Source organism: Marinilabilia rubra, assembly GCF_003121985.1.
GTDB classification, from domain to species: Bacteria; Bacteroidota; Bacteroidia; order Bacteroidales; family Marinilabiliaceae; genus Marinilabilia; species Marinilabilia rubra.
In genome coordinates, this window is record NZ_QEWP01000015.1 from 57,672 (window position 1) to 101,843 (window position 44,172).

Genomic DNA, 44,172 nt, shown 5'->3' on the forward strand with positions numbered 1-44,172 from the left:
ATCCTCTCACTCGGTAGTGACGAAACAGCCACCCGCCGGCTCAACCTCGCCCAGGCGTTTAATCCAATGGGATCGTTACTGGGAATGTTTGTAGCGTCTCAGGTGATTCTAAAATCCTTACAATCGGACATTCGAAACGAAGCAGGGGCATTGGTCTTTCCCACGCTCGACGAAGCCGGTAAAGCAGCCATCCGCACACAGGATCTGGCAGTAATCCGTGATCCTTATCTTATACTTGGCCTGGTTGTTCTGTGTATGCTTGTGCTCATTGCCTTTACCAAAATGCCTAAAACCGGACATGCAAACCACATTCACCCCATGCAATCGTTCCGGAATCTGATAAAAAACAGGCGTTACAGGGAAGGCGTTTTGGCTCAGGTTTTCTATGTGGCTGCACAAATTATGTGCTGGACCTTCATCATTCAGTATGCCGAAAATCTGGGCATCGACAAATCCACCGCACAGCTTTACAACATCGTGGCAATGGGCATATTTCTCACCAGCCGTTTCATAAGTACCTTCCTGATGAAATATGTAAATGCCCGAAAGCTGCTAATGATATTTGCCCTGGGAGGGATGGGCACCATAACAGGTACCATTTTGATTGAAGGTATGGCCGGACTGTATTTTCTGATAGCCACTTCAGCTTTTATGTCATTGATGTTCCCGACCATTTACGGCATTGCGCTGGAAGGAATCGGAAAAGATGCCACATTGGGATCCGCCGGTTTGGTAATGGCCATTGTTGGCGGAGCGCTTATGCCTCCTTTACAGGGGGCCATTATTGACATGGGAACGGTAGGGCCATTACCGGCAGTGAATGCTTCCTTTATACTTCCATTTATCAGTTTTGTGATGATTTCTATTTATGGATACCGGAGTTACAGATTAATGAAATGATAAGATCCTGAAGATTGTATTGTAATTGAAAAAGGCTGCTCTTTCACGAGGCAGCCTTTTTACTGTTTTCTTCGATATTTTTATCTACTGACCAGCTTCATCTAAAATCAGCAGATCTAATAAGTCAACCATTTTTTCAAATTCCTCTTTAGAAAACCCTTGCGAGGCATACACAATTTCGCCATCGGCATCGATAATATAATTGCGAGGAATATACCTCGTAGCAAATTTGGTATAAACAGACTTGTCTTTATCTCCATACATGGGAATCTGAAAACCCTGTTCTTTCTTAAAAGTGTCAACTTCTTCCTGATCATGCCCCCGTCCAATGGCCATCAGTTTAAAATTATCCTTCGTCTTATATTTATCCCAAACATCCTTTTGCAGAAATGGCAACTCTTTTCGGCATGGGCCACACCAGGTTGCGAAGAAATTAATAAACACCACACTTCCTTCATAATCGGAAATATTCAGAGTTTTCCCATCCTCTATCTCAATCGCGAATTCCGGAACCTTATCTCCCTTCTCTACTACGTCAAAACCCTGGCCAACTAATGATAATGAAAAGACAGAGAAAAGAAAAAGAATTGCCAGGCGATGAAAAAAAATTTTCATTGTTATCGTTTTAAATTTTAGGACCATTTTTATTTGAAGTTTTCAGGTTTATAATTTGTTATTGAAAGTATCCCTGACAACTTCACTGCAAAAATAAGACAAATAGCATTAACCTCGTTGGAAAGTCGGTCTTATTTAGTGTTTGTCTAGAAAGTCCAACTTCTGCGTTGTTGCTCAAAATCTAAATCCTCAAATACAATAGTATTCTGCGGTTTAGATTTTTCACACGCCTTGAATTTGAACTTTCTAGTTCAAACACGTGAAAAACGCTTAGTTTATGGACAGAGACTATTTAGTCTTTGCAAGAAACCTCCGATAACTGCGTTGCGCTCATCTTATTTGCCAGTCATTCACAGAAGTAAACTCATGACATTCAAGACTCGCGAGCCTTATTCCCGAAGTTTTCTTATTAAAGCCGTCGAAAAAAAGAGGGTTTTCTTGCAGGCATTCTTTAGATGTTCCTCTTTATCACTTCCCAAACACTTCAAAAAATGCCTCCACATCTTTAATATCCTGTAAGCCCAGTATCCAGCAAGCTTCAGAAAGGTCGGAGAAGTCTACCCCTCCGGCAGCGATGGCTTCATTGTTGTAGCGTCCCTCTTTTCCATTGTATTGATGGCTCAAATCCACTGCCAGCTGCCATATTTCGAGCAACTTGGGATTTTTAATTTGTTTTTTAAGCTGAATATTTTCAGGAGTGCGGAACCCAGGAGTTCCGTTTCCCTCGGCATTTCCATCGGGAATTTTGTGATAATCTGCGTTTGTTTTTACAAACCGGAGGCATTCAGGAGTGGTTACCTCCTCGTTCCAATCACTATGCTGGACAACATGGAAGCGCTGCTTAGTATCAATCTCAGGCAAATCTTTTTGAATGGCCTTTATCAACGCTGCAGAAAAATCGGACTGACCGGCTTCGGCAATCCACACATCTCCCTTATTGGCAAGAATAGGTTTTACTATGGTTTTGACCTTCTCCACAGCCTTTTCAAAGTTTGCATGGGCATCGGTCCAGTTATCGCCAAAGGCCTCCAGGAACAATGGGTTGGGCGGGACATACAACCCCTCCTGCATGCCATAAGCTCCGGCTACTGCATGATAATTAATTCCGGCAAAGGCAGAATCCGACAGGAGTGTGGCCAAAGCGGCGACGGTATGAAGGTCATCGACATCCGTTTTGCAATCAAATTGGGCCAATAAAAGGTCTTTTTCCTTGTTGAAGCTTCCGGCTTTTGCTGTCCCATTGGCTGCGGCGACACCATTGAAGCACATTGAAAGCATTACCGACACAGAAAACAGTATTGTTTTAAATTTCATTTTATGTAGATTTTTGATTTGTAGATTTGACCATGTATTGATGGGTTTATCTCAAAAATTGATCCCTGCGTATCTTTCGCTCCGCAAACATTTACACAAAAATCCTGTTATGAGCTGGTTTTTACCGGGAATGCAAACGAGCCATTGCCGAAATGGGTAAGATCATGTGCCTTATCATCAGTAACACCAAAGCCCCACCAAAACCCCATTATTGGAAGTAAAAGACATGGTTTCTTCCCCCTCATAAGCTTCGGTGGTGGTAGCCGTCAGCGTATTCTCCCAAATATAAATATACCTGCCCACATCATCAATCAGCAAATTCTCTGAAACGTTAGAATTTTCAGTGTAGACTCCGTAATAATTAGAAAGATCAACTCCTGCAGTAGAATTCAGACCAAAGCCATATCAAGTGCCTGAATGTGGGGCATAAAAAGCCATCACTTCAGAACCATCGCAAGAGGGCGTTCTTCAAGAGGGACAAGGGTATTCTCCCACATTTGAAGGGAATTACTCATCTCATCCAGCACAAAATTTTCAGTAATAGCAGGATTTTCGCTAAAAACCCCGTATTAACCAGCAACCGGAGAAGCCGGAGGCGTCACCATCCTTCTATTTCCGATGTATCCTTTTTGTTAATGAATAACCTTTCCCATTACAATGAGTTATAAAATTGCCACCTTGTATTATTCCAGAATCATTTTTCTGTTGAACGACCTCTCTTTCAGCTATTTTTTCATTATTTAGACCAAAAACTTGACTTGAAGCTTTAATTCGGCAAATAAAACTTAATAAAAAACAAACTATCAACAAAAAGGCAACAACCTTAAGAGATACAATCAATTTTTTTACAGGATTTTTCATGATTCAGGTTTATACCGTCCGACAATTGAAAACCGCAAAAAATGAAGCCCACAAAAATCTGTGGACTTCATGAAAGGATTCGGCAGGTAATATTAATTAGTGAACGATTACTTTGGTTGCATTAACAAACCCTTTATCTGCATCAAAGATTCGAACGATAAAAATACCGTTGGCTTTAAGATTGATACTTTCCCGATTCTCTGAAATATTTTCAACACATACCTTCTTACCGGAAATGTCGTAGACCTCAATCAAGCCTCCTACGTAATCTGCAACATTAGCTATCAAAAGATTTCGTTTGCTGACATAGATATTCACATCTCCAGATTCCACTGAAACAGTTGCTGTCGGAACCGACATCATAACATCGTCCCAGTAAAAAATCTCATCACTAGCGGGGGTTGTTCCAAAATCGAAAAAGATGGAAGCTTTATCATAGTTGGTATTGATATCGAAAGCCATAGTGCCATTAACAACATTGCTCAAATCAAACACCAGTTTTTCCCACTGGTTAGCAACTGTTGTGGTTACTTCGGTTTCAGCGGTAAGTGTATTATCATTTGAATCTTCAACTTTAAAACGAACCGGAATACCCGCCGATGGCGAATAAACCATTACGGTCATCATGGTATTGTCGGCAGTAAAAGGAATTGGAGAGGCAAAGCCATAAGGCGTACTAATGGTTGTTCCGGCCCAGGTTTGAGCTCCGGCAGTTTTTGTGGATACCGCAACGGTATTATTAGCATTTTCAGGGTCAACTCCAAGCTCTGTTGAATTACCGCCAAAGTCGGTTAATGTGTAATCGGTAGCAGAACTTTCAAAATCAACGGGGAGATCAATCTGGTCAAGACCAGTGGGTTCATTTACCAGCCGAACATCATCAAACAAATAAGTAAAATCCGCAGAGCCATCCCCCATAGTGCCCAAATCGAAAATAAACACCACTTTTTGATAGGAATTACCGGTATTAATAAGACTAAAATCAAAAGTCAATTCCTCCCACTCATTGGCTTTGGTTGTGGCGACTTCTTTTTCGAAATTAACTCCTGAGTCATTTAGATTCTCTACTTTCAACAGCAATTTAGCACCTGCTTTAGGAGAGAATACTTTCACTTTAAATGTTTTGTTGGTTGAAAAATCAATAGGGTTGTCCAGCGTTATTAAACTTCCCCCCCAGGTTTGTCCGGCATTTTTAATCATCTGAGCCACCTGGCTGCTGGTATTTATTCCTGAAGACTGAGGATTACTTATAACAGTGGTTTCACCTCCGTCAAAATCATTAAAAGCATAATCTCCGGGAGCAGATTCAAAGTCAAGGGGTAGATCAACAGCTCGAAGCATTCCGGTGGTTGCAATAAACATTGCCAAAATGGTAAAGATTTTCTTCATAACTATTCGTTTTAAATATTTAAATAAATGATTTAGGTAGTTGACTTCAAAGCTACACCCAGAACATTTATTAGCAATATTTAACAGTTATACACAAACCTTACATTGCCCCCTACAACACCTATACAACAACACGCAAACCACTCATTGGTACGCTCTTAAATTGCCTTCAAAATACATCAGATTGTAAGATTCATAGATTTAATTATCGACAGGCAGAAATTTTACAGGCAAAAGGCAGAAGAAAAGTAATTAACTGAATAGCGACGTAAAAAGTCAAAACCGCACAAGAAAGTCATTGAGAGTAACCGAGGAGCTAATTTCTATTTTCTTTCGGATACGGTAGCGGCTCATCTCAACACTTTGAGTAGAGATGCCCAATTGGTCGGCAATTTCTTTATTACTTTTTCCCATCCGGATATAAGAGCATATCATCAGGTCTTTTTGGGTGAGCCTGGAAAAGGCCGTCGCTAATCGATCAACATAGCCATCCTGAATGGTGTTAAGATTATCCAAATATTCATTGGGAGAAGCTTCAGCCTTTACCTCCTGCTCTATCTTTCCTAAAAAGCCGGATATTTTTTTACTGACTTCAGGTTTCGCATTTTGCAAAACTTCTGCAATATGATTCCGCAAAGCAATCAGTCTTTCTTCTTTTTCCCGGATGAATACTTTTATGGCCGCATACTCTTTTTCTTTTTCCTTAAGTTCCTTTTGCAGATGGTCGTGTTTTTCTTTAATATTTCTCTTTTCTTCTGCCAGCGAATCATAATTAATAAGAATATTTTTCCTTTTCAGATCCGACTTTATTTTGTTCTCCTTAATCCTGAAAAACAAGTATAGCAACGACAATAAGCAAGCAATCATCAATCCCTGGAAAAAGGGTCGTTTATAGAAAGGGGCCTGCAATGTCAATAAAATACGTTTCTCCTTCCCGGTCCAAAGCCCGTCACTATTGGAAGCTTTCACCCGAAAAACATACGCTCCCCCCTCCATATTTGTATAAGAAGCCCTTCGGCTACCAGCATGGACCACAGTCCAATCGGCATCAAAGCCATCCAGTTTGTAACGGTATTCAATTTTATCTGACATACGATAATCCAGCGCGGCAAAATCAACGGAGAAGGTGTTCTCATTTGCTTTCAACTGTACAGTCCATTCACATTCTCCGGAGTGGTCAGGCTTTAATTTCACACGTCCTCCCTTGTTGTTGACACTGAAATCAGTTATTACAACATTGGGCTCAAAAGGGCTGTCGACCAATTCACGAGGATGAAACAAATAAAACCCATTATTACCGGCGACTAAAATGCGGTTACCGGACAGCAACCAGGAGTGGTTAAGCAATTCATTTTCCTGCATTCCCATTTCAACATTTAAGTGGCGAAATTGCATACTCCGGGAATCGTAGCGCGAAAGGCCATTGCTGGTACAAATCCACAAATTCCGGTCTTCATCGGGATGGATGCTCAGTACCTCATTCTTTAAAAGCCCACCGGTTTCATCCAAAAATGAAACTCCTCCATTCACAAAATCCAAACTTGCCACCCCCCGGCCCTGGGTTCCCATTAACAAACGGTTGTTAATTTTATCTTCATAAAAACAACTGATGGAAACATAATCGGACATGGAAGGGAAAGGTTGCCTGACAAATTTGTCAGCTTCCCGCAAATAGCGGTACAAACCATTTCCGGCTCCAACCCATAAGTTATCTTTATTGTCCTCGGTAAAAGCCCAAACAGTATTTCCCACAAAGCCTGCCTCCGGATAATCTCTGAAAACCATTTCATCCGGTTGTTTTTTTAACGATTCCAGATAATCCAGTTTTCTTAAACCGGTTCCCCATTCTCCAAACCACAAATCGTCCCGGTTGTCCTGAAAGATGGAATAAACACTCTTATCGCCTATCCCATTATATGCAGGATCGAAAGGGATAAAAGTCTTTTTCTTTAAATCTTTATTAAACCGGAATATTCCAACATCTGTGGAAACCCAAATCCTGTTATCTCTGTCTTCAATAATGCAACGAATCGTTTTTGCCAGCGAAGATTCACCTTCTAGAAGATAAGTAAAGGTTTCCCTTTTGGGGTCAAAAACATTAATACCACCTCCCAAAGTTCCAATTAACAATCTCTGATCAGAAAGCTCGCAAAATGCACTGATAGAACTATTGTTTAAATTGCCTGAACTACCGGGAATGGCCCGGTAAGACTCAAAAACGCCCGAGCCGGGATAAAAAAGATTTACACCACCTCCGTAAGTTCCCAACCAGATTACACCCGATCTATCCTGAAAAACCTCCCAAACAATATCATTATTTAACCCATGAATATTTGTTGAGGATTGATTGATATTCAACAACTCTCCTGTAGTAATGTCGTACTTAAAAACCCCGTTACCCATTGTCCCTATCCATCCCATGCCATCTTTGATATGTATGGAAGTAACTGGTCCTCCGGGAAAACCTGTATTATTGGATGCTTTAAAATCCTGAAAGATACCGCTTTCAGGATTGAAAATCTTTATTCCTTCATTCCAGGTTCCAATCCACAGTTGACCGGAATTGTCTCTTCGTATTTCAGTTATGATAGCCCCTAAACCATCTCTCTTTGAAGTTTGGATATGATGGACGACCTTTTCCCCTGTATCCGGATTATACTCTATTAATCCCATATTCTCAGTTCCTATCCAATAAGCACCTGTATTGCCAGCACAAAAAACATTGACTTTAGCGTGCCCCGGCAACAGTTCTTCTTCAAAAAAATCATTGGAATTGAGAAACTTTCCCTGATCAGGATCAAAAACCTTCAGTCCGCCACCATAGAAACCCACCCACAACAAGCCTGAATCATCCTCATAGATGGTGCGGATATTATTCTCAATGTGACGGGAAGAGTCTGATTTAAGATTGTAAAACCGTTCGACCTCATTGGTGACAGGATTTAATTTATTAAGCCCCAAATCAGTACCAATCCACAGCAGCCCTTTTGTGTCCTGAAATATGACATTGACTGCATCTTGGGAAAGCGAAGAATCGGATGTTCCGGAATGATAAGTTTTAATACCATACCCATCATAACGGTTTAAGCCATTGTAGGTTCCAATCCATATAAATCCATCCTTGTCCTGAAAAATACAATTGACATGGTTTTGCGAAAGCCCGTTTCGTGTTGTAAGGTAGTTAAAACGGTATTGCTTGTTTTGGGCCACAGAAACCGCTGAAAAAAAGAAAACCTGCCATAAAACCAGAAAGAGGAACCAGGAACCTCTCTTTAATTGGTTTATGCTTGCAGACAAACTATTAATCATGGATCTATTCGAGTCGTTGGAAATTGAATACCGGTTAAAAATTATGTATAAAATTACCCATAAATATTAAAATAATTTAATATTTATTTCACAAAAAACTCATTTTACGGCAAATAAAAACTCACAAAAACCTCACACAGCTAACTGCCACATAGTGCCAAAAAAGCCCGGACAACATAAGGTTGACCGGGCTTTTGTATGTTCTTCCAAACTTATTCAGCCGGCTCTATTATCGCTGCCCAACCACCTCCGGGCTTCATCTTAATGGATAACTTTTCTCCACCGCCAATAGAAATAACCTCTTTGGTATAATCAACTGCAGCGCGGTCGGCGTTAATGCCATCGGCAAACACTGTAGCTTTAAATTCACCATCTCCCAGAAAGGAGAAATCCAGTTCCACTTCGCGCTGGTTCCAGTCGGTCATAGCTCCTATATACCATATATCACCTTTTCTTCTGGCTACCGCAACATAGTCTCCAACTTCCCCCGCCAGGGGAACAGTCTCATCAAACACAGTAGGAACAGAGGAAATGAAATCAACACTCTCCTTTTCCTCCATGTAACTTGAAGGCACATCGCAAAGCATAGAAAATGGGGAATCATAAACCACGTACATAGCCAATTGATGACAACGGGTTCCCTGGCTCACCGGGTCGGTGTGCACAGCGCGCCAGGCTGACCGGCTGGCATTATCCATGGCCCCGGGAGTGTAATCCATGGGGCCTGCAAGCATTCGGATGAAAGGAATGGTAACATCATATTCCGGGAAATTTTCATATTTAGTCCATTTGACCTGCTCCAAACCAAATACTCCTTCGCAGGTAAGCACATTAGGATAAGTTCGTTGCAATCCTGTTGGCTTGAAAGCCCCATGGAAAAGCACAAACTGTTTATATTCTGCAGCTCTCTTCGCAACGCGGTAGTAAAAATTGACCATCTTTTGATCGTCGCGATTCATAAAATCAATCTTATATCCTTTAACCCCCATGGATGAATATTTCTCAAAAACCTCATCCATTTTCTGATCCAAAGGCAGCCAACCAGCCCAGAGAACAATATCAACCCCTTTAGATTGAGCATGGCCAATGATTTCCTGAAGGTCAATTTCGGGAACAATTTTCATCAAGTCGGTACTTTCCGACCAGCCTTCGTCGAGGATAACATACTCAATACCATTTTCGGCTGCAAAATCAACGTAATACTTATATGTTTCAGTGTTAATTCCGGCCCTGAAATCAACATTGAATAGGTTCCAGGCGTTCCACCAGTCCCATGCCACTTTTCCGGGGATAATCCAGGAAGTATCTTCAATACGTGAAGGGGACGCCAGTTTGTAAACCAGGTCATTGTTCAGAAGTTCGGCATCATTTTCGCCAACTGCCATCATTCTCCAGGGATAAGCCCGGTTACCATTAGATTTTGCGATAAAATCGGCTCGATTGGTTACAAGTGACTGAAGATTATTATAACCACCTTGCTTTTCTTCAGTAGGATAACCTGCATATTCTGCCACAAAACCGGAGGCGTCATTATTTATTTTCAGAAACATTCCTGGATAATTTTCCAAGTCGGCTTCGCTAATTACCACCGAAGAACCATCGTTATTCTTTACCAACAGAGGTGTAATAATCAATGAGTCTTTTTTCACTTCATTCAGTTTCAAAACATCATATGTACTCTCAAAAGACACCTGATAGCGGCCATGAGGTTCACGTACATAAGGCACATAAGCTTTGTCGGCAGCAGGAAAATTAAACTCCGCCTTTTCACTCTTTACTTTTACATCTTTCTTCATGGAAGTTACAAACCGGTATGCCATTCCGTCGTTGTAAACCCGGAAAATCAGCCCGTAACTCCCTTTGAAAATAAGATTCAATTCATTGTATTCGTTGTCTATTTCAGACTTTTTATACAGCGATGTTTTAATCACCTCATCTTTGGAAGAAGGAAATGAATTTCTTAAAACAGGTTCTTCGCCCAAAACACCGTACTCGTCAAGTTCAAGGGCTATTGAAGAGGGACCGGCGATGAGGTTGTCATTAAACTCCAGGCTCCAGGTAATTTCATCGGTAACTCCAATGGTAACATTTAATTTACCATCTGGCGACTTAACAGTGAGTGTTTCATTTTTCTTTCCATAAACCGATGTGCCCCAAAGAAGCATCGTCAATGAAAGAGCAAGAACTACTTTCTTCATTTTGATTTATATTTTTAACGTTTTTTCAAAAATAGGGGTATTTTTTGAAAAAATTGTGGTGAAGACAGAATACACTCACATTTTGAAAATATATGTGCAAAGTCGGTTCTATATGGGCTTCTGAGAATATAAAACCATGCCCGACTAATTTTTTAGTCGTTTTTACGCATTAAAAACTTGTCCGACTAAATATTTAGTCATATGTTTGTATCGAAGGATTGACAAAAGAGAAAAAATATGCAACTGACAAAAGCAGAAGAACAAGTTATGCAAATATTATGGGAACTGGAAGAAGGCGCTGTTCGCGACATCCGTGAAAAGTTTGCTGATCCCAAGCCAGCCCGTAATACGGTATCGACGATTGTTCGAATTCTTGAGAAAAAAGGATTTGCAACACATAAGACGTTTGGAAATGTGCATGTGTTCACTCCTGTTGTAAAAAAGGAAGAATACTCAAAAAGTCAACTATTTGGGGTAATGAAAAAGTATTTCAACAACTCATTCCCCGCTATGGCCTCCTTTTTTGCCAAAGAGAAGGATCTCTCTATTGAAGAGTTAGAACAGCTCATGGAAGAGACCAAAAAAGAACTAAATCGAAAAAAGAATAAATGATACCCCCATGGAAGCATTAATGTCATATCTGATAAGATCTACTATCTGGCTAACTGTGTTTGGCCTGATTTACTTCCTTGTTTTGCGAAATGAACGCTTCTTTGTGCTAAATCGATTGTTTCTCATAACCGGACTGCTGTCTGCTATAATATTTCCGCTCATCACCATTCGGTATTCTGTGACTATACCTTTTACATCATCCCCTGTAACCACAGGCTCTGTAGTAGTTGAATCGGTGCAACCCTCACAGAATCAAGGCATGCCCTGGGAATTTTATATAGGAAGCATCATAGTATTGGGAACCCTGTTTTTTCTTATTAAAACAATGATCCAAACGCTGAAGGTATACAATACCATCAGCAGCTCTGAAGTCAAATATAAAAACAATCTGAAAGTGGTAAAATCCGGAAGATTCCGGCATTCTTTCTCCTTTTTCTCATACATCATTGTCAATCCTTCATCAACAGAGAAAGAGTACCGGGAAATTCTGGCTCATGAAGCCGCCCACATTAGACAATACCACTGGATTGATTTGGTTTTGGCCGAACTCTTGCGAACCATCCAATGGTTTAATCCCATGGCCTGGCTGTACAGCCATTACATCAGGCAGAATCATGAATACCTGGCCGACCGCTCAGCTTTGAAAGCCACCTCTGATCCGGCTGTTTACAAAGCAATACTCATCAACCAACTATTAGGCGGTGAGGCAATCAGACTGGGCCATTCATTTAGTTATTCACTCAACAAAAAACGATTTATCATGATGAAAAATACATCCATACCTGTCATACACAAAATGAAACTCCTTATTATTCTGCCGGTTGCTTCCATAATTTTTTACGCATTTTCTGAACCAAATTATGTCTATGAAACCAATTCTGTTTCAAATCAGGAACAAACCGCCCCATCACAAACACAGGAGCTGGTTAATCAGGGTGAAACGAATATTCCTAAAGAAGAGGCAATCCCCATAGAGACTAATTATGAAAATTCAACCCGCGAAAAAACCCCGGAAATAAATAAAAAGTCTGAGCAAAAAGGGGAACTAATAAAATTGAGTCGACTCAATGACAATGTCAGCTTGCAACAACCTAAAGAAGAAATAATTAAAGGAAAAGTAGTTCAAAAAAATGGTGAGGCATTACCCGGAACCAGTATTGTGATTGCCAACTCAACCACCGGTACCATTTCGGATTTGAACGGGGAATTCGAACTGAGAGATGTTTCGGAGGATTCCGAAATAGTATTCTCTTTTGTGGGGTTTAAGACCGTTAAGAAAAGGCCCGATTTCAAAGAAGACATGAAAGTGATAATGAAACGGGACACCGTTGAAAAGGACCTTAAACTGACAGTCCGAACCACCGAAAACCATAAAGAGGAAAGAAAACCATTAATATTTTTGGATGGAAAAAAGATTCCATATGAATCGATGGGCGATATAGCCCCTGAAAGTATTAAGTCTATCGACGTTTTAAAAGACAAAACGGCTACCGCGAAATATGGTAAAGAGGGGGAAAACGGAGTCATTATAATAACCTCAAAAAAGCAAAGTCCGCAGGAACCAGAGGAAACAATCGTGGAAATAACAGCAACCGGCAACACCGACCAAACTTCGAAAAGAAAAACCTATAAAGGCAAACCTGTGTTTTTCGTTGTCGAAGATATGCCTAAATTTCCCGGTGGTGATGCTGCACTTCAAAATCATCTTTCCACCCATTTAAAATACCCTAACAAAGCCAAAGAAAAGGGTATTCAGGGAAAAGTTTATATTTCTTTCATTATCCCTCCAAGTGGCAAACCTGATCAGGTTAAGATTGTCAGAAGTGTTGATCCTGCCCTTGATGCAGAAGCAAAAAAAGTAATTGAAGAGATGCCCAAGTGGATTCCCGGAAAACAACGAGGTAAAAAGGTGGCTGTGAATTATACCATGCCCATTAATTTTGAATTGGGTAATGAAACCTCCAAGGAGATAAAATATCACTAAGCCCGAAAATTCAAAAAGAAAGCCATAAAAATGCATTCAATCACAATGCATTTTATGGCTTTCTCAATATCCCCCTGAGGGTTATATCAGAACATCCCTTCCAAAACTTTCTTCACATCATTAATATCAGGATCGACATCAAAAACATGATCCGGGGCCAGGGCAGTTACCAGCTTCTCTTTTTTGAATAGCTTTTCACCGCCACCGGTAATGTTAAGCATTATCACATCATCTTTGTGAACAGTTCCTTTCTCAACCTCTTTGATAAGCGTGGCTGTTGCCACTCCTGAAGCAGGATGAATATCACATCCCTCAAATTCTTCAAACAAGTCAGCCGCATTTTGAGCCTCCTCATTAGTCGCCAAAAGAACGTCGCCGTCTGTGTCTTTCAATGCATCATACAATCCACCATAAATTGGATAAGGCGGCTTTCGGTTTGAAAGCACCTTAGCATTAATTTCCGCTACCTGCTGATGCGCTTCTTCCTCATCATATGGCAACATATTGCGCGAATCAGCCTTCCACGCATCAAAGATGGGGGTGAACGGAATGTTCTGAGAAACCATGAGTTTCATATAATGAGTGCCAAAACGGCCATCGACCATCAATCGCTGATTGGCTTCCCAGGCAGCAACTGCCCCTGTTCCACTGCCGACGGCCTGAAAGTAATAATCAGGAATACGTCCGATGAAAGTTGCGGCAGAAAGCACAGTAGTCCCCATTCCATCGCGACGGGCCACATTTCTGGCACCACCTTCAGCAAAGAAACCAGGAAGTTCACAAATCTTCTCAGAAAGATGAATAGCGTCGGAATAATCACTTCCGGCTCGAGTACATACAAGCTTAACATTGTCGTTTATTACTTCATCAAACCAAAGTGCATCCAAATTATCTTCCGGCACACACAGAAGAAGTTTCACATTGTTATCGGAACACACACGGGCAAAAGCTCTGGCTGTATTACCTGCCGAAGCAACCACCAAAACGCCTTGCTCATCTGCCTGCATACGGCCGCAAACAGAATAAGCCTCAGTCTCCTTGAACGAGCACGTAGACATTTTTGCTCCTTTATCGGGCCAGTAACCACTAAAAGTAATATATAATTTTTCGAGCCCAAGATATTTTGCCAGACCCTGACTTTTATATGTCACAGGTGATGAGGATCCCTTAAGCAATCGGCCCACAGGCAACCAGTCGGAAAACTTAAAAAGTCCCAGTCTTTCATCTTTTAAATTCAGTTGTACCTCTTCGTAAACAGCACGAATTAAAGATGGTTCTTCTTCATTTGGTGCATCTAATGTCCAACCTTTATCAATAAATTCTTTACCTGTTTTAACTGATTGTAGTAAGTACTGTGTTGGACCAAATCCTGAAGTCATTTCTATTTATTTTAAAATGAAGTTGCAAAATTAAAATAATAAAACAATAATCCATCGAACTTATATCATACTGTTTGAAGATGATTTTAAACACTAACACAAACATTTGTCAAACAACAGATTAAAATACACCACACACATAAACAAAACCGATCAAAGCATCTAATCCCAATTAAGATTACTTTCAGTTTATTATCTAAATCAGGTTTTGAGGTGCGTTATTAACATTTAAACATCAGATAACAATAGATCGTTAGTCCCGAATGCTTCGGGATAGATATTAGATGTAAGATAATTTGTATCACATTGATATTCTGTACATTAACACAAAAGAGAGTGCTCATATTATCAATTGATTATGAATCTATTGTAATCCCGATCCATCGGGATTACGGAGTATTGAGATAAGCTCAAGCAAATAAAGGCTTTTCAAATTACAATCAGCTGAAAATCGAACACAATTTCTTCTGGTAAAAGATCCTGACAAACACGTTCACATTTCTTTTTTATGGCACAATAAAGGGGCTCTTCAGGGGAGTAGGGTATTATATCTGCAACAGCATTGGCTAATTTAACAGACTCAATTGTCTGAGAAACAGACTCACCATATCCGCAGCCCCGGACTATCCGGGCGAGAAAGGTGGGATTAAAGCGTGCCTTTTTACTATGGGTATTCAACTTGCCTTCAGCCAGTTTTACAGCTTTCCCGAACATAACGGCCAGGCAAATCTCGTTTATGTCAGCATCTGCAACCGCCTGCAAGGTTTCCCCCACCAAGTTACCAAAATGAATAAAAGCTGTATCAGGCAAATCAGGAAATTCCTTTCTCATGATGTTTTCGCTCCGCTTGCCGGAAGTCAGTACCACTTTTTGAACACCTGAGGCTTTAGCAACGGAAACATGATGACGGACTGATGCCATAAAAGCTTCATTGGAGAAAGGATGCACCCTGCCGGATGTTCCTAAAACAGAGATTCCTCCTACAACCCCAATTCGTGGGTTAAAGGTTTTTACAGCCAATCTTTCCCCCTCAGGCACAAACAATGTCACTTCCAGGCCTCCATCATATTCATAGTTCAGAGAAAGTTCTTCAAAAAGGTTGGTCATCATTTGCCTGGGAACGGGATTAATGGCGGGCTCCCCCACAGGTAGCTGCAATCCCACCAGAGTAACCCTTCCAATGCCTTTTCCACCTTTAAAAACAACCCCAGGCGTATCTTTTAATTTCAGTTGACATCCAATTTCATTAGCATGCGTCACATCCGGATCATCTCCGGCATCCTTAATCACCACAAACGAAGCCAAATTTTCCGCCTTTGTTTCTAAAAAAACCGGGAATGCAGCCTCTGTCCCATCCGGCAAACCTATGGTAACCCGATCCGGCGCGGAGCTCTCGAACAGCGTTAAAAAACAAGCTTTTGCCGCAGCTGTAGCGCAACTTCCTGTGGTATATCCCGATCGCAATTTCCCCTCCTCCTCCAAACTCTCCTTGCGCAGTTCGAAGAACTTCTGCCAAAAAGCTTTTTCTGAATAAACAGTATAAGTGAATTCAGGTAATGATGGTCGCCGGACCATCCAGAGGGGTACATTCAACATCCGGGCTGCATCTACTTTACTTTGGATGAAGCCCGAAGGACCACTTTCTTTGCTCAATATAACCTGAGCTTTAGTTTCCCGGGCCAGAATTACAATTTTCTCAACCTTATCATCAGGAGCCATGGGAAAAACCAGATGTTGAGGAATGCCGTAATTCAAAACTTTCCCCCGGCTCAATGGCGTATCCAGAATACGAAAACAGCACTGACGGTTTTCCCATACAGCACGAAGCTTTGGAATGGTCTGCACTCCGGTAAGAGCAAGTATTTTGTCAAAGTCACTTTCAAGCAGGGCTTTTTCCAGGGAAGCGTAATCATCAAAAAAGCGAACATATTTGGAATGGCTCACAACAGTTGCGGGCCGCTCAAATCTTAAGGTTTCGATTTTACATTTGATGGAAGCATCATGAATATTTTGGTGCAATTCAACCGCATAGGGGTGGGCAGCATCAACAATCAGCATGATACTATTTTTAATGCAAAACTCCTCAATGGCATTGGCATCCATGGTTCCGGTAATAACAGTTCCTCCCACCCGTTGAGTGGTTTCCGTTTTTGTCGAGTAGAAATAAGGCTGCTCAATTACATCGAACAACCGGGCTGCCTGCCGGCCTTCTGTGGTACCGCCGAAAATAAGGATCATAATTTCTTGCTTTGCGCAAGGAGCAAAGGGGAAACACTATGCGCCATGCTCTTTGCTCTATGCCTTTCTTCTTTCCCTAAACTCATGAGAAAACGACTGGTCGTACAATTTGGAAAATCCCGAACGGTTATCGATGGCTTTCCCTACCACAATAAGGGTTGTCATTTTTAAATTATTTTCCTCCACGGTTTCAGAAAGCGTCGCCAGAGTACACCTATAGATTTTTTCATCTTTCCAAGTGAGTTTGTAACACACCGCCACAGGAGTTTCGGGAGGATAATGTGTTAGCAATTCCTGTTGAACTTTTATGGCAATGGCGGCACTCAGGTAAATACACATGGTGCTTTGCGATGCTGCCATTTTGTGCAATTGCTCACGCTCTGGCATAGGTGTCCGACCTTCGCCACGGGTAAGCACGATACTTTGTACCTCCTCTGGAATGGTAAATTGCGATTTCAGAGCTGCAGCCGCTGCCTGAAAGGACGAAATCCCAGGCGTAATGTGGTATTGCCATTCCCACTGATCCATAATATTCATTTGTTCCTGAATGGCTCCGTAAATGCAAGGATCCCCGGTATGCAAACGAACAACAAACAACCCGCGGTCATAAAACTTCCGCATACTCTCCATTTGTGTCATCAAATCCATTCCTGCCGAACTCTCCACCACACAACGGGGTTTGGCGTATTCTGTTAATTCCCGTGGCACCAGACTTCCGGCATAGAGAATATAGTCGGCAGACTGAAGCATGCGCTTGCCTTTTACCGATACCAATTCGGGATCTCCCGGGCCCGCACCCACAATTTCCACAAATCCTTTGCGGTCAAAACAGCGGTCAACGCTAATGGCGTATGTAAAGTTTTTGTCTGCAACTTTTACTTTTGTTTTCTCAATGAGTAAAGAGTTATTGGCCAAATGCATGGCCGAAGCTTCTGAAACACCTGCACAGCCTGTCATTTCCTCAACTTTGGAGGAGGGATTGGGCACATCGTATTTACTGAGTTCTCCTCCTGAAAAGCAACACAGTGGAACATTCCATTTTTCGCTTAATTGAAGGAATGCTGGTTCGTCTTTCTTAATATCCACAGTTCCCAGTGAGGCCAACGAAAGAAAAGAAACCCCATCTTTATGAAACCCGTCCAATAAGAGACGCTCAAACTCATAAAAAGGCAAATCCCGCTGACAACCTATTCCGACATGTAGCATTGGTGGTCGGTAAAAAATGGCTTTGTCGCCAAAGTTGTGAAGAAACGAGGTCACTGCAATAACCAGATAGTAATCATCAATATTTAAATCTGCACTATTAAAAAACAGATCCACATGTGAAGGAGCTTCTGTTTCTAAAAACAAGGTCCCTTCATCTCTGGCTTCCAGTAATAGTGCCGTTTTGCGGCCATTGACAAAAGCTGCCATTAACCGTGTGAGATTTCCGCTACACTCCATCTTCCAGTCAAACCGTGACGCTAAAGTATCCAGGGACCATAAACCGGAGGTATCACTAACAGTGGTGATAACCGGCTGAGCACCTAACATTTTAGAAATCCGCTGCGCCAGAGTATTGGCTCCTCCCATATGCCCCGAAGCCACAGGCTGAACAAATTGTCCGTTGGCATCGATGTTAATTACTGCCGGATCTGTTTTCTTATCTTTCAGAAATGGAGCTATTTCACGAACACAAATTCCCAGGGCACCAATAAATATCAATGCTTTGTTATTCTGCCAGAGTCGATCATATTGTCCGGGAGACCTCTTGATTGTCGCCTCAAAGCCAGAAGAGATCAATCTCTGTGCGAGTTGTTGGCCTTTATCTGAATGGGTAATGATTGTTTGCATATATAAATGTAATTTTAACGCAAAGACGCAGTGTCGCAGAGTCATAAAACCCTTTGCGAAATGGCGTCTTTGCGTTTAATTAATCTTTTGAGCCACCAGGATAGAGATCGGATTATGATCATCCACCTGAATTTGCTGTTGTTGTGTTATTTCAAATTGGTTATGGGAGCACCAGTCCAAAAACCGGTTTAGGCTTTCACTGGAAACAGAATTAAAGCCGATGACACCATTGGATTGCAAGTATTTGTTGACATCATCCAGTACTTTTTCCATTTTACCCCCATAGCCGCCAATAAAAACAGCATCAGGAAACGCCAATTCCTTTTTGCTTACTTTCAGATAATCCCCCATCACAAGTTGAATCCCCGGCGTCTGGAATTTTCGGGCATTTCGCATTATGATTCCTTCGGATTCGGGCCGGATTTCAAAAGCAGTTACCTGAAGATGCGGATGATTAAGTTTGGCTTCAATAGAAACACTCCCGGTGCAGGCACCAACATCCCAAAATACTCTGTGCTGGTTAAGTTGCATTAAAGCCAGCGTTGTCAGCCGTATGGGCATTTTGGTAATCATGCGCGGACGACCTGCCAACGGGTCAAAGTCCGTTTCGGGAATTCCCTTAACCGGGATCGTCTCATTTGTTTTCTCCAGGAAGAAACAATTGGGATGTTTAAAATCCAGACTTAAGGCCTCCTCAAGTGTCAATTCAAGAATGCGCTCTTCGTCGCCGCCTATTTTTTCCCCGTAAAGCATTCTGTAATTGACATATCCGAACTCCAGCATACGGCTGGCAATAGAAGCCGGTGTTTTTTTGCGATCAGTAAGAACTGACATTCGCTCAACTCCCTCAATCAGTGCTTTGTCAAAAACCTTCCATGATCTGCCGGTAAGTGAAATAACATGATATTCTCCATAATTAATTCCGATTTTATGACCAAGAATTTGCAAGGAATTAAAGGTAGGCAACACAACAATTTCAGCATCCGGAAATTCCCGTTTCAATGTGTTACCGATACCAAAAAACAAAGGGTCACCTGAAGCAAATACAATCCAGTTTTCTGAAGATTTACGAATTGTTTCAATGAGAGACTCCAAAGGAGCCACCACAGAACACCAATTGTGATTATCCGGAAGAATCGATTTCACTAAGTCATGATGGCGTTTTCCACCAGCAAAGCAGTGCGAAGAATTTATTTCCAGGGTTACCTCTTCAGAAAACTGAGGAAATTGATCGTTGACACCGATGATAGTTATTTTCATTTTTGTTGCTTTAAACTACTGAACTAACGGACTGGTAAGCTGATGAGCTCATTAGTTCAGAGGCTCGTCAGTCATTATACTCCTTCTCCGGGATGCATGGCCAGAGCATCGTCCCAACTCAATATGGAGTTGATGATAGTGGCGGCCAGGTTACTGCCCCCTTTTCGGCCTTCCACTATAACCGCAGGGATATCAGGACATCCAAATTTCAACTGCCATTTACTTTCACGCACATTCACAAAACCTACCGGAGCAGCAACAACCCCGGCCGGATGGGCTTTCCCGTTTCTGATGAGGTTGACCAATTCCATCAGGGCTGTTGGCGCATTTCCAATGGCAAAAAGAGCATTCGGGTGTTCCTCTGCAGCCAGACGGATTCCAGCCTGGCTTCGGGTGATTTTCTGCTCTGAAGCCTTCTCTTTTACACGCTCATCATCTAAATAGCATTTCAATTCCACTCCAAGTTTTTCAAGTGTTGCTCGACGCACACCACGTGTAACCATCGAAACATCCGTAACAATAACCGGAGGTTTTCCGGAATAAAAAGCCTTATGCAATCGGGCTACCATGTCATTCCTTATTTCAAGTAAATCATTCATGCCAAAATCGGCCGTTGTATGGATACAGTGCAAAGCCACCCAGGTTTTGTCCAGCGACTGATCTTCAACATCCAATTCTTTAAGAATGGTGCGGAAGCTTTCAATCATAATCTTTCGCCCCGGATTGTCTTTTCCCTGATCCTCTTGATTGTAATAACCTCGAGGCGTAACCATCCGATCGCAAATCATGCGGGTCTGGCTGTTCCCCACCATCACCAGAGAAAACATATCCGCCATGGATGCTTCCAGCTCTTCAAGAGTTACAAAACTCAGCTGCTCATCTTTCCGTCCCACATTACGGGCAATGCACACACTGGTTTGAGGAGAACGAAATTGTAAAAATATCTCCCGGAACCTCATCAACTGCCAAAAGCGGCCCTTGCTTACAGGATTGTAAACTGCTGTTACAAAATCCGCATCGGCAGCTGCCTTTATACGTTTCTCTATACGCTCCCAGGGCGTTAATAAATCGGACATTGAAATGGCACAAAAATCATGGCCCAACGGTGCACCCATGCGTGCTGCAGCAGCAAACATTGCACTGATGCCGGGGATTACCACAATTTCAATTATTGATTCCTGCTCCTCCTTCATTTCCCAAAGAAGTGGTGCCATCCCATAAACTCCGGAATCACCACTGCTGATGACCGAAACGGTTTTTCCCCTTTCAGCCTCCTCAAATGCTGATTTTGCCCGGTCCCGTTCCTTTTTCATACCAGTGCTGATGGTTTCCTTGCCTTCAGAAAGGTGACCGATGTACTCAAAATAGTGGTTGTATCCCACAATGACATCGGATTCATGTAAGGCCTGCACAGCCTGTGGTGTCATTTGATTCTGATCGCCGGGACCAAAGCCTATAGTGTATATTTTGCTCATAATATTAAATGGTTGAAGAGAAAAAGGGTGGAAAGGTAAAAATGGTAAAAAATGAAGGACGATATGGAACCTTCACCATCCAACCGCTTCACTGTTACACCCGCTCACCCTCGTAAAATACTATTACTGAAAAATAAGGAATCTCTCTATCTCTTAAGTCCTCAACATTGGAGGTAACAAACTCATAAGGTGTCCCTGCCTTCTCCACATACAAGAAGGGGCGGGAGCATTGGGTAAGATAGCCATACCACTCTTCAAGAACTTTCATCTTCATCACAACCAGAGTGTCGTTCACACGGGCATGAAGCAAATCAGAAATCTGCTCAAAACTTTGGGGACGGGCAATAAGGTTAAAACCCGAGCTTCCTTCCGTAATGGGCCTATCCCCCAGACCTCCGGCAGCTATAAAAGCGGGGATACCCGAGATTACGCTGCACTCAACCCCATCGGCTTTAGCCATTTTGAACAAATAACCAAAAGTACTGTAGAAGAGCACATCTCCTTCGTTCACCACAGCCACCTCTTTGCCTTCATCCAGCGATTCCTTTATTGCATGGTAAGCCTCGCGGTAAATTTCATCACGATTCTTTCCCATCATGGGAATAACTAACGGGCGGCATTCTGTTTCGAAATCCAGTTGTTCAAGGATTTTCAACGAATAAGACTGGACCTCTCCCGAATTTGAATAAGAAGCCGGATAAAATACTACGTCAGCACACTGCAAAGATCTGAGTGCTTTCAGTGTAATCATTTCCGGATCGCCCGGCCCGAGGCCTATGCCTGTTAATCGTTTCATATATATCGTTAAAAAAAAGAGATGTTAGATTTTTAGATATACGATTTAAGATGAATCCAATAATTTAATTAGGGGCATATCCATGCGTCTTTGGCCTCTTCTTTTTATTTGATTTTTCCATCATCATTATACTTTTCTACCATTATTCCCTCTCACCTTGCTCCCCTCTAAAATTTGCTCCAAAAAACTCTTCATTCGCCCGGGTTCTCCCAGATACAAATGCATGTAAGAAGCCCAAACCTTATTAAATCTGAAAACAGGCATTTCAATGGTTTTACCGCGAGCGGTCTTTACCTCATATTCCGGAGTCGTGTGTCCATTTAAAAGTTTCGAATAGTGAAACTCATGCCCTTTCAACTCCATGCCATCAAAGAGAACCTGACGATACCCCAAATGCAATTTCATATCCTCAAAGGAGGTGGAAAAATCAAAAATCCCTGCCATTTCATGGACTTCCCCTTCTTTTGAAATAATTGATTTACCCAGATACATCATTCCGCCACACTCGGCTACCACAGCTTTTCCTGAATGGGCAAACTCACGTATGCTCCTCATCATCAGTTCATTTCGGGATAACTCTCCGGCAAACAATTCAGGATATCCACCAGGTAGCCAGAGAAGGTCTGCTTCCGGCAACTGCTCATCTTTTAAAGGAGAGAAGTAATGCACATTCCCTATTTCCTGCAAGCAATCCAAATTGGCCTTGTAATTGAAATTAAAAGCCTTATCGGAAGCTATTGCGATGCTAATCTTTTTGGAATCTGTCGTTAATTCAGGAGTGACTTCAGAAAAATCCATCTGACTCTCTTCCAATAAAGTACTCAAATCAACATGTTCCCGAATGTGTTTAGCAGCCTTTTTAACAATTCGGGAGCCCTCGCTCTCCCCCGGCATGTGCAACCCCAAATGCCTGTCATCAATGGCCAAATCCTTATCGCGAGGAATATAACCCAAAGCTTTTACGCCTGATGCACTGGCAGCCTCTTCCAAAAATTGGTAATGAGAAGCTCCTGCCACCTTATTGAAAATGACACCAGCCAGACGAATGGTCTTGTCAAAATTTTTAAAGCCATACAAAAGAGGGGCCACGGAGTAGGCAACGCTGGAGGCATCTACCACCAAAACAACAGGAATATCCAATAACCTGGCAACTGAAGCAGAACTCCCTTCATCCTTAAGGGCCCCGTCGAACAAACCCATTACTCCTTCCACAACACCTACATCTGCATCTTTCACCTGATTATTAAAAACCTCCATCACGTGGCTTTCGGACGACATCCACAAGTCCAGATTGTAGGATGGTCTGCCGGCAATCTCAGCATGATGCATCGGGTCGATGTAATCGGGTCCACATTTAAAAGGCTGCACACACAGTCCCAAATCGGCAAGAGCCCGAATCAACCCCAAGGTAACCAGTGTTTTGCCTGAGTTACTTTTGGGTGCTGCTATGAGGAATGTTGGTTTTTTCATATGTTATCAAATAAATTTGCAGGGGAAGGGCCTGGGGCATAGGGCATAGAGTTTGATTAGTTTAATTCTTCTTTCTCCATGCACCATGCTCTATGCACCGTGCATCTTCAACTTCAAGGGCAACCCTGCCACCATCATCGTTGCTTCATCCGCACGGGAGGCAATGTACTGGTTCATCCAACCCTGAAGATCGGTAAACCGTCGAGCCAGGGCATTTTCGGCATGTCCGCCAAGACCTATTTCATTGGAAATAACAATGAGTGTAGCATCTTTCTGCATCAATTTCTCAAACTCAGTTTTGGCTTTTACCAATACCTCGTCTACCGACTTATCCTGATGATCAAAAAACAGGTTGGTCAGCCATAGAGTGACACAATCCATTACCACAACACGCCCTTCGATATCGCATTCAGATATATTAACCGGCTCTTCCATACTGGTCCATTCCGGGCCACGATCTCTCTGATGACGCTCCACCCGTTGCCTGAAGTCATCATCCCAAATTCGGGCAGTAGCCAGATAAACCGGGTTGGATGACTTTTCCAGCGCCAGCTTCTGGGCATAGCTGCTTTTACCTGATCGTTGTCCGCCTGTGATAAAATGAAGCATACTTTAGATATTAGAAATTAGATGATAGATGCTAGAAACTGAGAATTAAAAGACATTTCTAAAGGCCCTTTTCTATGGATCATAGGGGCTTTCATTAAATATATTTCACTTTAAAGTATTCGCTATTGTGCCATTCCAGACAAATTACATCTCCATAATCTATCTGCATAGAAAAAATTTTACGGGGTGATGCCTCCAGTAAATGAGCCAGCAATGCCCGGAGCAATCCGGCATGAGTAACCACTATAATATTTGAGTGATCTGTGTTGACCAACTCATCCAGAAAGGCAAGGACCCGCCGTTGCACATCGTAAAAATTCTCACCCCCGTGAACTTTGCAATTGATGAAATCCTCACCCCATTCCTTCTGTTCATCAGATGGGATATCACTCCAGGGAACCATTTCCCATCTGCCAAAATCAATCTCTCTGATACGTTCGGAAGTCACTACCATAGCATCCTCCATCAATGCTTCTGCCAGCATGGTGCAGCGTGACAGTGGACTTGAGTAACAAATGTCAACATCCGTAACCTTAAGTTTGCTGCGGACTTTGTCGACGGCCGTCTCCAGAGATTGTAAAGTGGGTTTTACATCCGAATTGCCGTAACAAACATCTGGTGGGGCTTCAGTTTTTGGATGTCGGATGAAATAGATATTCTTTGGCATAGATATATGAGATGTATAGATAATTAGATGTTAGATTTAAGATGGGTTCTAAACATTGTTAATCCTCTGATTGGCACGAAAATCAGATATAAGATCTTTAAATGCAAAACAAAAAGCATTGCATCCAAGAAGCCTTTGATTATCAATTATTTAAATTCCATTTTCACTTAATGGCCTATCACCAAAAGAAGAGAAGCCATTACCAGCACTTCATTAACTTGTTGGACAGACCCCAGGCAATCGCCTGTGTATCCTCCAATTCTTTTTTGAAACCATGATCCTGCAAGCCATGAAAATAGAGTGACAACAGGAATCGTCACCAGCACCCACCATGAATCAAATAAGAGGAATGGTAATAATCCCAACCCGGTAGCCCCAAAAAAACGTACCCAGGAAATAGGATGACTGGTATCGCGTGATTTGGACTCCTCGGTTGGTCGGGCATAGTTCCACCCCATAGAAATGATTAATGTTGACCAGCGGCTCAAAACATGTGAGGTAATCAAAATCACCGGTATCCATAGTGGTTGTATCTCTATCAGCAAAGCTATTTTAAGTGCAAAAAGAATGACTACCCCAATGAGGGCATAAGCCCCCACACGTGAGTCCTTCATAATCTTCAACCGCTGATCTTTACTATAGCCTCCACCGAATGCATCACAAACATCTGCAAATCCATCTTCATGAAAAGCACCGGTAACTAACACACTGGCTCCTAAGGATACAATCACTGCCACAGTGTGGGGCAAATAGAGACTCATCAGCCAAAAAACCAGTGCTGCCAGACCACCAACTATAGCTCCAACCAAAGGAAACCAGGTGAGAGCCAATTGCTGGTTCTCTTTTCTATACTCAACCTTAAATGGCAAAGAGAGCCGGGTAAAGTAGAGGATTGAGGAAAACAAGATGTTTAATTCGCGCATAATATATGGTTAAATGGTAAAAGGGTGAGAGGGTTAGACGGTGCAAGGGTAGAATGGGAATGCAGAGAGCATGGGGTCTATTGAAAAACGCTACGATATGCTCTTTGCTCCATGCCCTGTGCCGCTCTACTTTGATACAATATTTCCGGTTTCATCAACAACATTATATACTTTAGCTTCACCAAAGGAAGTCATATCGTTAAGCATAGCAACACTTCCCTGAATGATAGGATATGCAAGAGCTGAGCCAGTCCCCTCCCCCAGGCGGAGGTCAAGATTCAGAACTGCACGTCCATTCATATGATCAAGCATTTTCACATGTCCGTATTCTTTGGAACAGTGCGAGAAAACAGCATAATCTCTTACTGCAGGGCAGATTTCATAAGCAGCCAGGAATGCGGAAGTGGTAATAAAACCATCCACAACAATCAACATACGACGTTGAGCAGCTTCTAACATTGCACCCGCCATGGTGGCAATTTCAAGTCCGCCATAAGTTGCCAGGTTTTGTTCAGGTTTATCGGAAACACCATGTTTTTCAAATGCCTGACGCAATACGCTGGCTTTATGTTGAACGCCTTTTTGATCCAAACCACATCCGGGTCCGGTACACTCTTCCACAGGCAAACCGGTAAAAACTGAAAGCAAGGCAGTGGCAGGAGAAGAGTTTCCAATTCCCATTTCACCAAACCCAACCACATTGCTTCCTTTTTCAGCAAATAAAGCCATAATGTCCCTACCATTCCGAATGGCTTCATCGCATTCATCAATTGTCATTGCAGGCTCTTTCAGAAAGTTACGCGTGGCTTTACGCACTTTCTTATCAATCAATCGTGGATGTGCCTCAAAGTCGTGATCAACACCGGCATCTACCACATACAAATCGAAACCATATTGTTTGCAGAATAATCCGATTCCACCACCACCATTGATGAAATTACTGACCTGCTGCCACGTAATCCGGGTAGGTACCGGACTTACCCCCTCCTCGGTAATGCCATGATCGGATGCTACGGTTAGCATGACAGGCGATTTAAGTTCAGGCTTTGTGGTTTCCTGAATAAGACCGATTTGCAGGGCCAACTCCTCCAGAAATCCCAAAGAGCCAACAGGCTTGGTCTTCTGATCGATATTGTGCTGAAGAAGTTTTCTTAGCTCACCATTTTCGATGGGCTGAATGTTTAGGTTGTTTAGTGAATTCATAGATCTATTATTTTAATGTGAAGACACAACAGAAGAGGTTAGAAAATGAAATCTCTGCACGTTGCGCTACCCAAGGTAAATCAGTAAAAATAAAGGCTGCAACAACCAATACTATCATGGATATTTCCACTGCTCTGTTGATTTGAATTGTTTTTTTCAGATCATTTATATTTAACGTCCGCAGGTTTGTACCAATCTTCGGTTTGGGAACCAATTTCCCCAAATAGGCATGATCCCCGCCAAACTGTACACCCAGGGTTCCTGCCAAAGCTGCTTCAGGAAATCCGGCATTGGGACTCTTATGGGCCCGTCCAAATCGAAAAATGTATTGAAAAGCTCTTGAGTTAAATCCACATAAAGCCATTAATAAAGCTGTAATTCTGGCCGGAATATAATTGGCAACATCATCCAGGCGGGCTGCAAATTTTCCGAAATATTCGTATTTATCATTTTGGTAACCAATCATTGAATCTAAGGTGTTGACCATCTTGTAGACCATCATTCCGGGAACACCGGCAATAGCCAACCAAAACAAAGGAGCCACCACTCCGTCACTGAGGTTTTCGGCCAATGTTTCAAGTGTTGCGGTTTTTATTTCATGACTATTAAGGTTGGTCGTATCCCGGCCTACTATGCGGCCAACCTGCTTTCGCCCCTCTTCAATGCCTGTCTGTAGCTTTTCAAAAACAGCTTTCCCTTCACGAATGAGGGTAGTTCCGGCCAGGCCGAAGAAAATAAAGACCGCTTTCAAACCGGTAACCAGCCAAATATTTATCTGAATAATGCCCATAAGCAACAATTCAAAAAAGAGAAACACTCCGGTGACCAATATCATAGTCACCAACATTCCTCTTATAAATCGTCTTTTTCCCCGGTTACAAGTCTTGTCAAAAAAAGCAATGAGTTTTCCATACACGACTACCGGATGTGGCAACCACGAGGGATCGGCCAGAAAGCGGTCGAGCATCCAGGCAACAATTAAAGCGGGTATAAGTATGTTCAACTCCATTCTTTGAGTACTTCAATAAGTTGATTGTTCTCTTCGTGCGATTGCACAGATATCCTGAAGCAGCTATCTGACAACCCTTTAAAATTAGAAGCATCCCGGATTAAAATGCCACAATCATGAGCCAATTGTTCTTTCAAATCTGCTGCAAGTACGGGAGTTTCCACCAAAAAGAAAGTAGTTAAGGAAGCTACAACATTAAATCCATCTATCCCTTTTATTTCATTTTGCAATCGAAGCGATTCCTTAATGTGTTTGGAAATTTCAGTTTTATCCAGGTTCAAATTAGAAAAACAAAACCTTCCTGCTTCCAGCGCCAGGGCATTAATCCGCCAGGGCATCACCTGTTTTTGCAAGCGATCTATAATGAAAGGATTGGCCAAAAGGTATCCCAACCTCAGGCCGGGAATCGCAAAATTTTTGGTTAATGATTTCACGATGATCAAATTCTTGTATCCGGTTAAGCAGGTTTCAAGAGAAATATCTGTGTTCAGAAAATCAGAGTAAGCTTCATCAACCACAAATATCACACTTGGATTTGCTACAATCTGTATCAGTAGCTTTTCCTTATCATAAATGCGACCATCCGGGTTATTGGGGTTACAGATCCAAACCAAATCGGTTTCTGAATAATCTGTCTCTTCAAACTTTGTGTGGTGGAGAGACTCAATTTTGTGATTTGACTTTCGGCAAGCATCTTCATACTCCGAAAAAGAGGGATAAAAGATAAGAGACTTTCTGCCCTGAAACAACTCTGCAATCAGGTAAAAGGCCTCCACGGCACCATTTGTAACCATTGCGCTTCCGACCGGCAATTGTTTTACATCCTCTATGCGACTGGCAAGGCTTTCGCCCAATGGTTCCGGATAGCGTTCAATACATTTCATTTGCAAACACAAGTACTCTTTTAAAGCCGAATTAAGACCCGACGGGATAACATTCGAACTGAAATTGATTCGAATATCAGGGAAATCATATATATCGTCACCGTGCCCTTTTATCATTCTGCCAGGATTTTATAGACCATATCCATATTCACATTCTGCCGGATATGGTCAGCCAACAGATCGTACTGCCGTTGTTTAAATTCTTCGTAATTGGTAGTTGTTGATTTTCCCTGTACGTAAGGTTTCAATAAATCCTCTATTACAATGGGGTTGTCCAATATTCCATGCATATAGGTGCCCCAGATACATTTATTCATCAGACAACCTTCAGGTTTTCCATTCTCCAGTTGATTAAGAGCCTCTATCCCTTGCCTTTGGGTTTGTCCCATATGAATTTCATAGCCAACACAATTCTCCTTATAATCCTTATAAAAAAACGAGGTCCGAACGGTTGATTTTTCCAATTCCAGGGTGGTGGTCACCGGCAAAATATTTAATCCGGGAACAGCATCAACATTACCCTCAATATGCCTGGGATCTTCAATACGGGAACCCATCATCTGATATCCGCCACAAATACCAATAACCGTTTTGCCTGATCTTGACTGACGAATAATTTCGGCAGCGACACCATTGCGGCGCAGTTCCATTAAATCGGCAATGGTACTTTTTGATCCCGGCAGTATGATGATATCCGCTTTTTTGATTTCTTCTGTATTATTGGTGTAATAGAGATTCACCCGCTCATCCTGCTCTAACCGGTTGAAATCGGTAAAATTGGAAAGCCTTCTCAAATGAACCACTGCCACATTGATTTTATTATCTATGGCAAACGTTGCTTTGCGTTCCAGTGACACCGAATCTTCCTCCTCAATGCTGATATGAGTGAAAGCAGGAATAATACCAATTACAGGCACCCCAGTCAAGTCTTCCAGAATCTTTCGTCCCTCATCAAACAACGACACATCACCGCGGAATTTATTGATGATAATGCCTTTGATTTGTTTTCGTTCATGGGATTCTAGCAGTTGAATAGATCCATAAACCGAAGCAAAGACACCGCCCCGCTCAATATCAGCAACGAGAATAGTTGATGCATTAACAGCAGAAGCCATCCGCATATTAACGATGTCGTTGTTTTTCAAATTCAGTTCTGCAATGCTCCCTGCACCTTCCAGCACTACAGGATTATAGTCTTTCTGTAACCGTTTGAAGGAATTCTGAACTTCAGTAAATAACTGATCTTTGATCTCTCCCCTGAAATAACTCCCGGCAGAGTAATTCCCGAGCACTTTTCCATTGACAATTACCTGCGATTGTTTGTCCGATCCCGGTTTCAGCAACACAGGATTCATATCGGTATGGCAGTCCACCCGGCATGCTTCGGCCTGCACGGCCTGAGCCCGACCAATCTCCCCACCATCGGCTGTCACAAAACTATTTAGTGACATATTCTGGGCCTTAAACGGAACCGGACGGTATCCATCTTGCAGGAAAATGCGACAGAAGCCGGCAGCCAGCACACTTTTCCCAACATCGGAAGCAGTACCGACAATCATTAGTGGATGCTTAATTTTATCAATCATAAATTCATATATGTAAGATTATTAGATGTAAGATTAATGGCACGGATTAGCTTTAAACACTCTTTGATTCCCCATTCCAAATTATTAATCATTCCATCACTCTTTTCAATTTGTCTTATGCAACTACAGTTGTTTTCCACTGCTCCTCTGAGCCTCCTCCATCCCCTCTCCTTCATGCCCCATGCTATTTCCCTTTCTACCATCCCCCCTTACTCTCTATTGCTCTTCCCTTTCCATATCACCCAAATCACCACCGGAGCCCCCACAAAAGCTGTAACCGAATTGATGGGTAACTCTTGTTCTATCCCTGGAAGGCGGGCTGCCAGATTACAGAGAAGTGCCATTGCACCCCCGAGAACAGCAGAATTAACAATCAGATAAATATGATTGGCTGTTCGGGATAGCAATTTGGCCATATGTGGAACAGCCACACCAATAAAAATTATCGGTCCGCAAAAAGAGGTAACTAAAGCTGTAAGAACCCCGGCTGAAAATATGGCCAGAAACCTTGCACGTTTTATTCGCAAGCCCAAATTGACAGCATACCGATCCCCCAGCGACAATAAGTTCAGAGGTTTACTTAATGTTGCTGAGAAAAGAGAAACAGAAACTGCAATCACGCCAAAAATCCAGGCTTTATCGGCAGAAAGGCGGCTAAAACTTCCTAACCCCCATATTACATAGTTATGCACATCCTCTTCGGTGCTGTAAAACTTGAGCAACCCTACCAGTGACGACGAAAGGTAACCAATCATTACACCTATAATAAGGACACTTAAAGCACCTCCTATATGGTTCGAGATGAATAAGATTAACATTAAAACCATTCCTGCACCAAACAAAGCTGAAGCCACTACCGCCACATCGCCCCATAAGCCCAGGCTGTAAAAGGAAAACCCCAATACCTGACCCGAAAAAAGCATCACAAAAGCAACTCCCAAACTCGCACCGGAAGAGATTCCCAGCACTGAAGGCCCGGCAAGCGGGTTTTTAAAAAGGGTTTGCATCAGCAGCCCCGAGACACCAAGAGCCATGCCTGCACTAAGGGAAACAATAGTTTGTGGCATTCGGGTTTTGATAACGATATTCTCGAACACCACATTCCCTGATTCCCCGTTAAAAAGTGCATTGACGATTCCGGACAGGGGAATATTCACTGACCCTAAGGCCAGATTAAGCACCACAAGAAGGGCCATCAACAGGATGCCCATCAGAAAAACTATGATTATTCGTTTATTCCCTTTTTCAATCATTTACTTCTTTTTGCTTGTATCCCTTATTCTCTAATGCCTTGAATTAAGAATACTTTGATCTTAATTCACTTAAGTTTCTCATAGAAAAAGGGTTTATAATCAGTCAATAACCCAGGATGCAAAAAATGAATATAATCGGCCAGTAAGACTTCCGGTTTTACAGCTGCCTGTTCGTAAAATGGTTTTTCGCGAATGTTGCACAGAATGATGTTTCCATCTTTAGCTGCTTTAAAGTCAGCATACCTGTGGTCCTGAGACAGGAACTCTTCCAAAGAAATTCCGGGTTTTTCGGGGGTGACCACCCGCCAAAAATCGGCATGAACAGCTTTTCGATAAATAGTTTCAAAATCAACCGGGTAAGCTCCCTGATCATCATTTTTTATGACATATTCTCCTCCCGCATCTCTGAAATAATGAGCATAAAAACTATCGCCACCGGGAAGGTACCAACTACCCGAGCGTAATTTTCCGGAAAAGATTTTGGGTCGGTGATTAACATCGGCTGTCAAAGCTTTCAATTCCAGATAACGTTTTTCAATACACTTAAAGATGGAATCTGCATCAGCAGTCTTGCCGACAAATAAGGACATCATCTTGATCCATTCGGCCCTGCCCAGTGGCGTTTTTTCATTGTAGGCCGCCATGGGAACCAGTGGGATACCAAGATTTCGCAATGCATCATATCCTCCCCGTTTAAAGGGCGATACAAAAATGACATCGGGATCAAGTGAAGCTATTATTTCCAAACTAAAATTCCCCTCCTTCCCCAACCGCATCACCTTCCCTGAGTTGACTCTTTCATTCATCTCTTCATTAAAGAGATAGCGACTGCTGTTAATCCCAACTATATTTTGGATATCATCGAGGGCAAAAAAGTAGGCCAACTGAGTGGAGGAAATACAAACAATGCGTTTACAGGGCACCTGAATGACACCAGAGTTTCCTGATTTCTCAGATGCTCGATTCACTAATGTAAAAGACTGGGATACAGATTCGGTATGACTTTCATCCATATAAACGGTAAGCCGTGTGCTGTCTCCTCTCTTTTTCAGTGAAAACTCCTTTGCGTACCCCAGGGCTACTGATTCCCAATCTTTTGTTTCTCTTTTTTCGGAACCATCAAAGCGACAGGAACTCAAGCCGGAGATTACCAGCAGGGATATGAGAAGGATTCTACAATTCATGGTAAATATCCTTTAAGTGACTGATCCACAAATCCACCACCTCATCATATTCAGCCAGTCCTTTCATAATGATTTCAACATAGAAACCCTCTTCTTCGAGTCGCGATTTCCAGCTGTCCTTCTCCTCGCCGGCCATGTCATTTTGGGCATGATCTCCGGCCACAGACAGAAAGGGAGTCAGCAAGACCTTCTGAGTGCCCCGTGCTTTCATTTTCACTATAGCCTCATCCAGTAAGGGATATCCTTCAACTGTTGCCAGATGGATTTTAGAAGAGGCAGCGTTGAGGTAATATTGAAATCCGGGATAAAAAACATTAGCATTGTGATGGCTCCCATGTCCCATCAGCAGTAGTGAAGATTGCTCATCCAAACCTTTTGCAAACTTATTATGGATAAAATCCGTCATCACCTGCAAATCGTTATGCCCGCACAATAGAGGACTGCCTACTTCAATATTGACAATTCCGCGTAAAGTCTGCATAGACCTTACAATTTCAAGCAAGTCATGATATTCGGAACCGGGAATGACATGCAATGATTGAACAGCAATATGGGTAAAACCATCCTCAGCCATCTTTACAAGAGCCTGAGCCGGAGAATCAATCTCTGTTCCCTGGCGCTGAAGCTTGGCCCTGATGAATTTTGAAGTATACGCCCATCGCACCTCCACATCAGGCCATTGTGCTTTCACCTTATTATCGATATTATCAAAAGCCTTGCTGGCCAAAGGATAACTTGTACCAAATGTAACGAGCAGTATTCCTTTCTTATCCTTAGTATTTTGTGCTTTTGTACCCATAAAAGTTACAAATAAAGAGACAAATACTATTAATATCTTATGATTCATCTTCATTCAATTTATATATTTTCTTTTACACCAATTCCACATTAAAACCAATCCGGTGACAGCCACTATCAACAGACCGGCCGATACTATAAGCAAAAGGCTTTTCCGGAGCCACTCGAGCTTTAGTAAAAAAGGAAAATTGAACGTATGCAACCCCCTGTAAAGCCAACGACGCAGCCGGTATTTTAAAGTTATTTTTCGGAAGTTTTCACCGGTGGCGGCATCAATGTACAGCCATGTGTTTGATGCATCATTAAAGATAATCTTGTAAACGGGCAAAGGCTGATAGCGCATACCCGAAGGGAAATAATAGCTATCGTATTCTGTTTGTTTGGTAATTTCATAGCTTTTACCCTCAAAAATACCTGAAGAAAGAGACTTCACTTCTTCCATAGAAAGAGGTTTCTTCTTATGAATCGCAACCTTATCCTTCACAAAAACTTCTGCTTTTTGATAATGATTGGAATAAATCCCGAACTGAGACTCGCCAAGAACATTGCTATACTTTATACGCCTCACTTCAATTGTATCATCCAGGGCTTCCCATATTTCAAGAGGGGTTTTGGAGTAATTGGGCTCACTGGCATCTTTAATCTCCCAGTTTATTCTCTCTTTCTTTGCAGCTTCAATCACTACCATCCAGTCAGGAACCCCGGTCACCGAGATTAACCCGCTCAGAAGAAATGTAAAGACAAATATACCTGTGACGAAGCCGGAAATATGATGCCATTTGTAATGTAACTTACGATAGGGCGACATCCTTCCATTGCGACACGCCTTGCTGAAGCGAATAAGCCCTGCCACTATTCCTGAAATCGCTGATAGTAAGCCAACCGAAGCCAAAAATATCAGAATTCCTTTCCATACGCTTCTGTTTTGCAGCAATTCTAAAAAATAGAGCTTATGCGGAATAACCCCCAGAGCTGCCAGCCACTTACCTTTTCGGGTAGTATGCTGAATAACAGATCCGGTTTTAGCTGATATATAAATGGTTGAATGAGCTTCATCATCCATTTTACATTTATAAAAAGGCAGCAATGGTTTGTAATACGACCAGGGCACCCATTGATCCAATTCATCCTGAAGATGGATTTCAACAACGCTACTTCCTGTGTATGAAGTACTCAACCGGGCAGCATATTCGCAGGAAAAAGAATCTACTGGCTCCAATGTTCTGGCATCATAAACCAATTCTCCCCTTCGACCTTTAGGTACCCGGTAGACAGGTTGATCACCTGCCATTTCCAGTTCAACAGCATCTCCCCATTTGGACATTGGGGCTTTTAACCCGGACAAGTCCGTTCTTTCGAAGGGTATCAGATGCTGAAATCGTTGTTCCCTTGAGGCATGAGGAAAACCTTCAAAAATCAATATGATTCCCGAGAAAACCCAGACACAAAACATCAGGCTCATCAATAAGCCCGATATTTTGTGCGTTTTAATTAGTATTTTTTTAAAATTCCCCATTCAGTTCAATAGATCGTTAGACTTTTAGATACCTGCCTGACGGCAGTCAGGTAAGATTTAAGACAAACCATACAACACTGACAACCAAAGCCTTAAAACCAACACACTCATAACTTCAAAATACTGACCTATGGTCTTTTACAAGAGATTAACGGAGTTTTTTCAGTAATTACTTAGAGAAATTGACCTTAAGCTTAATAAAAAGAGTCCGGCCCGGGGTTAACGTACCATAGTGGCCACCGAAAGGACTATCATCCACAAAACCGAAAATATTGTCGATGCCTGCCGTTAAGGCAAAAGTGAAATCACCAATTTTGGTAAAAGTATGATTGGATGTAAGGTCCCAAACAGCATATCCCATGGCATTACCATCATCATAGTATTTATCATCCTGAAGGCGACCTGTAAAGCTGATATTCAAATAATAGCCGGGTCTTCCATAATCATATAATAGTCTGACGTTTCCATAGTGCTCAGCCACTCCCTCAAGGCCCTCATCAGTAGTAAGATTTCCGGCATCCACATAACTGTATCCTCCTCCAATTGTAAAACCATACCCAGCCTTCAGATTCATCAGCACATCCACCCCTTGCGAGCGGGCTTCTTCAATGTTAAAATGTTTTTTCCGGATATTAATGCCATTTTCCTTGTCACCAGATTCCGGATTGATAACCTGGTAATCAATCAAATCATTAACATCATTGCGATATCCGGTAACGCTAAAGGAAAGACCACTCTTATCATACTCCACTCCGAAAGAAGTATAAGTGGAAGTTTGTGGATCGAGATCGGGATTTCCAAGATACAAACGACCTCGCTTTTCGTAATGGTAATAAAGCTCTTTGAGAGTAGGAGCTTTGTATCCCAAACCATAAGTACCGCGCAAATTGAAATTGCCCGGGCTATAGAGAATACTCATTTTGGGAGTAAATGCACTTCCAAATTCTTTATGCTTCACATATCGCAGGCCTGCCACAATATCCAATGCCTCAAAAAAAGTAATTTCATCCTGAACATAGGCAGCCAGCGCATTAGCCGAGGCTTCTCCTTCGATCACACGACCATCGGAAAACATCTGTTCCTTCAGGTAATCCAGGCCCAATGTCAAACGGTTATTAGCGGATAATTGACTAACGTATTTAAGCCTGAGATTATCCAGACGCTGATCATTGTTCCGACTCTTGTCTCCCTTTTCGAAGCCGTTATTATCCTGATTATACTTGTAGTAGTAGAGATACTGATCGTGGTGATAATCGGCAAAAATATAGTCTTTATCTTTCAGCAGATACCTGGCTCCTGCCCCATAAGTATAATCTTCAAAGTTGTATCCGAAACCTGCTACTGAGCGCTCACGGTACATATCCTTTTCATAAGCGGATCCATCAACATAAAAGCTAAGTTTTTCAGTGGCTTTAAAAACTATCTCCTGCCTTAAAGTATAGTCATCATAAGCCTTTTGAGCCTTTTCGTCAGTTTCAATTAACGCTCCTTCATCTTCCTCGTACCTGCTCAACTGCCAGCCATCGCTGCTTTTGCGGGAAAACGAAGTATGAGTACTAACCTTACCCAGGTTAAAATCAATGGTATTGTTCTGCTGCCAGGTGTTGTAAAAACCAAGCCTTGTAGTATTAGAGATATGAATATTTTGACGAGACTCTTTAGTAATAATATTCACAACTCCTGCAATGGCATCCGATCCATAAAGCAGTGAAGCAGCTCCTTTCAGAATCTCAATGCGCTCAATATTTTCGGGATTAATGCGGCTAAGATCGGAGTTTCCACCCATGTCGCCGTAAGTACGCCGCCCGTTGATTAGAACAACAATAAAATCGTTTCTGAGACCATTAATGGTCATGAAAGCTCCCATGGTACCCGGGTTAAAATCAAAAGACGGGCTAAGTGCCATCATCAATTCGGTAAAATCGTTAGCCCCCACACTACTTATAGCTTTTGAAGTAAGTAATTCGGTGGGAACCGGTGCATTTTTAAGATGATGAGGAGTTCCCGTGCCGGTTATTACCACTTCACCCAGACCATTGACCGATTCATTTAATTGGTAGTCATGCTTATTAGATCCTGAAGTTAGGGTAATTGAATCTTTAACATGCTTAAAGCCTGAAAAGGATACGTTTAAGACATAACCAGCCGGCTTCAGATTTTGAAGAATGTAGTTTCCCTTATTGTTGGTAGCAGTCCCAATATTGGTGCCTTGCAAATATACATGAGCACCACGAAGAGGCTGGCCCGAATCATCGTAAATGGTTCCGGAAAGAGAAACCTTTTGCGCTAAAGAATAAGAAAAAAATGCCCCGAAAAACAGAGCAGAACAAAGAACAATAAACTTCTGCATGGTTAAAATAATTTTTATTAATTATTCCACCTTGCATCCATAATGATAAAGAAAAACATGCCGAACACGCGCGCGAATGTCCTAAACACATACTTCTATCCCGGAAGCAAAATGTTAGTTTAATATCATTCTGGCAGGTTTTCTGGCTCGCTCCGGTTTGAAAAGACCTTCCCGGAAACATTTTCAATTATCAATTACCATTTATCAATTACCAATTTTAAATTGCTTATTGATTATTGGTCACTGCTCATTGTTTTCTGTTTCCAGTGGCAATAGAGTTTTTCAAACCACCATTAAAGAGCTTACAGCTGCGGGTACAGCTCCGGATTTTAACCGGATTCCCTTTTATTACCCCATAAGAATTGAGGGGTAATCACCAAAATCAGGACAAATATATTGATTATTTATCAATATGAAAGAATTACGAAATATAGACTTATTTTAAACAGACCGTTAGATTTTTAGAGACAAGATTTAAGACGAGTCGTATGACATTGAAGATTTGAATATTAACACAAAACACCCTTAAAGCATAAACAACTGATTCAAGGGTTATTGTAAAAGCTTAACTGTCAACCCCCAACATCCTCTGACTTCTTTACCCTGGATTATATAAAAACGGAACATCAAGAAAAAAAAAGGCAGGCCAATTAAAATGACCTGCCCTGAATTCTATTAAAAAGACAAATATTAAAGAAGCTTCAACTTCTTCAATTCGATCTTAAGCTGTTCTCTGTTTTCATCTTCCATTTCGCAAAGAGGTGCGCGAAACACTTCTCTCACGCGCCCCATTAAAGCCAATGCAGTTTTAACAGGAAGTGGATTAGATTCCAGGAACATCAATTCCATTAAAGCTCTGTATTTAAAGAAAAGTTTTCTTGCAGCTTTGTAATCTCCATCAATTGATTCTTTCATCATTTTATGGAAATCTGCCGGAATAAGATTGGCAATAACTGAAATACACCCATCAGCTCCCATACAGTTAGCAGAAAAAGAGAGAAAATCATCTCCGCTGTATATTTTGAAGCCTTTTGGCCTGTTGGCAAGAAGTTCTGCAAAAACACTCATATCACCTCCGGCTTCCTTAATGGCGATAATATTTTTATGATTGTTCGCCAATTCAATAGCAGTGGCAGGATCAATGGTGCTTCCTGTACGACCCGGAACATTGTAAAGAATAATAGGTGCATCAACATTTTTAGCTACTTGCGAAAAATGCTTGTAAATACCTCTGTGTGATGGTTTATTATAGTAAGGTGCAACAATAAGTAGAGCATCCACTCCCAATTCAACAGCTTTTTTACTGTACTTGATACAATCGGCGGTAGAATTGCTTCCTGTTCCGGCAATTACCGGAACACGACCGTTTACTTTTTGCACACACCTTTCAATCATCTGAGCGTCTTCTGCATCACTCAAAGTTGGAGTTTCTCCGGTAGTTCCACAAACAACAATACCATCGGTATCATTTTCAATATGGAACTCCACCAACTCATCAAATGCTTCCAGGTCTATCTCTCCGTTGTCTTTAAATGGGGTTACAATGGCTACTATTGAGCCTTGCAATTGTTCAATCTGCATAGTTTGTTTTATTTTATATTAATTCAAACTTCCTTCTTTAGTAGAATGACCCTCTCACTGCATCAAGAGTCTGTAAAGCGTCAAAATCAAATGCCACCTGCCTGAAATTTAGATTCTCAAACCTCACTTCACAAAATTCAAAGGTAACACATATTCATGATTTGGTGAAATTTTTGTTTCAATCAGGCATGGGATGCAGTTTATCCGGTATTTATTGAAACTCATCAAGAAAATAATGGTCGTACGTAACTTTGAGCTACAAACAACGTTAATTGTAAAATAAAATCTCAAATTTTGTGATTATCGAATAAACCATTTACTTTTACACTGCAAAAAATAATTGATCATGAAGAAAGTAGCACTCTTTGCCTCCGTATTACTGTTGGTAGCTTTAAGCTTTTCATCTTGTAAATCTGTACAGGATTGTCCCGCATATGGACAGGCCAACGATGTTGAAAATGTTGAAGTACCTGCATAGTTTGAAATTGGCATTCAGATTACCTGAATTGAATGCATTAATTTTGGCAAAAGGTTAACCAGTTTTTTTCGGCTGCAGCCAGAAAAAGCAAATTTTTTACATAGCGATATTTGCAATATTGCTTAAGAACTTCACAGAACAAAATTATTTTCAGGGTAAAAAGGAGCATTAAAAGTGTTCCTTTTTTTATTGACACATGTTTTTTTCGGGGACTATGTTTCAATTAACGTTTATTTAAGAAATTCAGCATGTTATTTCTTGATGTTTTTGCTGCGATTTCTTACTTTTGTACCGCGAAATTGAGAAGGTATATAAATATAATCTCTAAAAAAGCGATAATATGTCAAAAATTAAGATTGGTATTAACGGTTTCGGTCGTATCGGCCGCCTGGTGTTCCGCGCCGCTCAGAATTTCGATAACGTACAAGTTGTAGGAATCAACGACCTTATTGACGTTGAATACATGGCTTACATGTTAAAATACGACTCAACTCATGGTCGTTTCGAGGGCGATGTTGAAGTAAAAGACGGTCAACTTGTTGTTAATGGCAACACAATCCGTGTTACTTCTGAAAAAAATCCTGCTGACCTTAAGTGGAGCGATGTGGCTGCTGAATACGTCGTTGAGTCAACCGGTCTTTTCCTGACTAAGGAAAAAGCTGAAGGACACATCAAAGCCGGTGCCAAAAAAGTTGTAATGTCTGCTCCTTCTAAGGACGACACACCAATGTTTGTTTGTGGTGTAAACCTTGACAAATATACTAAAGACATGGACTTCGTTTCAAACGCTTCATGCACTACTAACTGTCTGGCTCCTATCGCCAAAGTATTGAACGACAAGTTTGGTATTGTTGAAGGTTTGATGACAACTGTTCACGCTACTACTGCTACCCAGAAAACTGTTGACGGTCCTTCTATGAAAGACTGGCGCGGTGGACGTGGTGCCGGACAAAACATTATTCCTTCCTCTACCGGTGCTGCTAAAGCTGTAGGAAAAGTAATTCCTGAGTTGAACGGAAAACTAACTGGTATGGCTTTCCGTGTTCCTACTCCTGACGTATCTGTAGTAGACCTGACTTGCCGTCTGGAAAAAGGTGCTTCTTATGAAGACGTTTGCAAAGCTATGAAAGAAGCTTCTGCAGGCGAATTAAAAGGCGTGCTTGGTTACACTGAAGATGCTGTTGTTTCTAACGACTTCGTAGGTGAAACCCAGACTTCTGTATTCGACGCCGATGCTGGTATTTCTTTGAATGACAACTTTGTAAAAGTTGTTAGCTGGTACGACAACGAAATGGGTTACTCTACTAAAGTTGTAGAATTGATCGAGCACATGAATTCTGTTGACAACGCATAATTTAGTCAGCATATAACATTTAAAGCGCCTCCTTCAGACGAAGGGGGCGTTTTTTTGCGCTGTATCCATAGCCAGCGAATACCCATAGAGACATTTTTCAACAAAAGAGCCGCACGGATTGTTAAAGAGGCAGTAATATTTCTATGCAATCCGGCCATCTGACCGGTTCTGAATTGAGATAAACTGGCAAGTTTTCACTAAATTTGTCAATTCGTAACCTATAGCAACTAATCATCTTACAAAAAAATACTTAATCATGGCATTCGACATTGATATGATCAAAAAGGTCTATGCCGGAATGGACGAAAAGGTTAAAGCTGCTCGTTCACTCCTGAACCGACCTCTTACACTTACCGAAAAAATCCTTTACAGCCACCTGGCTGAAGGAATTCCCACACAAACATTTGAACGGGGAAAGTCATATGTAAACTTTGCTCCCGACAGGGTTGCGATGCAGGATGCAACGGCTCAGATGGCTTTATTGCAGTTCATGCAGGCAGGGAAAGACAAAGTAGCTGTTCCGTCAACTGTTCATGCCGACCACCTCATTCAGGCACAAGTAGGTGCCGATAAAGACCTTGAAGGAGCTAAAGTTACCAACAAAGAAGTTTACGATTTTCTAAGTTCTGTGTGTAATAAATACGGACTTGGCTTTTGGAAACCGGGAGCTGGAATTATTCACCAGGTTGTTCTTGAAAACTATGCATTCCCTGGAGGAATGATGATCGGGACAGACTCCCACACGCCTAATGCCGGAGGACTTGGAATGATTGCTGTTGGCGTTGGTGGCGCAGATGCCGTAGATGTTATGGCCGGCATGCCCTGGGAGGTAAAATTTCCGAAGTTAATTGGTGTCAAGCTGAACGGCAAATTAAACGGATGGACTGCCCCCAAAGATATTATTCTTAAAGTTGCAGGATTACTGACTGTAAAAGGCGGAACAGGTTATATTCTTGAATACTTTGGTGAGGGTGCTAAATCACTTTCGGCAACCGGAAAAGGAACCATTGGCAATATGGGAGCCGAAATTGGGGCAACTACCTCTACTTTCGGCTTTGATGAGGCCATGGAGCGTTATTTAAGGGCCACCAAACGTGACGATGTTGCTGATGAAGCCCTTAAAGTAAAAGAAAACCTGACGGGTGATCCTGAAGCCTACGCAGACCCCGAAAAATACTTTGACCAGGTCATCGAAATTGATCTGGACAAACTGGAACCTCATCTCAATGGTCCCTTTACACCCGACCTGGCAACCCCAATATCAAAAGTGCGTGAAGTAGCAAAAGAAAACGGATGGCCAACAAAGGTGGAGTTCGGACTTATTGGATCTTGCACGAACTCATCATATGAAGATATATCGAGAGCTGCATCCATTGCAAAACAAGCAGTAGATAAAGGTCTTAAAGTAAAGTCTGAATTTACAGTCACACCAGGATCAGAGCAGGTTCGCTACACCATTGACCGGGATGGTTACATAGATATCTTCGAGAAAATGGGGGGACGCGTTTTTGCCAATGCTTGTGGGCCCTGTATTGGAATGTGGGCTCGCGAAGGCGCCGACAAGCAGGAAAAGAACACCATCGTTCACTCCTTCAACCGTAACTTTGCAAAAAGAGCTGATGGCAACCCAAATACACATGCATTTGTAGGATCACCTGAATTGGTTACTGCTATTGCGATTTCAGGAGAGCTGGGATTTAACCCCCTTACCGAAACCATCAAAAATGACAAAGGAGAAGAAGTAAAACTTGATCCGCCAACAGGATATGAGTTACCTCCCAATGGGTTTGATGTAAAGGATGCCGGCTATCAGGAACCAGCCAGGGACGGATCCGGAGTTGAGGTAGTTGTTAAGCCCGACAGCAAGCGCCTGCAATTACTTACCCCTTTTGAACCATGGGATGGCAAAAACATTGCCGGAGCCAGGTTGTTGATCAAAGCGGCCGGAAAATGTACCACCGACCATATCTCGATGGCGGGCCCTTGGTTACGCTTCCGGGGTCACCTTGATAATATTTCAGACAACATGCTTATTGGAGCTATCAATGCCTTCAGCAAAGAAAGCAACAAGGTCAAAAACCAACTGACGGGAGAATATGGCAAAGTGCCTGATGTGCAGCGTGACTACAAAGCCAAGAACATTCCAACAGTTGTAGTAGGCGATCATAACTATGGAGAAGGGTCCTCTCGCGAACATGCCGCAATGGAGCCTCGTCACCTGGGAGTGAAGGTAGTGTTGGTAAAAAGTTTTGCCCGCATTCACGAAACCAATCTGAAAAAGCAGGGAATGTTGGCATTAACCTTCGAAAACGAAGACGATTATGATAAAATTCAGGAAGATGATACCTTCAACATCATTGATTTGGATCAATTTGCTCCTGATAAACCAATAACCATTGAAGTAGAACATGCAGATGGGTCAAAAGATACCATCAAGACATTACATACTTACAATCAACAGCAAATTGCATGGTATAAAGCCGGATCAGCATTGAATCTCATTGCTGCCAAAAACGCCTAAGCTGGTTGTTGAAGACACTAATTCACAAAGCCTGGAGAAAAATTTCTCCGGGCTTTTTTTGTTGACTACTCTTTCTCAATGCCCGAGAATTCCCTTAATTAGTGCTTGTCCATAAAGTCCCATTTAGGGCGTTACGCTTGCCTGAAAATTACTCATCCCGAGGGATCGGGACTGCGTATTTTCGGGCTTCGCTCCCGAAGCCTCGGGATTGTAAATGAAACTTTCTGAACACGCACATAAATTTTGACACTGTTTGCTTAGTTTATAGACGGACACAAATTAGAGAAATAAAAGTTTGGCCCACGTAATATTTATCAGCCTTTGGCGAATAAAGGATATACACGAAGAACTCCATAAGTTTGGGTAATAAAAAAAGCCACCTCGAAAAGAGATAGCTATTAATTTTGCTCCCCAGGTAGGACTTGAACCTACGACCTACGGATTAATCCCGAAGCATCGGGACCGCTCCAGCCTGATACTACTTAGAGATTGCTTTTCACTATCATCCGAGAGTTTTTTGAAATTGAGAAGAAAATTGCTGCATCCCTTTATCCATAGAGGGATAATTGCTCGTTTTGAGAAAAAAAGTCGGATGACAGTGGTATTTTCATTTGCTTGCTCTG

General features: G+C 42.0%; 34 protein-coding genes and 1 riboswitch (1 of these 35 cut by a window edge). Of the genes, 6 read left to right on the plus strand and 28 right to left on the minus strand.

Features of this window, described 5'->3' with window-relative positions; translation table 11 throughout:
• Window positions 1-900 carry the 3' portion of an L-fucose:H+ symporter permease gene (gene fucP / locus DDZ16_RS15800; RefSeq protein WP_109265458.1) on the plus strand. The gene continues 387 nt to the left of window position 1, outside the view, so the window shows 900 of its 1,287 coding nt (coding positions 388-1,287); its start codon lies beyond the left edge, outside the window; it ends in the stop codon at window positions 898-900.
• A gap of 84 nt (window positions 901-984) precedes the next feature.
• Here fucP and DDZ16_RS15805 read toward each other — a convergent pair whose 3' ends face one another.
• The 7 genes from DDZ16_RS15805 to DDZ16_RS15830 all read right to left on the minus strand — a co-directional run bounded on the left by DDZ16_RS15805 (window position 985) and on the right by DDZ16_RS15830 (window position 10,586).
• The gene (locus DDZ16_RS15805; protein ID WP_158275688.1) at window positions 985-1,515 is read right to left on the minus strand and encodes a TlpA family protein disulfide reductase; all 531 of its coding nucleotides are present in this window, start codon (window positions 1,513-1,515) and stop codon (window positions 985-987) included.
• Between the two features lie 468 nt (window positions 1,516-1,983).
• Window positions 1,984-2,829: a hypothetical protein gene (locus DDZ16_RS15810; RefSeq protein ID WP_109265460.1), complete on the minus strand. Its 846-nt coding sequence runs from the start codon at window positions 2,827-2,829 to the stop codon at window positions 1,984-1,986.
• Between the two features lie 177 nt (window positions 2,830-3,006).
• Entirely contained in the window at window positions 3,007-3,147 is a 141-nt protein-coding gene (locus tag DDZ16_RS20775) for a hypothetical protein (RefSeq protein ID WP_158275689.1), read from the minus strand.
• A gap of 291 nt (window positions 3,148-3,438) precedes the next feature.
• A complete protein-coding gene (locus tag DDZ16_RS15815) occupies window positions 3,439-3,690 on the minus strand; it encodes a hypothetical protein (protein ID WP_109265461.1) in 252 nt (83 codons plus the stop codon).
• A 96-nt stretch (window positions 3,691-3,786) separates the two neighbouring features.
• Entirely contained in the window at window positions 3,787-5,079 is a 1,293-nt protein-coding gene (locus DDZ16_RS15820) for a hypothetical protein (protein ID WP_109265462.1), read from the minus strand.
• 276 nt (window positions 5,080-5,355) lie between these two features.
• Complete coding sequence (locus DDZ16_RS15825; protein WP_109265463.1) at window positions 5,356-8,388, minus strand: two-component regulator propeller domain-containing protein; 3,033 nt, start codon at window positions 8,386-8,388, stop codon at window positions 5,356-5,358.
• A 212-nt stretch (window positions 8,389-8,600) separates the two neighbouring features.
• The gene (locus tag DDZ16_RS15830; protein ID WP_109265464.1) at window positions 8,601-10,586 is read right to left on the minus strand and encodes a glycoside hydrolase family 97 protein; all 1,986 of its coding nucleotides are present in this window, start codon (window positions 10,584-10,586) and stop codon (window positions 8,601-8,603) included.
• Between the two features lie 237 nt (window positions 10,587-10,823).
• Here DDZ16_RS15830 and DDZ16_RS15835 point away from each other — a divergent pair, with 237 nt between their 5' ends.
• Together DDZ16_RS15835 and DDZ16_RS15840 are read left to right on the plus strand one after the other, a co-directional pair.
• Window positions 10,824-11,198, plus strand: a complete 375-nt coding sequence (locus tag DDZ16_RS15835; RefSeq protein WP_109265465.1) for a BlaI/MecI/CopY family transcriptional regulator — start codon at window positions 10,824-10,826, stop codon at window positions 11,196-11,198.
• 7 nt (window positions 11,199-11,205) lie between these two features.
• Window positions 11,206-13,182 carry a TonB family protein gene (locus tag DDZ16_RS15840; RefSeq protein ID WP_109265466.1) on the plus strand — a complete coding sequence of 659 codons (1,977 nt, stop codon included), beginning with the start codon at window positions 11,206-11,208 and terminating at the stop codon, window positions 13,180-13,182.
• A gap of 86 nt (window positions 13,183-13,268) precedes the next feature.
• On the opposite strand, the gene DDZ16_RS15845 is transcribed toward DDZ16_RS15840, so the two are convergent.
• From DDZ16_RS15845 to dapA, 20 genes are all read right to left on the minus strand, one after another.
• Window positions 13,269-14,561, minus strand: a complete 1,293-nt coding sequence (locus DDZ16_RS15845; protein WP_109265467.1) for a cysteate synthase — start codon at window positions 14,559-14,561, stop codon at window positions 13,269-13,271.
• A 429-nt stretch (window positions 14,562-14,990) separates the two neighbouring features.
• Window positions 14,991-16,799: a cobalt-precorrin-5B (C(1))-methyltransferase gene (locus tag DDZ16_RS15850; protein WP_109265468.1), complete on the minus strand. Its 1,809-nt coding sequence runs from the start codon at window positions 16,797-16,799 to the stop codon at window positions 14,991-14,993.
• A gap of 57 nt (window positions 16,800-16,856) precedes the next feature.
• Complete coding sequence (gene cobM / locus DDZ16_RS15855; protein ID WP_109265469.1) at window positions 16,857-18,632, minus strand: precorrin-4 C(11)-methyltransferase; 1,776 nt, start codon at window positions 18,630-18,632, stop codon at window positions 16,857-16,859.
• Window positions 18,633-18,707: 75 nt separating this feature from the next.
• Entirely contained in the window at window positions 18,708-19,892 is a 1,185-nt protein-coding gene (gene cbiE, locus DDZ16_RS15860) for a precorrin-6y C5,15-methyltransferase (decarboxylating) subunit CbiE (RefSeq protein ID WP_109265470.1), read from the minus strand.
• A 74-nt stretch (window positions 19,893-19,966) separates the two neighbouring features.
• A complete protein-coding gene (gene cobJ / locus DDZ16_RS15865) occupies window positions 19,967-21,367 on the minus strand; it encodes a precorrin-3B C(17)-methyltransferase (protein WP_109265471.1) in 1,401 nt (466 codons plus the stop codon).
• Between the two features lie 94 nt (window positions 21,368-21,461).
• Entirely contained in the window at window positions 21,462-22,163 is a 702-nt protein-coding gene (locus DDZ16_RS15870; protein WP_109265472.1) for a precorrin-2 C(20)-methyltransferase, read from the minus strand.
• A 126-nt stretch (window positions 22,164-22,289) separates the two neighbouring features.
• Window positions 22,290-23,633: a cobyrinate a,c-diamide synthase gene (locus tag DDZ16_RS15875; protein ID WP_109265473.1), complete on the minus strand. Its 1,344-nt coding sequence runs from the start codon at window positions 23,631-23,633 to the stop codon at window positions 22,290-22,292.
• A 90-nt stretch (window positions 23,634-23,723) separates the two neighbouring features.
• Window positions 23,724-24,242 (minus strand): bifunctional adenosylcobinamide kinase/adenosylcobinamide-phosphate guanylyltransferase, encoded by a 519-nt coding sequence (locus tag DDZ16_RS15880; RefSeq protein WP_109265474.1) that lies wholly within the window; start codon window positions 24,240-24,242, stop codon window positions 23,724-23,726.
• Between the two features lie 94 nt (window positions 24,243-24,336).
• Window positions 24,337-24,909: an alpha-ribazole phosphatase gene (cobC, locus tag DDZ16_RS15885; protein ID WP_109265475.1), complete on the minus strand. Its 573-nt coding sequence runs from the start codon at window positions 24,907-24,909 to the stop codon at window positions 24,337-24,339.
• Window positions 24,910-25,076: 167 nt separating this feature from the next.
• The gene (locus DDZ16_RS15890) at window positions 25,077-25,832 is read right to left on the minus strand and encodes an adenosylcobinamide-GDP ribazoletransferase (protein ID WP_109265476.1); all 756 of its coding nucleotides are present in this window, start codon (window positions 25,830-25,832) and stop codon (window positions 25,077-25,079) included.
• A 126-nt stretch (window positions 25,833-25,958) separates the two neighbouring features.
• On the minus strand, window positions 25,959-27,035 hold the full coding sequence (cobT, locus tag DDZ16_RS15895; protein WP_109265477.1) for a nicotinate-nucleotide--dimethylbenzimidazole phosphoribosyltransferase: 1,077 nt from the start codon (window positions 27,033-27,035) through the stop codon (window positions 25,959-25,961).
• A 7-nt stretch (window positions 27,036-27,042) separates the two neighbouring features.
• Window positions 27,043-28,044 (minus strand): adenosylcobinamide-phosphate synthase CbiB, encoded by a 1,002-nt coding sequence (cbiB, locus tag DDZ16_RS15900; RefSeq protein WP_109265478.1) that lies wholly within the window; start codon window positions 28,042-28,044, stop codon window positions 27,043-27,045.
• Window positions 28,035-29,045, minus strand: a complete 1,011-nt coding sequence (locus DDZ16_RS15905) for an aminotransferase class I/II-fold pyridoxal phosphate-dependent enzyme (RefSeq protein WP_109265479.1) — start codon at window positions 29,043-29,045, stop codon at window positions 28,035-28,037. The genes cbiB and DDZ16_RS15905 overlap by 10 nt, the downstream gene beginning before the upstream one ends.
• Window positions 29,042-30,514 carry a cobyric acid synthase gene (locus DDZ16_RS15910; RefSeq protein ID WP_109265480.1) on the minus strand — a complete coding sequence of 491 codons (1,473 nt, stop codon included), beginning with the start codon at window positions 30,512-30,514 and terminating at the stop codon, window positions 29,042-29,044. The genes DDZ16_RS15905 and DDZ16_RS15910 overlap by 4 nt, the downstream gene beginning before the upstream one ends.
• A gap of 209 nt (window positions 30,515-30,723) precedes the next feature.
• Window positions 30,724-31,767 carry a FecCD family ABC transporter permease gene (locus DDZ16_RS15920; protein WP_109265482.1) on the minus strand — a complete coding sequence of 348 codons (1,044 nt, stop codon included), beginning with the start codon at window positions 31,765-31,767 and terminating at the stop codon, window positions 30,724-30,726.
• A 65-nt stretch (window positions 31,768-31,832) separates the two neighbouring features.
• Window positions 31,833-32,951 (minus strand): ABC transporter substrate-binding protein, encoded by a 1,119-nt coding sequence (locus tag DDZ16_RS15925; protein ID WP_109265483.1) that lies wholly within the window; start codon window positions 32,949-32,951, stop codon window positions 31,833-31,835.
• Complete coding sequence (locus DDZ16_RS15930; protein ID WP_158275690.1) at window positions 32,941-33,798, minus strand: sirohydrochlorin cobaltochelatase; 858 nt, start codon at window positions 33,796-33,798, stop codon at window positions 32,941-32,943. The genes DDZ16_RS15925 and DDZ16_RS15930 overlap by 11 nt, the downstream gene beginning before the upstream one ends.
• Before the next feature lie 6 nt (window positions 33,799-33,804).
• Entirely contained in the window at window positions 33,805-35,265 is a 1,461-nt protein-coding gene (locus DDZ16_RS15935; RefSeq protein WP_109265485.1) for a PepSY domain-containing protein, read from the minus strand.
• Window positions 35,266-35,434: 169 nt separating this feature from the next.
• Window positions 35,435-37,615 carry a TonB-dependent receptor gene (locus DDZ16_RS15940; protein ID WP_109265486.1) on the minus strand — a complete coding sequence of 727 codons (2,181 nt, stop codon included), beginning with the start codon at window positions 37,613-37,615 and terminating at the stop codon, window positions 35,435-35,437.
• A gap of 115 nt (window positions 37,616-37,730) precedes the next feature.
• A riboswitch (cobalamin riboswitch) is annotated at window positions 37,731-38,011 on the minus strand.
• A gap of 294 nt (window positions 38,012-38,305) precedes the next feature.
• A complete protein-coding gene (gene dapA / locus DDZ16_RS15945) occupies window positions 38,306-39,196 on the minus strand; it encodes a 4-hydroxy-tetrahydrodipicolinate synthase (RefSeq protein WP_109265487.1) in 891 nt (296 codons plus the stop codon).
• Between the two features lie 346 nt (window positions 39,197-39,542).
• Here dapA and DDZ16_RS21055 point away from each other — a divergent pair, with 346 nt between their 5' ends.
• The 3 genes from DDZ16_RS21055 to DDZ16_RS15955 all read left to right on the plus strand — a co-directional run bounded on the left by DDZ16_RS21055 (window position 39,543) and on the right by DDZ16_RS15955 (window position 43,549).
• Window positions 39,543-39,674, plus strand: a complete 132-nt coding sequence (locus DDZ16_RS21055; RefSeq protein ID WP_262511942.1) for a hypothetical protein — start codon at window positions 39,543-39,545, stop codon at window positions 39,672-39,674.
• A gap of 340 nt (window positions 39,675-40,014) precedes the next feature.
• Window positions 40,015-41,028: a type I glyceraldehyde-3-phosphate dehydrogenase gene (gene gap, locus DDZ16_RS15950; RefSeq protein ID WP_109265488.1), complete on the plus strand. Its 1,014-nt coding sequence runs from the start codon at window positions 40,015-40,017 to the stop codon at window positions 41,026-41,028.
• A gap of 256 nt (window positions 41,029-41,284) precedes the next feature.
• A complete protein-coding gene (locus tag DDZ16_RS15955) occupies window positions 41,285-43,549 on the plus strand; it encodes an aconitate hydratase (protein WP_109265489.1) in 2,265 nt (754 codons plus the stop codon).
• A 435-nt stretch (window positions 43,550-43,984) separates the two neighbouring features.
• Here the strand turns inward: DDZ16_RS15955 and DDZ16_RS21015 are convergent.
• On the minus strand, window positions 43,985-44,172 hold a 188-nt coding region (locus DDZ16_RS21015; RefSeq protein WP_232526766.1), incomplete at its 5' end, for a hypothetical protein.

Excerpts from the sequence above, each read along its gene's own strand:
- DDZ16_RS15880 (WP_109265474.1), bottom strand. The coding sequence starts at position 24,242 with ATGCTTCATTTTATCACAGGCGGACAACGATCAGGTAAAAGCAGCTAT.
- DDZ16_RS15940 (WP_109265486.1), bottom strand. The coding sequence starts at position 37,615 with ATGCAGAAGTTTATTGTTCTTTGTTCTGCTCTGTTTTTCGGGGCATTT.
- DDZ16_RS15825 (WP_109265463.1), bottom strand. The coding sequence starts at position 8,388 with ATGATTAATAGTTTGTCTGCAAGCATAAACCAATTAAAGAGAGGTTCC.
- gap (WP_109265488.1), top strand. The coding sequence starts at position 40,015 with ATGTCAAAAATTAAGATTGGTATTAACGGTTTCGGTCGTATCGGCCGC.
- cobT (WP_109265477.1), bottom strand. The coding sequence starts at position 27,035 with ATGAATTCACTAAACAACCTAAACATTCAGCCCATCGAAAATGGTGAG.
- DDZ16_RS15820 (WP_109265462.1), bottom strand. The coding sequence starts at position 5,079 with ATGAAGAAAATCTTTACCATTTTGGCAATGTTTATTGCAACCACCGGA.
- DDZ16_RS21055 (WP_262511942.1), top strand. The coding sequence starts at position 39,543 with ATGAAGAAAGTAGCACTCTTTGCCTCCGTATTACTGTTGGTAGCTTTA.
- DDZ16_RS15830 (WP_109265464.1), bottom strand. The coding sequence starts at position 10,586 with ATGAAGAAAGTAGTTCTTGCTCTTTCATTGACGATGCTTCTTTGGGGC.
- DDZ16_RS15875 (WP_109265473.1), bottom strand. The coding sequence starts at position 23,633 with ATGAAAAAACCAACATTCCTCATAGCAGCACCCAAAAGTAACTCAGGC.
- DDZ16_RS15845 (WP_109265467.1), bottom strand. The coding sequence starts at position 14,561 with ATGACTTCAGGATTTGGTCCAACACAGTACTTACTACAATCAGTTAAA.
- DDZ16_RS15805 (WP_158275688.1), bottom strand. The coding sequence starts at position 1,515 with ATGAAAATTTTTTTTCATCGCCTGGCAATTCTTTTTCTTTTCTCTGTC.
- DDZ16_RS15840 (WP_109265466.1), top strand. The coding sequence starts at position 11,206 with ATGGAAGCATTAATGTCATATCTGATAAGATCTACTATCTGGCTAACT.
- cbiB (WP_109265478.1), bottom strand. The coding sequence starts at position 28,044 with ATGGAGTTGAACATACTTATACCCGCTTTAATTGTTGCCTGGATGCTC.
- DDZ16_RS15810 (WP_109265460.1), bottom strand. The coding sequence starts at position 2,829 with ATGAAATTTAAAACAATACTGTTTTCTGTGTCGGTAATGCTTTCAATG.
- dapA (WP_109265487.1), bottom strand. The coding sequence starts at position 39,196 with ATGCAGATTGAACAATTGCAAGGCTCAATAGTAGCCATTGTAACCCCA.
- DDZ16_RS15920 (WP_109265482.1), bottom strand. The coding sequence starts at position 31,767 with ATGATTGAAAAAGGGAATAAACGAATAATCATAGTTTTTCTGATGGGC.
- DDZ16_RS15815 (WP_109265461.1), bottom strand. The coding sequence starts at position 3,690 with ATGAAAAATCCTGTAAAAAAATTGATTGTATCTCTTAAGGTTGTTGCC.
- DDZ16_RS15905 (WP_109265479.1), bottom strand. The coding sequence starts at position 29,045 with ATGATAAAAGGGCACGGTGACGATATATATGATTTCCCTGATATTCGA.
- cbiE (WP_109265470.1), bottom strand. The coding sequence starts at position 19,892 with ATGAAAATAACTATCATCGGTGTCAACGATCAATTTCCTCAGTTTTCT.
- DDZ16_RS15910 (WP_109265480.1), bottom strand. The coding sequence starts at position 30,514 with ATGATTGATAAAATTAAGCATCCACTAATGATTGTCGGTACTGCTTCC.
- DDZ16_RS15835 (WP_109265465.1), top strand. The coding sequence starts at position 10,824 with ATGCAACTGACAAAAGCAGAAGAACAAGTTATGCAAATATTATGGGAA.
- cobC (WP_109265475.1), bottom strand. The coding sequence starts at position 24,909 with ATGCCAAAGAATATCTATTTCATCCGACATCCAAAAACTGAAGCCCCA.
- DDZ16_RS15930 (WP_158275690.1), bottom strand. The coding sequence starts at position 33,798 with ATGAATCATAAGATATTAATAGTATTTGTCTCTTTATTTGTAACTTTT.
- cobM (WP_109265469.1), bottom strand. The coding sequence starts at position 18,632 with ATGCAAACAATCATTACCCATTCAGATAAAGGCCAACAACTCGCACAG.
- DDZ16_RS15935 (WP_109265485.1), bottom strand. The coding sequence starts at position 35,265 with ATGGGGAATTTTAAAAAAATACTAATTAAAACGCACAAAATATCGGGC.
- DDZ16_RS15890 (WP_109265476.1), bottom strand. The coding sequence starts at position 25,832 with ATGCGCGAATTAAACATCTTGTTTTCCTCAATCCTCTACTTTACCCGG.
- cobJ (WP_109265471.1), bottom strand. The coding sequence starts at position 21,367 with ATGAGCAAAATATACACTATAGGCTTTGGTCCCGGCGATCAGAATCAA.
- DDZ16_RS15925 (WP_109265483.1), bottom strand. The coding sequence starts at position 32,951 with ATGAATTGTAGAATCCTTCTCATATCCCTGCTGGTAATCTCCGGCTTG.
- DDZ16_RS15955 (WP_109265489.1), top strand. The coding sequence starts at position 41,285 with ATGGCATTCGACATTGATATGATCAAAAAGGTCTATGCCGGAATGGAC.
- DDZ16_RS15870 (WP_109265472.1), bottom strand. The coding sequence starts at position 22,163 with ATGAAACGATTAACAGGCATAGGCCTCGGGCCGGGCGATCCGGAAATG.
- DDZ16_RS15850 (WP_109265468.1), bottom strand. The coding sequence starts at position 16,799 with ATGATCCTTATTTTCGGCGGTACCACAGAAGGCCGGCAGGCAGCCCGG.